This is a genomic window from Acidobacteriaceae bacterium (assembly GCA_035944135.1).
Lineage (GTDB): Bacteria > Acidobacteriota > Terriglobia > Terriglobales > Acidobacteriaceae > Granulicella.
In genome coordinates this window covers 57,672-115,342 of sequence record DASZBM010000008.1, presented here as the reverse complement: position 1 = coordinate 115,342, position 57,671 = coordinate 57,672, and the positions used below count along the sequence as shown (strand labels likewise).

Here is a 57,671-nt window from a genome sequence, read left to right as displayed (position 1 = left end):
CACGTAACGAACGGCGAGGCGCGGCAATTGTCGCAACGGAGGATAGAGCTCACCCGCGGTCTGCTCCGGGAGCGCGGCGGATGCATCAGGAGACGATGATCCGGCGAGTTTGTTGAGTTCACGCTGAAGGACACCGATTCGAGCCTCAGCTTCCCGCACACGAATATTGTCATCGGTGTATACCTGCCGCATCGATTCCAGTCCGGATCGCTCAGCCACAATCTCACCCTGCAGGCGCGCCCCTACATCCACCATCGCGCGGGTTTGTGCAGTGATGTCGACGGTAGTGTTTCGGCTGGAGAAGTCGCTAAGTTCTATCTGTGCATTCTCAAGATCGCTCTGGATGGACTGTAGCCGCCGTTCGATGAACATTCGTTCCTGGCGCGCGGAAGAGGTGCTGGTCTGATTGACGAGCTTATCGAGTTCCTCAAGATACGCAAGCGCGAGATCACGAGCGCGTGCAGGATCCGCGTCCTCAACCTTGATGGTGATGATGCCGCTTTTCTTGTCATCTGTAATTTTCGTTTCGTGAGCGAGATGTTTAGCTGCGTCGATGTAATAACGCTTGTGATAAACCCTCCTTAGATCGAAACGATCGATCAGGTGATCGGCGATCGTGCCGCTCTCCAAGAGGCCTATGTAGAGAGCTGTTGAGTTGTGGTCATGGAGAAGGCTGGCGGCCAGTCCGCCGAGTGCGCCCATTCCTCCCTTCCCTGCGAGTGCGGACAGCAGCATCGCGGGCGAACCGCCAGAGTCCGGGGGCATCATGCTCGCGACGGCCGTGTAACGTTTCGGAATCACAAAAAAGCAGAGCGCGACGCTGAGGAGGAGCGAGATCGCCGTCACTCGGAAGAGCAGCCTTCGGTGTCCCCAGAGGAACAGCGCACGAACGGCCCAATGAGCGCGTACGTGTTCGGTTTCGTAGCCAGACCTACATACACACCCAGCGACCGACGTAGCGCCGTCCTGATCTGCACGTTTCACCTGCTAAACGTAAACAGCGCGCCTCGCGCGGGGTGTCACCTGTGGGTCAGCATATTGTCAATACTTTGTTGAAGAGATAGATAGCTGCGACGGCCCAACTGATGCGCATGACAATCAACTGACATTCGTTAGACGAATTGAAGACACATGCTCTTCGCTTCGTTCGATAACGTTGCTTCTTATGTGGATGTCAGAGCAGCTCTCCTCTATGAATCGAAGTGCGATGCGACCACTACGACTTTTCCTCGTGCTTACTTTGTCCGGGATATGGCAGTGCGGCGTTGCACAGAATACCCCCTTCCTGTCTGGAGGACTCGGATTCTTTACGAGCACCAACAACGGTGCCACAAGCTACCTTCCTATCATGGAGCCCCTGGCTGCTGCGCCCATCGGCAATCATTTCTTGATCGAATCTCGCGCAACCGTATTGGAAGACTTCACACCGAAGGGTAGCGGCCAGGATGGCTATAACCACTCCCACTATGTTGCTCTGACCTATTTGCAAGGTGACTACCTTCTCACACCTCACATTACGGTTGTTGGAGGCAGTTTTCTAACTCCATTTGCCACATTCAACGAACGGCTATCACCCTTGTGGATCGACAACTTCCAAGACGGTCCATTGGTTGCTGGGCTGGGAACCATGCAAACGGCAACCAGTCTCGGCGGCCAGTTGCGGGGATCAGCAATTTCGCGACGCAAATACTCGATCGACTACTCCGCTTACTTTTCGGCCCGGAGCGGCAATCAGCAGTTCAACTCGGCACGCTCTTCTGGGGCACGAGTAAGTCTGTATTTGCCGGACCAGCGGCTCGAAATTGGAACGTCATACGGACGCCTGCTGCAAGGGACGCACGAGAACTTCTCTGGAATTCATGTCTGGTGGGAACCAAAGGACACGGGATTCCGGCTGCGGTCGGAATGGGCGCGCGGCGCACACGGCGATGGCTACTGGGTGGAGGCGGATTGGCGCATGATGCAATTCGGCGGCTATGACAGCTGGATAGGGCGGATCGAACCGCTCTTTCGGATGCAGCAGACATTCAATATAGGCAACACCCACAGCGACCCGTTGCCTTCCGTGAATACACAGCGTGCCGACTTTGGGCTCAACTACAACCTGCCTCACAACGCAAGAATCATGACGAGCTACTCGCGCCAGTCTTCATCTACCCATGATGCAAATATCTGGGAGACCGGGCTTACTTACCGGTTCCTCTTCCCTACCTGGAAAGGACACTGAGATGAACCGACGGCATCTTCTCCAATATGCCATCGTCATTACGCTGGTGAGCTTATCCTTCACCGGCGCGGCACAGATACAACCAAAGCCCGCGCAGAACAGTCATGCCGGCTCACAGCAACCTGCGGCCACACACACGAGCAACCATAAACAGAGCGAGGGTGAGAGAATCCTTGCGCAGAATTGCGCCCGGTGCCATACGCCGCCCGATGGCTTTTCGCCGCGCATCTCCGGGACGATCGTGCTTCACATGCGAGTGCGGGCTTCATTAGGCGCTCACGATGAGCGGGAGTTGCTGCGGTTCTTCAATCCCTGATCGATACGGCGGCGCGAGCGAATCAGGAGAGAACCACATCGACTCTGGAGGTCGAGATGAGGAATGGTTTTACAACGGTTCCAGAAGCCATCGAGCAACTGGCGCGGGGTCGCATGATTGTGGTTGCGGACGACGAGGATCGCGAAAATGAAGGCGACCTCACATTGGCTGCGGAGTTTGTGACACCAGAAGCCATCAATTTCATGGCCAGATACGGGCGCGGGCTTATTTGCTTGGCACTGACAAAAGAGCGAGCAGATCATCTTGGCCTGAGGCCAATGACGCATGTGAATACATCGCACTTCGGTACAGCGTTTACCGAGAGCATTGAAGCCAAGGAAGGTGTGACGACAGGGATTTCGGCCTATGATCGCGCACATACGATCCGTGTCGCTATCTCGCCTCAAACGACGTCGAGGGACTTGGCGAAACCCGGACATGTATTTCCTCTGCGTGCACGCGACGGCGGCGTGTTAGTACGTCCTGGACAGACCGAGGCGTCTGTCGATCTTGCTCGGATGGCGGGCCTTCGTCCAGCAGGCGTGATCTGCGAGATTATGAAGGACGATGGGACGATGGCACGCGTGCCTGATCTTATTAAGTTCTGCCGCGAGCATCACATGAAGATGCTTGCAGTTGCAGAACTGATCCGATATCGCATGGAAACCGAGGGGGTGCTTCGTGCCGAGCCTGGGATGCTGCCGACCGGTTCCGTTGCGTTGGCCACTTCCTCCACGCTGTAAAGCATGGGCCTAATTTCGGACGGCGCCAAGGGGACGAAGCATTCCCTCTCAGATGAGTTGGCTCGCCATTCGTGCGTAGCGTGCACGCAATGCGGAATTTTCAGAACTGATTGCGAGTTTCTCAATATCTTCGCGCGTGGGGTTCAAGGTGAGCGAAAGCCTCCGCCAGTAATACTGGAAGGTATCCGATCGCCAACCTGAGTATGTTTTCTCCCAGGATTTCCCGGACTCGCCAGCAAAGACGAGGTTAGAAGGATTGAGCGTTCGGCGTGAGTCCTGGAACCTGCAATCGAGCGAGATACGCATCCGATTGGAGACATTCGGCGCAGCCGCATGCACGGTGAGGCTGTGGAAGATCAGCACGTCGCCCGCATTGAACTGGCCTTGGGCCCAGTCATCGCCGGTCACCGAATCTAACGGGATTTCCGGAACGTGAAGGTTCTCTTTTTCGTGCTTCTGAATCCCGTAACGGTGAGACCCTTCGAGGATGCGCAGGGGTCCGGACTCGAGTGGGCAATCATGCAGAGGAATCCATACGGTATAGAACTCCGGATCTCCTCCCATGAACTCGTAGTCCTGATGGGCATGGGTGACAAGACGTTCACAACGCGGGAAGATTAGACGGCCGATAGGTTTCGGGTGTACGAGGATCTGGTCACCGACAATCATTCTCATCACACTCTTCAGTGCAGGATGATGCGGCAAAGCGTGGAATAACTCCAGGTTAAATACTTCCTGGTAGGTCTTCTTGAAGATCGGATCCGGGTCTCCGTATGCAGCTGCATCGGCGGGTATCCGGTCCAACGGAAAACTTCCCGGCCGCAGCCATCCGGCCCTGCAGAGGACGTCGGTCACGTTTGCGAGGACTGCCCTCACATCCGATGCCGGAATCAACTGACGAATAAGTGCATATCCTGTACGTTCCAGCGCTTCCTTCACCGTTGATGGCAAAAGACTGTCTGCCTGGAGATCATCGAACACCTTCATGCCTGCCCCCTGCCGCGCTTGAACATTCCTGGTGCACTGCTGTGCATACCGTAACGAAATCGACGCCGAGCGATGTCTCGCGATCTTCGGGCGTTTGTCAGTTTTTTGTCGCCGCAGATTGAAATCCTGTTTTGACACCAGAGTTGCCAGGCATGGTCGACTGCGAACCATTGCTGACAATTGCGTGACGAAGCCATGACAAGTCAGATTCAGTGACAGATACCCTCATTGATATGTCAAACGTGGTTCTTCATCCGAACGCCAACCAGGCGGTCCCTACACGTCGGCAGGAAGCGCTACTCTGCGATATGGACTTGCCGCTGAGGAAGACTTTTTTCCCACTCGGATTTGCCGTGACGATTCTGACGAACCGGAATCAGGTATTGGCGGCAGCCGAGGCAAGTTTTGGCCACAGAAATCTGCAGCATGGCGATGCACACCTTCAGATCAGAATCGGTGTTAGCGAGAGCACCATGACGCAGACTCCGCCAGCGCCAGTGCGGCGAGAGTACAACCACCTTTACCTGATGGTGGCAGATTCTGAAAACCAGGCCGTACTCGATCTTCGCACTGGATCCAACTTCGTCTGGCTCAATGACGCTGCAGTAGCGGACTTACTCTACCTGCGTCACAATTTTCTGGAAAAGGTGACCTACCTGCTGCTGGGGGCTTCGGTCGTCACTGACATCCATGCCGGCTGCGTCAGCAAACGAGGTAAAGGAATCCTTCTTTGCGGTGATTCGGGAGCCGGCAAGTCAACGCTTTCTTATGGTTGTGCACGCGCTGGATGGACCTACACCTCCGACGATACTTGCTATCTCCTTAATGAGAGCGATCCTCCATGCGTTATCGGGCATTCGCATTGGGTGCGGTTTCGACCGGAAGCCAGTTTTCTGTTTCCGGAGCTTCGCAACCGCTACGTGACGCAACGTATGGAGGGAAAACCTTCAATTGAGGTTTCTGTATCGGACCTGGCTCGGCTAGGCACATTGAATGAAGCTAACGTGTTTGCCGTGGTTTATCTGCGTCGCTCCACGTCCACACGGTCTTGTTTGACACCGCTTCCTTATGGAAGCGCCTCGCAACGGTTATCCGAGGAGTTATATTCTTCAGGAGAAATACGGCTCAAGCATCAGAAGGTGTTAGAGAGGCTTGCCGGAATACCAACATTTGAACTTCACTACGATAGCCTCGACGAGGCCATATCTCGGTTAAACCGACTAGTGGAATCGCTCTAGCGCTAGAAGTCTCAGCGGAATTATCACGCTCGACCTCATGGTATGACCTTTCGCCTTGCAATTGCCGTGAACCAAATGCTCCGGCCACAATCGGTAGAGTAGAGCAATGTTTTTGCGTCCTCCTCCCAGGATGGCTGAATCTGGTTGCAAGGCACGTCCGCGATTCTGATGGTGGTGCCGCGACTTTCGTCCCGAAGCCAGAGATTCCAGAAGCCATGCTCGAGGTGAGAGTATGCCATCCAACGACCATCCGGCGAAAGAGCTGGATAGCGCGACTCCGAAATCGAGACGGCAGGGCTTCGATATACAGAATCCATCAGGAGAATACGAGGGGTCCCTCCCCCTTCGGCAGCCGCGACAGCATACTCTTTCTCAGAGAGAAATGAGGCCTCGTACACATTCCACATCGGCGATGTGAGGACTACTTCAGACGAAGCTGAGTGGAACGCCCGACGTAGTACGAGCCGCCCTCGTCCATGATCCATGCGTAGAAATGCGAGGTCCTGGCCATCACGTGAAAGCATCGGATCCTGTGCATCTTCAACGATCACGCGGGAATTATCTTGCATATCTACGATCTGAGAAGCATGAGGAAGTGGTCCTGACGAAGTGGTCGCGACACGTTCCACCAGGAGATCCGTTCGGTTGGCTGTAAACGACAGATCATCGTACGGTTTATCACGCTGCATTCCTCCGTTGTCGTGCGATGACCCCACACTTAATTCGTACCCTGAAAGACTGAAGCGAACGAAGCGTATATCGTTCAGAGTCGCCTGTGGATTCGTGTTGGCAAATCCTTGCGCATCTAGAGGTACGCGGTAGACATACTCTTTGCGTTCTCCCCGTTCAAGCAAAATAGCGGAATGTATACCCACAATGACCACCGTGGCCATGACGGCGACCGATACATACTGGGTTCCATCTGGTCTTCTGTCGGCAGGCCGCAAGTTTCGCCACTGCAGTATGTAGAGCGCAAAGAGTACACCAAGCGTAAGTGGAAGCCGGAGCCCATAAAGAAGGACTATGAGCCCCCGTGGATGCTCCGGTGCTGGTACTGGAAACCCAATCCCAAGATATGCAACAACGAGTCCGATGAGCCACACATAGGAATGGCGCTTTAACAGAATGCTGACGAGAACGCATACCGGAAAAATGATCAGAACAAAGTTGTAAGAGGCAGGGATGCTGGAAATGGCAAGGGATGCCGTCACCACTGACGCCCACTCCAGAAGGATTTGTTCTGGGTTCTCGCCGCGGCGGCGAATGAGCAGCACGGCCGGCGCTAACACCAACATGGAAAGCAGCGGCAGAAGTATCGCAAATCCTAGCGGCCACGGATGCCAGGGATGAGGATTCCACTGCGGCTCAAAGAGAAAGAGGCAGTGAAGAATTCCGGAAAACGAAGCATTTGCGGTGTATGTTCCCAGCCCTTCGCCGTGCATCACCCAAGGGAAAATCTGTGCCAGCCAAACGCGATGTGGGGTCACTCCGAAGACAGCAATGGAACAACCAACGGCAATACACGCCGTGGCGATTCCAGATGAAAGAGCTCTCCATTCTCGCCTGCGGATAAAGATGATGAACAGCAATAGCGGAAAACTCTTACATACCCCGGCGATCGCAACTAACGCTGCAGAAGCGGACTTCCTTCCACGCAGATAACTGATGCACGCGGCCAGTATGAGGAATAATAGAAATATGTAAAACTGGCCGTACAGTAAGTTCCGATAGAGAGGAAAGCTGAGGAAGATCGCAAGTGCAATTCTCCGAGAACTTAGCCCGGTGAGCGAGCGCAGGATCCAGGTAATTGGGATCAGCAAGCAAAGGTTGAACACAATCCAGATATGCTTTGCGACCAGTGCGCCACAGAATGTTAATGGCCAGAAGATTAATGTTGAAAACGGTGTAATGGGCAGCAGCCCTATGACTCGAATGTCGAGCGCAGCATAGTCTTTCTGACGTTGAATCCACGTCCATTCATACATTCGCGAGGCGTCGATTCCTTCGCGTGCCAGCCTTGCCGCGAGATAATAATTGGGGAAATCTGTATTAAGGGTCCGCCAGGCATGCGGCAGGCTATGTGCGCAGAAATACAGAATGGCCATGCAAAGCACAGCGCGCTCACCCCATTTGGCTAGAGGTGGCTCAACTGGGAGCGACACTCGTCACCTGCATGTCGGATTGTGCCGTCTCTTGACTCGTGAAAGACGGAATCTGTGTATGGTTCGCTATTGCTCTCTCCAAAATAGAGGCAGCCTGCTTAGCACCGCAGAGAGATTGAAGTTGAGATTGTACCGCCGTCGCGGACTCTCTGAAACGACTCTCGGTCAGAAGTCGGAGCACTGCTGCGCGGATCTCCCACTCCGAGCAATGCTGCACAGATAAGACCTCTGCGAGCCCAAGGGTTTCGAGGCGCGCAGCAACGGCTGGTTGATCGAGCGCCAGTGGCAATGCCAACATGGGCAGGCCCGAGAGCAATGTTTCAAGAACTGTGTTTGGCCCAGCGTGAGTGATGACCAGGTCCGCTCGTTTGAGCAGATCGAGTTGCGGCGCATTCGCAACCACTATAGGATTCCCTGGTAAGTTCGCGAATGATTCGAGATTGCGCCGACCGCCTAATGTAATCACGAGTTGCAGGTTAAGCCCGGCACATGCAGAAGCAATGCGTTGGTAGATTTCGGGATCGGCCTTTCGAGTTGTTCCTAATGATGCGTAGATCAACGGTTGGCCATTGAGCTTATGCCAAGGAAAATCAACTGAACAGCGGCCCATTTCATCGACAAACGGACCAGCATAGAAGAATCGCTCAGGTAATTCCTGGCGCTCTATATCGAGACATTTAGGCCACTGCGTGACATGCGCCAGTTCCGGGAAGGTCGCTCCGATGTCGCTCAACGATTCCAGCCCCATCTCCCGACGGTGGCGATTGAGAATCTGCAGAACTGGGCCCTTCATGGAGAAGATCGTAACCTCGAAGATCCTTGCATCACACTCTTTCTGCCCTGTGCGGCGAGGTGGAAGTGCCCGGCGCGCATCCCAGCCGAAATTGTGCGGAATAGAAGTGGAAACTACACAGTAAGGAATGTGCAGTATCTCTGCCACCGTCGGCCCTGTAAGAGTGATCTCTCCCATCAGCAGCGCATCGATTCCCGAGTCACTGATCGCTGCGAGATATTCGCGAATGTAGACGCCGATTTCCTGATCGAAGCGGCAGAGCCTAGCACGCAGGTCTTCGTGCCATTCGGATGTCGCGTGATTTTTTAGTCCCGAGCTATCCACTTTCGGCTCGATGCGCGAGACATCGATAGGAACGAACCCTAAACCTTGCTCGCGTATCTGGGATTCCATGTCCGATGGGAGGAAGAACGTGACAGCGTGTCCACGTGATGCCAGTTCCCGAGACAACGCGATGAGAGGATTCAGGTGTCCGGCACCGTGATAGCAGAGCACACCGAGGTGTGCCATTACAGTCTCGGCTCGCTGGATGGTGTCGGGCGATTGAGCACACAGGAAGAAGCGGGACTGCCCGAGTTTGGAAGTTGGACCTTACGCGACCCGAGACGCACCATCCCGCGCCCAAGGAAGGCTTCGGCCTGTTGCATGAGTTGTCGGATGGGTGCGCGCAACCACCGTATGTAACCATCAATCCAGAGAGGCTCCATGCCGTCTTTGTCTGCCGGCGGAATGAGGCGCCACACGTCTTCCGAAGCGAGTCGCACCTCGCCGTCAATCATCACAAACTCTACATCTCGCCAGGAAAGCGTACGCATTCTGTCACAAGGCGCATCACCGTTGTCACGGACCGCTATGAAATCAGCGCTACCGCCTTTGCGGATATTGCCTTCCCCACTGCGCAGCCGCAGAATGGCTGCCGAACGCTCAGTGATCATTCGATATACCACCTGTGGAGCGATTGACGCCTCTTCCATGGCGAATCGAACCTCGTCCAACAGATCTCCGGCAGCTGTGAGAGGCGAGTCGTTCCCCAGTGCAATGCTCTTCACCGCGCGCAGGTTTTCCAAATCCGGAAGACGGTTATAAAGAAATTTGTTGGAGGAGAGGCAAAGAATCAATGAGGATCGACGATCCCGGAGTAGCGCAATATCTGATTGCCCCAGCGCTAAGCCATGGACAATGACAGTCTTTGCGCTGAGCATACCTAATCTATCCAACTCGGCGAACTCTCTCCGGGCACGTTCATCTGTTCCTTCAGACACATGGACGAAGAAACCGCACTTATTCGGCGTGGCTGCCCACGCCTTGTGAATGTCCGGAGCGAGCTCGACCGAGTGCGCCCATCCGTAAGTGCTCAACACTTTTACCGCAAAGCCTTCAGATTGCAGCGCGGGCCACAAAGGATCATGGTGGCACACGCTAGTGACGCCGCAGAGGAGATTGCGTATTCCTCCCCACCACAGTCGAATGTCTTTCGGTACAGAGTTATACTGGGCAATCAACTCGGGGACAGTTGAGTGAATATCATCTCCCCACTCGACATAATTAGTGTAGGGAGGTTGTCCTATTCTTGGGTGCAGTCCGTACTGCAGGTGATCATGTGCGTTGATGAATCCGGGCAACAACAGAAATCCCTTGAGATCGATTTTTCTAGCTATAGAAGCGAGTTGGGGCTCTTTGCAAAGATGCCATAACTTCCGGGAACGTATATGAAGACAACCGCGAATGGCTGCGTGCGGTCCCAATGCATAACGTGAACAGCAGATGACTGCGGGGCACTCATTCTTCTTCTCAGCAATAGGGCTAGCTTGCATCTTTCCTCGCCACATAGATACGGAACTGCGACGGTTCTCGGCGCCTGCGCAGCCTTGCAATCCAAGGACGCATCGCCCACTTCAATCCATACCACGGGTAATACACTGCCCATCGAATGGAAAGCGAGTCCGCAAGGTTCCTCAGGCGTTCGTCTGTAAGGAATTCCTGAGTTCTCAGGGAATCCGATGCCGTCTGGAAATGATCCCGGAAGTAAGCCTTTCGTTCGGCAATCATCTGCTTACCGCTATGGTGTCGCGAGTACCAGGGCGTATCGCAGATGACTACACGCCCGTCAGGTCTGGTGCACCGGAGAGCCTCGCGGAGCGTTACTTCATATTCTTCGGAATAATGAAACGAGGCATTGAAAATCACGACGTCAAACTGTGCGTCCTGAAATGGGAGACAATTCATCTCCGCTTGAAAACAAGGAATTCGGGAGCCGATATCCTGATGATAATGCTCTGCAGCCCCCAGTCCATCCTGCTGGTTGGTGAGCAAGTCAACGGCTACAGGACGATACCCTCGCCGGGCAAGACGAAAACTCAGCCAACAATTACCCGCTCCGAGATCGAGCACAGTATCTTCATCCGCGGATGAATTGAGGACGTGGTGAATAAGGAAGTCATAGCTCTTGGCTCGAAGTTTCCACTGGACGTTATTATGTCCGGTCAAATCTCGATACGGGAGAGCAAGGTAGTAACTTTTCTCATGACTACCGCGACCTTCGGCGGCGCGAATGTGTTCATAGTCAGCAATGAACTGGGCATAGTGAGCGAGCCGATCAGGAGGTAGTGCGAGAATGATTCCTCCCTTCTCTCTCATCAGGAACTTGCACGATCTGCACTTCAGATCTTCACTGACGTCTCCCTTGCAGAGGGAACAACGCAGTTGAACTACAGACTGGCGCCCTGACTCCTGTCCACTGTCCGCGTTCGGCGATGTGCACTCCACAACTTGTGTCATTGCCGAGACCCATTCGTAATCAGAGAGTCGACAGAGACAAACATGGAAGATGATGTGATATTGACATCAGTCCACAAATGGCAAGGCTCCGATACACGACTGCTCGGCTCCATATCTTCAACGATCTGCCAGAGAGCAGCTACGTTACCGCATCCGGGCTTAGTCCACGAGTCTACTTCTGCGTGCAATGCGTCGCGGACTGCACGGTAGAAGTCCGTTGTATAGGCTGCGTTGAACATAATGCAGAGATCATCGCTGTCGGTCCAATTGCGCTTAGCGCCGAGCTGCGATTGCACACGCTCGTAAAAAACCGTGCCAGGCAGTGGGTAGGAAAAGGAAATGCCAATGTCGTCAGGCCGCAATCTGCGCACCAGGTTGATAGTCTGCTGTAGCTCCGTCCAGGTTTCGCCTGGATAACCCAATTGAAGAAAGAAACAGGATCGAACACCGGCGAGTCGAAGTTGCTCGCGGGCAGATGCGACCTGGTCGAGAGTGATGCCCTTATCCATCGCATCGAGGATCGTTTGCGATCCGGACTCTACGCCCATCCAGACCTCCGTGCAACCAGAGGCACTCAGATGACGGACCGTATCCTTGTGCATGAGGTCCGCTCGCGATTGGACCTTGAACGGCAGATCAATACTGCGATCTGCAACTTCCCTCGCAAATTGCTCGACCCAGTGATGATTCAAGGCGAAGATATCGTCGCCGAACCAGATATGGTCGACGCCAGCTTGCTTGAGCATTACCATCTCATCAGCGACAGCGGAAGCGGCGCGTAGTTGAAAGTGGTTGCTGGAGATCGGTTTTGCGCACCAATTACACCGGAATGGGCACCCGCGGCTTGCAACCATGTTGGTTGAAAAGTAACCGTGCGTGCTCGTCCATGCAGCCCGGTAAGGTTCGAGATCGACCAAATCGCGGGCGGGAAATGAAAATTGTGACCAGCCAGGATTTCTAACCAAGTGTTGCGAACCGCAGCGGAGTCGTCCGGACGAGTCCCGGCGCACCAAACCATTCCACGAGGACACTTCAGTGCCGTCGAGCACAGCCCTGCACAAATCACCTAAAAGGTTTTCAGCTTCTCCGCACAGAACATAGTCGAAGTTATTTTGAAGAAAGAGTTGAGGATTATCCGTAGCATCCGACCCATGCACCACGGTAATGACGCCCAAATCCTTAGAGACATGTGCCATACTCCATGCAATCTCCCGCATTCGGGTAAGACACATCTTCGATAGAAAATTGAAGTCATCCTCGTAGACGACAACGATCTTTGCCTGACTGCGCCGGAGAGCCTTGACGAAACCATGTTCGGGAGCTTCGAGCATTACATCGAAGACATCGGTTGAAATTCCGCGTTGCCGCAACGCCGTGGCTGCATAGAGTGTTCCAAGCGGTAGATAAGGCTGCATCTTCTGCGACTGTTTCGTGTCGTAGGGTAGATGGTACGAATGCGTCAGTAAAACGTCAGCCACGAATCATGCCCCATTTATGCGGAGTTCCGCTTGCTTGTGAGAGTAGTCTCGCGACTCGGGCGGTTTGTCTCGGGAATGTAACCTCAATGTCATCCCCTCAGTTGTCTCCCGCAAGGGATGGAGTCGGCGCTGCCGTCTTATCTTCGTTCGTAATGCCGCGCGTGGTTTGAACTGGAGTACCGGAACCAGCAAGATGACCCATCTTGTCGCTTGGTAGCAAGGTAGCGGGCTGCATGAGGACTAACGTGCACTTCTGCGCTAATGCGCTCCACAATACAGATGTTCGAAGATTCAAGCGCTTTCATCTTTTCAGGATTGTTAGTCATTAGCCGAAGAGAGAAGACTTTGAGGAAGCGCAGAATCTCGACGGACAGGTGATAATCACGCAGATCTGCCCTATGTCCGAGATGCAAATTTGCCTCGATGGTATCTAGTCCAGCATCCTGCAGTTCCTAGGCGCGCAGCTTTTCCATCAGACCAATGCCCCGACCTTCCTGATGCTCATAGAGCAGAATTCCTGCACGTTCCTCAGCGATGCTGTGCAAAGCAAGATGAAGTTGATCGTGACAGTCGCAACGTAGAGAGTGAAAGATGTCGCCAGTTGCGCATTGCGAGTGAATGCGCACGAGAGGAGGTTTCTCGTGGATATTTCCGTGAACGAGGGCGAGGGCAGTTTCGCAATCGTTATCTTCTCTGCCGGCCCGGTGCCTCTCGAATGCAAGCAGGCGAAAAGAAGCCCACCGAGTTGGAAAATCGACTTCGGCAATCTTTTTCAGCGTAGTCAACGCGTGTGGCCTCGCTCTCGTGAGGGATCAACGTCTTCGACGAAATTGGTAAAGGACATGGTCACCGAACGGCGCCAGCAAGTGTGCCATCGTTCGATCAAACGCCTCCAACTTCGCCAGCAAATGAGGATAGCGCGAGATCCACGGTTCTGCGGCGCTGGGCGGCACAGCAAGACCGATACCGATCTTCCGTTCCAGTTCAAACCATGGCCCGAAGGCGCGCTGCAGTTCGGAGCCTCGGTGGTAAAAGACTTCAAAACTACGCTGTGCCAGCGTTGCAGGCGCTGCTCCTCGATGAAATCGCCTGAGGGCGTTGCGCGGACGTCCGCGCAGCGTTTCTACAACGATCTCGGCCGGACAGCAGGTGCCGAACAGTACGAGCATGACGGCTGCATCTGGCTTGAGGAGCAACGCTAGCCCTTTGGCTACGGAGCGGATGTCCTGCACGCAGTTGAGCGGAGCGAAGTCTGAGAATGCTCCATCAAAAGGCAGCTCACCAGCCCGACGTCGTTCCTCCGCGAAGTTCTCCATCTCTTCTGCAGCGACGATCTGAGCGCAAGAACCCAAAAAGCGGAGCTTCTTTTCGGCAATATCGACCATAGCCGGGGAAGCATCCGTGAGAAGTAGGCGAAACCCCCGTTCCGCGAGGAACAGCGCATCTTCACCGGTACCTCCGCCAATCTCCAGTATGTGGCCCTTCGGAGGGAATTGATCAAGAAGAGTAGCTCGCACGGCGCGCCTCTGTGCGGCAACGCTTGCCCATGCACGAAATCGAGCATCAAAGTCCGGAGCCATCGCATCGAAAGCCTGGGCAGCGGAACAAAGAGGAATTTCCGTCATGGCAAACTACTCCTAAACTTGTGCCACCGGCGTGATTCAACGATGAAGCGTAGACCTTCCACCACATGAAATCGGACGCGAGAAGCAACAAAACGAATCTGGACAAGATAACGAGCTACTCGCGTGGAGAGTGCCTCTCCGGGTATCGCCTGAATCACGGCTGGAGGTAAGCGGAAAGGGACCGACCGTGTTTTGCGCGACCTCAGAGCCGCACCACAACCCGCGGCCACCAACTCTTCTCGCAACCACAAGTATCGCTTGTTTCCAGGAGGAGCTTGAATGGCCGCATCTCGGCCATAAAGGTCTAGCCAAAGCCGGACGGAGGGAGGAAGCTGCTCTACTGTCCAGGAAGTAAGCGCCTGTGGTGCAAAGTTGCCCCAGACAGATTCAGCGAGATACGTCACCATGCCGATCGCGACACAAGCGCGCCGGTCTTCGCGAGCGTGCAAATGCAGTTTCTGCCAGAAGGAGATGTCGTCTCGCTGTGCGAGCACATGACGGTGGAACTCGAAGAGGTGCGATGCCCGAAGAAAGGGACTGGCAATGTCCTTCGACGCGTGCATCGCCTGCCCGACAAAGAGATGAACAGGCGAAAGCACAGGCATCATCAAGCCATGCATTTCCCGTTTTACTGCCCGATCGAGCCGTGTAGGCGAGCCAGGAGTATCGACATCTAGATGGAGTTCCACCCCACGATAGGGCAGGTCGCGATAGAGGTCTCTTGGGCAAACGCGCGGCGTCTGTCCTTTCTTGAACTCCCAGCTTTTTCCGCTGATCGCAAACAACGTGTAACCGTGTTGCCCGAGAATCTCCTTCGCGGCAGGAGCGTCGCTGCTCGCGATCAGAAAATCAAGATCGAACTGATGCCGAAGCTCAAGACGGGACACAGACACAGGACAGAGCGAAAGGCCCTTCATGACAGCGTAAGAGAGATCCCTTGATTGGAAATCCTGCTGCAGTCTTGCTGATTCTTCAATCAGCCCAGACGTCCGCTCGCGATTTTCTTCCAAGCTGCGTTCCAGCCGATTCACGACCCAAGCAGGTAGAGAACTTCGCTGATGAATTTCGGCCATTCGATCGAGAAAATATAATGCCAGACCACTGACATCCAACCAATGCAGAAGCTTGATCCACTCCTTCGCCCTGAGCGTGCAGAGTAACGAACCCGAGTAAGACTCTGAAAAGCAGAAAAGTGCAGCTCCGCGGATCTGCTGATCACGGGTTTGGCTCTTCGGTTTGACTGCATCACCACGCAACGACACGGCGCTATTTCCGCGCCAGTCGGTGGCAAGACCGGTATCAGCGAGAGCAACGCGATCTGCGCCTTGTGCTCGAAGGACTTGCATCCTGTCAGTTCGATACCTCACGCGATCATGCAGCCCCACTCCTTGCGAGCGAGCACTATGACGAACGTAGAGGGTCGAGGACGCTGGATTGTCAGTTGACGGTCAGATGATTGTCACCGCAATGTCGGCATATGTATTTCGGATCAATCAGTGAGAAGGCTCGCGGCGAAGCATCGGCGCAACCAGCCTGAGACTGAGGTTGCCGATAGACTCTCGGGCGGCGGGAATCTGAAGAACGCTCAGGCCGCGGGCCCCTTCGATGCCGTGCGAAGAAGATCCCTCGTTTAGCGTGACAGCTGAATCGGATAGGTCGGCAACGCAACAGTAGATTCGACGCCCGCATTTTTCATGATCTCCTGCGCCTCCACAGGCCATGCATCGTCCTTTACCAGATGATCATCAAGGATGAGATTGTTCTCATAATTGGTCCACATGCCCCCCACCTTTGTGCCATCATGCCAGTTGTCGATGGCTGTGTTATCCAGCGAAATACGCATTGGATAGGCCGCCCGCATCGTGTTGATATTCAGCCATTCACTCCCCACATCCTGCACTACATTGCGGCGGACCGTGATGTAACGAGACCCTTCGTCCAGATAGACACCGATCATCGAATGATTGTCGTAAATATAATTTTCTGTAATCAACGTGCCCGGACTTGCGGAGAGGTTATAAATGGCTCCGCCGTCATGGAAATAGCTCTTTGCTCCATGAATACGGTTGTTCGCAACCACAACATCGCGGTGTGTCGTTGGTGTCTGGTAGATAGGATTTTGTTTCCAGTCGTAAGTATGCACGCGGAAGATATAGTTGGGATTCCCGCCCGGATCTTGAAGACCCCACCCGAAACCAATGTCGATCGCATCGTAAGGAACATCGGAAATATCGTTGTGCAGAATGACGGCACCTAAGTCGTAGGTGCTGATTATTGCGCTGTTGTCGCGATAATCCTTGCTAACCGACTGAATCCTGTTGCTGCGCACAATGAGCAGACGGTTCGTCTGCCGCGGGTCGCCCGGATGATGCGCATCGGGCTGCACACCGCCGGCCAGAATTCCACCCCCGGCGAGGTCTGTAAACAAATTCGCCACGACGGTAATGTCGCCGGTTGCGAGTCCGACGCCGGAGAGCGTCGCGTCCGCGTCATTGCCGATACCGAGTGCGTATTGCCCGAGATGTGCAAAGATGTTGTCTTCGAATGTGATGCGCTTGGCGGCTGATACCTGGACGGCCGCCGGCATCTGGCTCCACTGATTGCGCATGCTTTCAAAGTCACTACATCCCTGTGCACAAGTGCCGATAGGGTCTGCTGGATACGCAACCGCCTTCCCCGCGAGAAAGGTTCCACTCTGTTGGCTGGCATAGCCCTCATCAGTCGATGGGCCGAGCCAACTCGAGTAGGAGAACCGAATTCCTATGAATGAGAGGTCCTGCACTGGAGCATCGAGCGTACCGCTAACTGAGACGAGCACAGGCAAACGCGGTAGTTCGACATCAGCCTTTGTGACCTCCACTCCTTCAGGCGGTCGCAGATAGAGTTTGCCTTGCGCGGGATCGAGAAACCACTGTCCGGGCTGCGAGATCAGTTCCAGCGCGTTCGCCAGATACAGGTGCGAAAATTGTGGCGCGAACGGCTTTTCAACGGTGTCATATCCCCAGATGTTGTTGTCCCAGGCCGGCTGGCGCATCACAAGCGTATCCCCGTCAACACGCTCAACCGGCGAGATCCTCTCAGTGAAGAAACCGGTTGCGCGCAGTTCGAGTCGATTCGCGTGCTGCAGAGTTTCCAGCGGATTCTTTGCTCCGGCACGCAGCACCATACCATCGCGCGTGAAGCTCCAGTCTTTCCTTGCAAGCTCAAGCGATGCTTCCGGGGCAAGCCGATCATTCACCCACAGCTGCCGCGCGTCCAAGCCTCGCGGCACGTCCGCAACATAGATTTGCCGCTCTGCATTCCACAAATGCCAACCGCTTACAGCGAGGCCGCCGCTGATAACAGGCTGTGCACCCGGCGCGGCCTCCGACCATGTCACCGTGTGCTCGTTGCGGCCGCCATCTATCGCGCGAAAGATAAGCGGATGATCGATGCGGTACGTGCCGCGAGCGAGCCTCACGACGACGTTATTGTTGCCATTTATCTCGCGCACCGCACGTTGCGCCCGATCGAGCGTTCGGAAGGGATGATCGACAGTACCGCCTCCAGCATCATCTCCTGAAGGTGATACCGCAATTGTAACTGCGGCCCCCCGAGGGGACTGCGCCGGTGCAGGTGAAGCACCCGTTAATAGAGCACACGCGAAGAGGGTGCCCACTGGAAAGCCGCTGAATCTCAACGATCTACCTCATCTATGCGCAAACAAATTTCCTCGCCCTTATACAGCAAGCTCTGTTGCCGCGTGCCGTCTGCTGAAATGAACAAAATGCGGTACTCCCGCTCCCTAATCATTTCGGGAAAACCGCCCTCGCGTGCATTCACAATCAGACGGCGCAATTGCTGGTTCCATTCAATTGATACCTGCGCATACTCGCCGTTTTCGTAGGCATAACCATCGCCCGCGTCTTCGTAGAGAAGGAACGATGCATCTGCGCCAGTGTAGATGCGAACCTCGTATGCCGCATTGCGGACCTCATCGACAAACTGCATCGGTTGAGTCATTGGCACGATGCATCCAGCTCGCACGAATACCGGAATATGCTCCAGCGGTGCATCCACGACGACTGTTTGGCCGCCTTCGTACAACTTGCTCTTCCACAAATCGAACCACTTACAACCTGCCGGCAGATAAACCTCGCGCAACTTTGCTACATCATTGATAGCTCGCGAGCCTTGGTCATAGTACATAGGTTGCGTCACTGGACAGACCAACAGCGACTGGCCGAAAAGGAACTCATCCTTGATCGCGTGCGTGCCGATATCCAAGGGAAACTCGAGCGCCACTGCGCGCACCATGGCGACTCCGTCTCGCGTGACTGCCGCCGCGAGTGAATAGATGTACGGCAAAAGACGATAGCGGAATCGAATGGACGCAGCGATCGCATTATAGAAAGGTGAATCTTCTTCGCCGAATCGCCATATCTCACGCGGGACGTCCGTACCGTGCGAACGGAACATGGGCAAAAACGCTGCGTACTGCAGCCAGCGGGTATACAACTCCCAGAACCCGAGATCAGTAGAGCCTGTATCGTTCGGGTCCGGCGCGAGGGCGTCCATCGGTGTCAGTCCACGGCAGCCTCCGGAATAAGCACCGCGCCAGAACCAGAGATCTGGTCGCTTGTCGACGAAGAATCCGCCAGCGTCGACCGTCCAGTAGGCTTCACCCGTCGCGCAAAAGTTCACGCCTTCAGGAATGCAACGCCTCAGCGTCTCCCAGGTTGCGGACACATCACCGTTCCATGTAAACGTGCCGAAACGATGCTGGCCAGCGTAAGAAGAGCGAGTGAGATTAAGCACCCGTTTATCGCTCGATTCGCTGCGTTGCCATTCGTAGATTCCCTGCGAGTGCACAAGCGAGTATGCGTTGATCTCGCCCGCGTCCAGATAGAGTTTCGACGCCTCGGTGTTGATTTGCAGACGCTCCCCTGGTGACGGTTTGACCGCGCCGGCCCAGTCGGCTTCAAACGGCTCTGTGCAGTCGCACCACCACGCATCCACTCCATGAGCGAACAATCCACGTCGTGCCTGCTCCCAGTAACACGCCCGGGCCTCCGGAAGAAATGCGTTATACGTTGATTGATTTCCGAGCATCAAGTGCCTGTCATTCAGTTCGCGCTGGTTCTCGCACCCTCCCGTCATAATGGGCCAGATCGAAACCATCAGCCGCGCACCCATCGCGTGCAGTTTCTCGATAAACCCCGCAGGGTCCGGAAAGCGCAGCGTGTCAAACGACTTCTGCCCCCAACCCATTCCATTCGGCCACGACTTCCAATCCAGGACAATGCAGTCGAGCGGAATCTGACGCCGCCTGTATTCAGCTACGACGACGATCATCTCCTCAGCAGTTACATAGCGTTCCTTGGACTGCACATACCCGAACGCCCACTTTGGCGGCAATGGCGTCGCTCCCGTTAACCGTCGATAGCCACACATCACACCGTCGAAGTCTCCGCCGTAGATAAAGTAATAATCTAGTTCGTCGACCACGTCGGCCCACCAGTAACTACCTTGGTCATCATCTCTGAAGATCGTCAGCGAGCAACAATCGAGCAACACGCTATAACCACGCGTAGAAACCAGATGCGGCACAACAGCCTTCATGTTCTGCTGATAGAGCTCACGCACATGCCCGCGCAGATTGCCATAACCTTCCTCGTGCGAGCCTAGCCCAAACAGCGCTTCATCTTGGCCGAAGACGAACTCCACTTTGGCCTCGAATGCCTCACGATCGAAGATCGTCTCGTGCTCCGCAACAGTGGCGCGGGCCCCATCGATGCTCTGCGCTGTTGCAATCACCACACCTTCGCGGAAGACGTTCCGCATGACGACTTTAGGAGCCAGCGTCCGACCACCACGGTCCGGCTCTCGTGTTAGCAAATCGCCCGTTGGACTGTAATAGCTGAGCGCTCCAGTCGACCTATTTACAGCCACAGTCAACGGTCCCGCAGATAACACATAGCTCTGCGAATCTTCGCGGAGCCCGAACTCCCCACCGACCTCTTGTGCGACGACGATGCGACTTGGCTTGTCAAGAAACGCCCTTCCGCGTGTATAGGTAATCCGTGCAATCGAATCTGAAACGAAACGGACTCGCAGAATCTGATCACCTTCGCGGAAGATCGCATCACCCGACTGTCGCTCGACCGTAAACATTCTCTGCTATTAACTCCCTAAATACTGCTCATTGCCGCAGCAACGCGCCTGCGCTCTTCGAGTTCCTGCTGGATCTGGGGCTCCAGTCTTTCGTACCGGTGGTAAAAGAACACGGGAATCACCGCGACCGTATAAGCAATCGCCGGCAACCAGACGCAGCTAAGTTCAATCCCGATCAGCGAACGAGCCGTCTGTTCAACATTCGGCACATATTGGAAATGCGCAAGAATCCACGCGGGCAATGCACCGCCAAGACCACTGCCCGCCTTCAGGCAGAACGCCGCACCAATCGCGGTAAGCAGACCGGCCGCGCGCACGCCACCCTTCCACTCGCCGTAATCCACGCTGTCTGAGAGCAACGAAAACGGCATCGCCATCGCCACGCCGCTCGCCAGAAATCCGATGACCCAACCCGTCATCACGAGTGCGACGGAGCCATTATGAACGCCGGCGAACACGACAAGTTGCGCGGCCATCGATCCGACGAGACCGCACGCCCAAACACTGCGTTTTGAAGTCCACTTGCAAAAGAGGGGTAGCAACAAGATGCTCCCGAGCGAAACGACATCCAGGCTATTTGCGATCGAGGTAAGATCCTCACGATGCAGCACATACTCAAAAAAGTACGGTGCCGATGAGATGCGGGCGATGAAGGCTATCCAAAAGAAGAGGCTACTCAGAAAAATAATCAGCCATGGAGCATTGCCCTTCAAGGCACGCAGCGTGTGCCGCAGCGAGCTATGCTGACTCTTGATCTCCGTAACCTCGCGTAAATTGCGAAAAGCCACCAGATATAGAACAACCGTGCCGATCGCATAGATTGGCATCACCAGCATGAAGCCACGACGACTATCGCCGTGGCCCAGGCGCGCGACAAGACCCAGCACCGTCAGGTTCACAAACAGAACGCCAAGCTTCGACCCGAACATGCGAAAGCTCGTCAGCACCACGCGTTCATGGGAGCTTGGGGTCAAAGAAGCGAGGATCGCCGTTACTGGCGTGTTGATACCTGTGTACAGAATGCTGCAACTAACATACGTGCATGCGGCGTAGACAATCTTCGCCGTGGGCCCGAGGTTCGGCGTAACAAAGGTTGCCACACCGGCGAGTGCGAACGGCACGCACAACCACAGAAACCACGGGCGGCTCTTGCCCAACGGGCTGTGCATTTTCTCGAACACAATTCCCCACACCGGTGCGTCGAGAGCATCCGTGCAGCGCGCAATGAGCAGGATCGCTCCAGCAGTGGCGGCTGTTAGCCCGTAGACATCCGTGTAGAACTTGAGCAGATAAAACGAAATGACGCAGAAGATAAGCTGCCCTGCGACCTCGCTGGACATGTAACTTAGGCGGGTCGTGAGAACTTGGCTCTTCATGCGACGCTCTTCGTCAGCTTACTCGCTCTTCTGTGACGAAACCTTATCTGATGCCTTGTCGTTCGGCTTCACGGTCCCGCCGCGGCACCTGGCCGAACCTCTCGCCAAATCAGGCTGCGTTCTCCTTTTTTGTCTCCGGAAAGGGACCGTAGCGTTCCGGCGTATCGTCAGCGTGGTTATAAACGTTCTTTCCATCTTTAAGGAACGGCGTCGCCATCGCCCACGGCTTGCCGTCCGGGCGATCGATCGGCTTCGCGCTGTACTGCGGCAGATAGATCCGGCGCATGCGCTCTGTCTTGTTCGGCCCACTGCGATGAAACACGAAGCTGTCGAAAGCGACAATGCTTCCCGCAGGCACAATCAGCGCATCGCCAGGATCGCTGCCAGAGTAGCCGATGAGGTCATTCGTGCCGTCTTCCTTGGTGTGATTGATGATCGTGCTCTTTGTACCTCCGCGGGAGTGTGGTAGCAGATACACCGTGCCGTTCTCCTCGCTCACATCATCCAGCGTGCACCAGCAGGTTACATAAGGCTTGTGTTGCGTAGTCGGGTTGTACCACTTCACGTAGCCGCTATCCTGGTGCCAGGCGAATTTCATGCCCTGCTCCGCGCCTTTCACTACCCACTGTTCGTGAAAAAGGTACGCTTCGTCGCCCACCGTCGCGCGTGCGACCTCCGCCATCAGGTCGCTAAAGATGAACTGCCACAGCCGATTGCTCAGCCTATAGCGATTGTTGATGAAGTAGCGCTTGCCGCGGTGGCTGATATTTTCGGTCTCCACGCCCTTGGCGTCCATAATGGAGTCGTAGTAGCCAAGATAGTAGGAACACTCTTCGCGCAGCATCTCCAGCATCGCAGGCGGAATGACTCCCGGAAGAATCATGTAGCCTTCGTCGCGATAGAGCTCGCGCTGCTGATCCGTTATTTTCATGCTAGTCACTTTAGTCAAGCGCAGCCACGATTGGCTTCTCATTTATCTCGGGGTTGTTATCATTTTTTGTCGGCATGCTTCAACGGCTCAAACTTCCGGACAACATGGATGGCAAAGCGTGGCTCTATGCCAATCCAGCTGGAGCCAACCGTCGGCATCATCATGTAGAGCTCGAGTTGAATCTTGTAACCCATGGCACCGGGACATATCTGTTGGGGAATCGGCAGTATCGGATACGCCGCGGTGACCTGCTCTGGCTGTTTCCTGCGCAGGAACATGTCCTTTTCGAGCAAACGCCCGACTTCCAGATGTGGATCGTCGTCTTTCGACGGCGGCTAATCAGGCGCAGCGCCGTAGATACCGCGTCTCTGCCGCTACTCCAACGAAATTTCTCCGGCGACACCTGCCGCCGCTTGAGCCAACATCAGCTCACACGATTCGAAGAGCTCTTCGTCGGCCTCGCCGAAAGCACAGACGAACCGGGGCTTCTCAATGCCAGCCTGGCCTACACCCTACTGCACGCCTGGAAGTGCTTCGAGAAAGCGGGTAAAGTTCCAGTACGTAACGTTCATCCCGGGGTCGAGAGTACTGCACGGCTGCTACTTTCTGATCAGAACAGTTACAGTCTTTCGCAGCTTGCGAGCCGCGCCAGTCTGAGTCCTTCACGGCTCAGCCGGCTCTTCAAACAGCAGACTGGCCTCTCGATCGTTCAATTTCGTAACCGCCAGCGCATGCAGCGGTTCCTCGATCACTATGAAGTTAGTGCTGAACGAGGCAAGTGCACTCTGCTCGAGGCTTCCCTCGCGGCCGGCTTCGGAAGCTATCCGCAGTTCCACCGCGTCTTCCGACAAATCACTGGCTGCTCGCCCGCCGAGTACCGCCGTCGCGACCGCCCCTAGCTCGCGACCACACGGCGCCACAGTCTTTCGATCTCCCGCCGCAACAACTGCGCGTCCTCCCAGCTATTCGGAAACGACGACAGCGCATATCCACCCTCAACCGGCCCCAGCTCAGGGCAGACGAATATCTCGCGGTCGGTTCCGCCGTTTCCCTCCAGCCAGAACCGGAGTACCGCCTCTGCAAATGGGAGCCACTCACGCACTTCCTGCGTCAGCTCGCCGCGCCCATTTGTGATCGGAAGCTGCATATGATGGCCATTGAAGGGGCGGAAGTGAAACTGTTGCGCATTCTGCACCAGATCGCGACGAACTAGCAGCCGCTGCTCGAAGTTTTCCGGAACGAGATGCTTGACGACGGCAAAATGCGAGAAATCCCATGAGATCGGCAGCAGCTCTCCGGCCGCCTCAAAATATCCGTCCGCCAGCGCGTACATCTTCTCCGGTGTCTCCGTGCAGGTGCCGCGATGCGTCTCAATCGCGGGACGCAGCCCGCGCGCTCTTGCCCCTTCCATCAGCGTCGTGGTCAGCTGGAGCGCCTCGGGCGTCAACATCTCATCGCCACCGAGCTGCACGTTGACGTGCAGCGCTCCGGCGTCTCGAAGTTCATCCAGCACCGCCGGGAATGCAGCCGGATCACTCGTCACAACTCCGCCGACGAAGGTTAATCCTCGCCTCTGTAAACCCTCGGTCAGCGCCCGGCTCGGCGCCCAACATACGGCGTCAAAACCAGCGTCCTGAATCGCTTCCAGCTTCTCTTCGAGTGTCCATTCGCGCTCTGGCGAGGGGTGCTGCATCAGCGTCCAGAGGTTGGCAACATGCCGCAGAGTCGGCCTCATTCGAAATGCTCTCTCCTCTTTGGGGTTGAATTACTTCCATTCTTGCGCACAATTCGAAAATTGTCTTGCCATGATTTCCATTCCTTTGAAACAATGCGGATCGGACAGGAGAGCATCAAATGCGAAGCGGCAAGGCCGAAATCCATTATGGCCCTCAGCCGACCCTTCCGGCGTGCCCGCCGCTAACCATCGTGGCAGACGACCTGACGGGTGCCTGCGATGCTGCGGTCGCCTTCACCTGCCGATGCAACCCCGTCCGGGTGCAAATTTCCCGCCAAGCCACAGAAAACGCCGGCCTTCGTGCCATCTCCACGGAGAGCCGCGACCTGTTTTCCGAAGAAGCAGTGCGCCGCCTGCAAAACATCGTAGAGCGACTCCCCGCCGGTGTCGAGCTCTTCAAAAAGGTCGACTCAGTCTTCCGCGGCAACACCGTTGTCGAGATCGCCGCAGCCCTGCGGCATGCCCCTTGCGACATCGCCATCATCGCACCCGCATACCCTGCTCTCGGGCGCGTCGTTCACCAAGGAGTCCTCAAGATTCACGACTCCATGGGCACACACTCGGTCCCAATCGCGGATCTCCTCGCCCAGGCAGGCTGCTCGCTGGGCAGCCTAGCTGCAAATGAATCCTTCGAATCGCTCGCCGACTCCCTGACCGATTGCGTGTCCATCGGAACTCGCGCTGTACTCTGCGATGCTTCGACGTCAACTCACCTGACGCAGATCGTGCGCGCGGCGCGATCTCTCGGCAAACAAATCGTTTGGATCGGTTCCGGTGGCCTCGCACATGCTCTCGCCGCAGAACTTCCCACTCTAGCGACGCAGCCACCGAAGCAGCTCCGCGAAGGACCAACGATCTTCTTCACCGGCAGCCCGCATCCGGTCAGCCGTGCGCAAGTCAGCCATCTCCAACAGGTGGCACAAATTGCCGAGCACCCCTCGCCTGCAACGCACTCGACGCAGGACGACCTGCTCGTTCCAATCGAGTTAGGTCGGACCACCGCCAACGAGATCCGCCGCGCCGTCTCATCGTATGACCCCGCTCAGATCGGCTGCCTCTTCATGACAGGCGGCGACACCGCGCACTTCGCCTGCCGCGCACTCGAGATCCAATCCCTGCGTCTCCTGCACGAGTTCGCGCCCGGCGTTCCCGTCGCGCTCGCCGAGGGCGGCCCCTTCGATGGCGTCCGCATCGTGCTGAAGAGCGGCGGCTTTGGCGCACCTGACCTCCTCTGTCGTCTACTGGAAGCAAATCGCGCCTCACATGAGGTAACCGCTTGACCACCCGCGCACCGTCCAGCGAAGAGCTCCGCCCGACCATCGTCATCACTCTCGGCGATCCCGCCGGAGTCGGCGCCGAGGTCACGCTCAAAGCGCTCGCCGATCCTGACATCCAAGACTCCGCGCGCTTCGTCATCCTGGGCGATTACGCCGCCGTCGCGGCAGCAGAGCAATGCACCGGCATTCGAATGGACACACTGCCCATTGAGTTCCGCGACTGCCACATGCTCTCCCCGAGCACACCAATTGCAATGGGAACGCTGCGCGCCGAGTATGGCGCAGCCGCCGTCCGTTACGTGCACGACGCTACACTTATGTGCCTGCGCGGCGAGGCCGACGCCATGGTCACCGCACCGCTCAACAAAGAGGCCGTGGCGCTCACGGGCATGCAGTTCTCCGGCCACACCGAGTACATCGCGGAACTCTGCAATGCCCCCGACTCACGCATGCTTCTAGCGGGCCAGCGCCTCAGCGTCGTTCACGTCTCCACGCACATCAGCCTGCGCGAGGCCTGCAACCTCGACACAGCGCGCATTATCCGCACCATCGAGCTCGGTGACGAAGCCATGAAACTGCTAGGCAAGCCGCGCCCGCGCATCGCCGTCTGCGGCCTCAACCCACACGCCGGAGAGCACGGCCTCTTCGGCACTGAGGATGAGCGCTTCATCCTTCCTGCCGTTGAAGCCTGCCGAGCGCGCGGCATCGATTGCGAAGGCCCCCTCGCGCCCGACACCATCTTCTTCCGCGCCGCCAATGGCTCGCACGATCTCATCGTCGCCATGTACCACGATCAGGGTCACATTCCAATGAAGCTCCTCGACTTCGAAGCGACCGTGAACATGTCGCTGGGTATCCCCATCCTGCGCACCTCCGTCGACCACGGCACCGCGTTCGATATCGCTGGAAAAAACATCGCCGGCGCCGCCAACATGAAGGCCGCCATTCGCATGGCCGTCACCATGGCGCGCCATCGTCTTCAACACGCCGTAACGGCTTAGCCCAGGTCCTGCATGCGTCCGCTCGATCTCATCATCATCGCCGCATACCTCGCAGCGCTCGTTGCGATCGGCCTGCGCTTTGCGCGTCGTCAGCGCTCGACGGAGCGATACTTCGTCGCCGGCCGCTCCGTACCTGGATGGGCGATGGGCCTCTCGCTGCTCGCGACGATCATTACCAGCGTTACGTTCATCGCTTACCCCGGCGCGGCCTACGCGGGCGACTGGTCATTGCTCGTCCCTGGCATCCTCTTCGTCGGAGTCCTCGGCCTCATCGGTTCCGTCATCGTGCCTTTCTTTCGTCGCGTCGTCTGCATGAGCGCCTACGAGTATTTCGGCCGTCGCTTCGGCCGCGGCGTCCGCCTCTACTCATCGTTCGCCTTCGCCATCGGGCACTTTTCCAAGATGGGCTTCGTCTTCTACCTGCTCGCGCTCACGCTCGCCAGTATGACCGGCTGGCCCATCACCGGCATCATCCTGCTCACTGCAGTCGTCACCATCTTCTACACGCTCATCGGCGGTGTTGAAGCCGTGGTCTGGAGCGATGTCGTGCAGGGCTTCATTCTCTGGGCAGGCATCCTGGTTTCTCTCGCTTATCTCCTTTTCCTTCCTCCGCAAGGTCCGCACGCAGTTCTCGCTGACGCCTGGAGCCACCACAAGATGAGCCTCGGCAGCACCACATTCCGCTTCAACCAGCCGACCATCATCGTGCTTGTCATCTATGGATTCTTCTTCTACCTGCAGAAGTACACCGCGGATCAAACCGTCGTGCAGCGTTACCTGATCGCGCGCTCCGACCGCGCAGCCATCCGCGGCATCGCACTCGGCGCCGGACTCTGTCTTCCCGTGTGGGCCGCATTCATGCTCATCGGCAGCCTGCTCTGGAGCTTCTACCGCCTCACCGGCGAGACCATCCCAAAATCCATCACCAGGGCCGACGCCATCTTCCCGCACTTTCTCGTCACGCACATTCCCTCGGGACTCGCCGGCCTGTTCGTCGCCGCACTGCTCGGCTCGGCCATGTCCATGCTCGCCTCTGACATGAACTGCCTGTCCGTGATCGCTGTCGAAGACTTCTACCGCTTTGCACGCCCGCGCAGCACCGACCGACAGCTTCTGCGCGCCGGCCGCATCGTCGTCGCACTCAGCGGACTCGCTGCCGCTGGTGTCGCCCTTCGTCTCGCGCACACGCATGGCAGCGCGCTCTCGCTTTACTACACCATCACTGCTGTCGTCGCCGGCGGCCTCGCAGGGCTCTTCCTGCTCGCCTTCCTGATGCCGCGAGCCACACGCGAAGGAGCCATCGCCGGCCTCGTCGTCAGCCTCATCTTCACCGCGTGGGCCACGTTCACTGAAGGCGGCAAGATCCTCAATCTCGGCCACTGGAACTTCACGTGGCACGACTACATGATTGGCGCCATCGGCCACGTGATTCTCCTTGTCGTCGGCGTCGCTGCAAGTCTTCTACTTCCCGGCTCACCTATAGCGCCCGACCTCACCTGGCAGGGGTGGCGGCGTCAATCACAAATGCCAGTTGCTGCCGGAGTCTGAGAAAACAATGATTCAGTCATTCAACCACCGAGGAGTTCCGATGAACCGCCTTCATCAAGCCATCAAAGACGCAGCTGGACAGCCCCTGCTCGGCGCCGCGCTCTACTCCTACGATCCAATCTTTCTCGAGATCGCTGCGCACATGGGCTTTCAGGTCATCTGGATCGAGATGGAGCATGCGCCGATCAGCTTCTCGGAGGCCGCCGATCTCTGCCGCATGGCCACCGGAACCGGCATGCTCACCATGATCCGCATCCCCGACGCGCGCCGCGAGAGCGTCCTCAAGGCCGCCGAATGCGGCCCTGACATCATCGATATTCCCATGGTCGACACGCCCGAGGAGGTCGACGAGCTCGTGCGTTATGCGAAGTTCGCTCCCATAGGCGAGCGCGGCATGTTCAGCGTCTCTCGCGCGCTCCGCTACGGCATCGTCGACAGCGTGCCCGCCGAACAGCAGAAGCTCAACACCGAACTGACGCTTCTCGCGCAGATCGAAACTAAAGAAGCGCTCGAGCGCATCGAAGAGATCGCCTCCGTTCCGGACGTCGACATCTTCATCGGTCCCGCTGATCTCGCCTCCAGCCTCGGCATCCCCGGCCAGACCTCGCACCCTGACCTCCTCGAAGCCGCCGAGCACATCGTCCGCGTCTCCCGCAAGCACGGCAAAAAGATCATCACAGCATGCGGTGCCGCAGACTTCCACCATTGGGTTCGACTTGGCGTCGACCTTCTCTTCTGCACAAACAACATCGTCTGCCTCAAGGCCGGCGCTCAGATCGCACTTGACGCTGCACAAGAAGCCATCGCTGCCGTCCAAAACGAATCCAAGCCGCGTCCCGCACTCGCGAAATAGCCGATGAGCATGCGCTCCGTCACATTCCTGCAACCGAATCGGCTGACCTTCGGCGATGGCTGCCTGGCCGAAGCGCTTACTTATCTCACGGCTCTTCCCTCGCGACGCATCCAAATCGTTCACTCACCCTCGCTCGCAGCGGTAGTTGATCGCATGCAGGAGGGACTGATCATCGCAGGATGCAGCGTCACCACAAACCCTGTACCAGCGGGCGAACCCACCATCACTGCATTCAACTCCGCACTCTCGCACGCCCGCGCCGCCAACCCCGGATGCGTCGTCGGTATCGGCGGGGGCAGCGCACTCGATCTCGCCAAGCTCCTCGCCGCTTTCGTGCGCAACGATCAGCGCATCGAAGACACCTTCGGCATCGGCCTGCTCTCTTCGCGCAACTGCCACCTCGTCTGCATCCCGTCGACCTCCGGCACTGGCAGCGAGGTTTCGCCAAACGCCATCCTGCTCGATGAAGCCGCGCAACTAAAGAAAGGCGTTATCAGCCCGCACCTCGTCCCCGACGCAGCCTTCGTCGACCCCACCCTTACGCACTCGGTTCCGCCCGCCGTCACCGCTTACACCGGCCTCGACGCGCTCACTCACTGCATCGAGGCCTACACAAACCGGTTCGCGCAACCGCTCGTCGATCTCTACGCACTCGAAGGCATCTTGCTCTGCGCGCGCTTCCTCTGCCGCGCCGTCCGCAATCCCGAAGACGCTGAAGCCCGCGAAGCGATGGCTCGCGCGAGCCTTTACGGCGGCCTCTGCCTCGGCCCAGTCAATACTGCCGCCGTGCACGCACTTGCCTATCCCCTCGGTGGTGAGTTCCACCTCCCGCACGGCCTTTCGAACGCAGTTCTGCTTCCAGCAGTCTTCCGCTTCAACGCCGAAGCAAGTCCCGAACGCCACGCCGACGCAGCTATCGCCCTCGGAGCCACGCCACAATCAACTCCACTCAGGACCGCGCTCGCCGGCGCCACACAACTCGAGCACCTCACGCGGGACTGCGGCGTCGACATTGATCTCAGCCGCCACGGCATTGACCGCGGCAGGATTCCGCACCTCGCCTCGGAGGCAATGACCGTCCAGCGCCTGTTGCGCAACAATCCGCGCGAGATCACGCAAGCCGACGCAGAGTTCATCTACGCGCAGTGCTTCCGCGCCTGACCATCCCTCACTCACTCACAATGTAGTGTCCCGCATGGTCAAGCACCACGACGCGACGCGTTCCACCCTCCGCGCTCTCGCTCTGCATAGTCTTCCCGTTCACATGCGCCGCCGCAACACCGGCATTTGAAACCGGCACAGAGAGCCTTGCGGTCACACCCTCCGGCACATCGACGGCTATCTCCGTCGCAATTCCCTTCTTGTGCGCATCCACTTTGATCAGCCCATGCGGCGTCGGCATCGCTCCGCGCGCCCATTGCAGGTCCACCAGATCCGGCCGCACATTCACCGTCGCAAATCCCGCGCCCGTTGGCTGAATCCCCAGCACCTCTTCCATCAGCCACGCCGTCGGCCCCGACGACCACCCATGCGCCAGCGACACAAAGTACCCAGACCGATTATCCGCCTGCAGCGATGAGTGAAAGTCTTCGTGATACCAGTCGACGTCGTACGCCTCCCAAAAGCTCGTCGCGCCCTCGTTGATCATCCCTCCCCAGAACTGCCGTATCCACGCGAGCGCCGCGTCGCGATGATTCATCTCTGCCATCGCACGCAACACGTAGTCGCCGTAGTACGGCGAGATGATCGGCCCATGCCCTAGCCCCGGCCCGGCCGGTTGCCCCACCTTCGAAAGCACATCTCTCCAGATCGCGTCATACTGATCCGGCCCCGCCGCGCCACTGATCACCGCAGCCGCATTCGTTTCCCAACGAGGTCCAAACGTCCCCGATGGATCCGCCAAATACTTATCCGCCGCTCCCTTCACCGTCTCGGCACGCTCGCGATACTTCGCCGCATTCACCTCATCGCCAACCTCATGCAGCAGAAACGCCGCCTCGCGATACGCCCGCACAAACTCCAACGTGGTCGCCCTCCGCGTCTCCGGCGTGTCCCCATTTAAGTCCGGCGACCAATCGACATACAGCCACACGTTGCTGTTATTCGCGTAGATGTTCCGCTGGTCAAACTCGCCATCAACCACATGCAGCAGCTCCAGCATGCGCTGATGCTCACGTTCGAGAAACGCCTTATCACCCTTGTGTCGATAAAAATCTGCCACGCCCGTGAACCAGAACGACGAGTACCCCGGGATCCCATTCACATGCTGATCCACCGGCGCGTGCGGGTCCGCGCCCAGCAGCCGATCCAGCGTGTCCTCCAGCAGCATTTTGTCCGCGAACACATCCTCGATCACCGGCCCGCTCACATCCGTATCGCCCATCCACCGTCCGCGATCACGCTTGCTCGCATCCCACACGCCATCCTGCATGCACAAATGCGCCGTGTACGCTCCGGTCTCCCAAATCCGGTTCAACAATGGATCCGAGCTCTCAAACGAGCCCAGGTACTTCACCGGATAGTAGATGTGGTCCGCATGAATCGACTTCACATGCAGATCTCTTGCTCCGCTAACGAATCGCACACGCGCATACCGGAACGCGGTCTTCGGCGAGTGCCCTGAACCATGCGGAGGAATCGTCATCTGATTCACGCCGAGATACGGCACCTTCAGCGCCTCCGACTCTGACTCGCCCACCTGCACCGTCACCGCCATCGGCTCATCCGAATCAGAATCGATCTCCAGCCTTCCCGTTAGCTCGCGCCCAAAGTCCAAAATCACACTCGGCGCCTCCGCATCGGTCAGCTTCGCCGCTGGCAGATGCACCACCACATCGCCGTTGCCGCTCTCCAGATTCTTCAACCCCTGAAACCCGCCAAGCCCTCCATATGACGCCATCACACTCATCACACGTAGCGGCATATGCGCCAGAAACGACGAGATCCCGTCATACCCCGGCCAGTTGTACAGCCCCGCATCCGCATTCCACTGGTACATCTCGATGCTGCTCTCAATCCCGCCGAACGCCTCCACTGGCTTCCACGCTGCATCATGAAAGCCCACCCGTTCCCATCCTTCGTTGAATGCCGTCGAGCTCCGCCACTCCGGCCCGCTGTGCATCAGATCCGGGGCTTCGACTCCCTCCGAACGCGGCACAATCTTCGCCACGAGAACGCGGCCTGACGTCTGCTGCTGCACCAATCTGCTGTTCGCAAATCCCGTTACGCCGCGGCCACGCACCGCTTCAATCGCAATCACGTTATCGCCGGCCCGCAGAGCCTGCGCCACCGCCGCTGCAAAGACATGCATGCCCAGCGGCGAACTCGTATCGCTCGCCACCTTCTCGACCTGTTGTCCATTCACCCACACCGAAACCGATCGCGGGCCCGCGACATACAGCGTCGCCTCAGTCGGCACGCTGTCCACATGGAAGTGTGCGCGAAAATAATGCGGCTCCGTTTCCTCTGTAATCGCCGGAAACCTGTACACGACCTTCCCGTCCTTCGGCCTCTCGGTCGTGGTCCACACATACTGCTCCGGCAGCGGCTGATGAATACTGCTCTCGAGTACCGGCGCGGCCACCCTACGCGAGGCATCTAACGGCTCCACGTGACTCGGACTCAACGTCTGCGTTAACGGCAGATCCTGAGCACCCGCAACCATGCATCCCGCCAACACCGCACCTAACACACCAACGTTTCTCATTCGCATCACCGCTCCGGAACCTCCTTCAGCGGCAGATGCACATGCTTGATCGATCGCCGCTGCCACGTATATGTCATATCCAAATCGCCATTCGCATCCTGAATTACCGCCGGATACGAGTACTCGCCCGCGCCCTGCTCCAGCGTTGCAAACACACGAAAGTGCTCTCCATCTGGGCTCACCGCCAGGTTCAGTGGCGACCTCCCGCGCGGCGTGTCGTTGAAGATCATCACCACGCGTCCATCCTTCAGCGCCACTGCATCCAGCCCTGAATTGTTGTTCGGCAAATCCAGAAAGTGCGTCTTGGTCCACGTCACTCCGTCATCAAACGAGTCCGCCACAACCACCTTCGCCGCCAGCGTCCGCGACCTCGCATACAGCCGCAGATGCTTCCCACTCAACCGCACGACCGACGGCTGAATGATCCCCTCAAACTCCCTCGGCCCATGATCCTTCGCGCGAATCTCCACGCTATCCATCGGCGGATCCGGCGCGGGCGTCTCCGCTTTGTCCTGCGCCTCCGTCACCACAATCGGGCCGATCTTCCTCCACGTTTCCCCGTTGTCCGTGCTGCGTTCAATCCACGCTGCCCAGGTCTTGTACGCCTCCACAGATGACCCGCTCACAATCGTGCCATTCTCAAGCACCAGCGGCTTCGCGCGAATCGGCCCCAGCAATCCCGCCGGCAACCGCTCCGGCTTCGACCAGGTCCTGCCCTCATCCGTGCTCCACATCCGCGCGCCCGACCAACTCCCCGTATCCGGCCCAGCCTTGTAGTACAGCCACAACCGTCCATCCTTCGTGTGAAACAGCACCGGATTCCACGTTGGAATATTCTTCTCCCGCTCGGCCTCCGCGGGCTTCGACCACGCGCCATTCATGTAACGCGCCGTCCATATCGCCACATCCGGCGCGCGCTCGTGTGTTCCGCCAAACCACGCCGCCATTAGCTCGCCGCCGTGCAACTCCACAATCGTCGACGCATGACACTCCGGAAACGGCGCCGATCCCGGTTGAAAGATAAACTCACTCTTCGGATGCACACCCTGATCCGTATTGTGCGCCACCTGAGCACTCAACCCGCACGCCACCATCAACGCACCACACAGCACTGCTACACGAGCCCTCACCTCGAAGCCTCATCCGCGCTGAAGTCCGCGAGCGTCACAATCTCACCCGGCTGCACAACAATTTCACCCGGCACCGCCGCCTCAACATTCTCACTGTAAAAACTGGTCCGCTCCATCCGCGTCCACTGCACGCCGGTCCAATCTACGCGCAGCCGCTGCGCTTCGGTCGACCGGTTCAGCACAATCAAGCTATTGCGCTTCCCATCCGTGAAGCCAGCCGTCAGCAGATCGCCATTCGGCGTGCGCGCGTCCACTCTACGCATCCCCTTCAGCACATGCCGGCTAAACGCCCCCAACACCCTCAACTGAAAGCTCGACGCAACTGGCACCCAATTCTTTGCACGATCCGGCACCATCAGCGAGCGCGACGCCCCAAAGCTCGGCTGCTCCACATCCAGCAGCAACCAGCAATACAACAGCATCTCTGCATCGGCCTCAGTCAAATCCTTCTGATACAGCTGCCCAACCTGCAGCGCAATCCTGTACGACGGCTCCTGGTACGCCCCATCGTTCAAACAAATCTCCGTCGCCAGAAACGGCTTGCCCGCACTAGCCTCATGCATCGCGCGCAGCCGCGCATCATACATATCCGGATTCGCCAGGAACTCCTGGTAGTCATACTGGTGCGCCGCCGTAAAGTTCGTTGCGCGCCATTCCTCCGCAAACTTCTTCGCGTCGTCCATGCGCCGCACTGCAATCCACGAATACGGCGCATCCGCCATCTGGATCTTCGTTGACTGAAAACCCGCGGCATCCAGAGCCTTGCGCACCGCCGTCGTCATCGCCGCAAAAATCTCCGGCGGCTGCTCCACCTCATTCTGAATCCCCACAATCTCCGGCGCCGCGCCACTGCGCTCCTTTGCCCTCTTGCAAAATTCCACGACGATGCGCGCATACACATCCGGCTTCGCCGCGCGTTTCACCGATTTGCCCCAGGCATCAATCACGGGCTTGCCCTCCGGCGTGTACGCCTGGACCGCCCACTCCGGAAGCGCCCACATCTCATACAGCACCTCCCCGCCCATCTCCCGCGTGCGTCTGCTGTAGTCAAAATCCGACACCTCACCATTCGGAAAGTTATCGCCGTAGTAGTGCGGCGTCGCGTCCTTCAAATCCTCCATATTCGACAGATCCTGCTTCAACTGCGTGCCCATCGGGTACTCGCGATCCACCAGGAGGTTGTACCGCTTCAGCGTCTGCCAGTAAATCCGCTTGCCTTCATCGCTCAGCTCCGCATACGCCGGCACACTCGGGCTCCCACCAAATCCAATCATCTCCTGATGCACCTTCGCCGCGTCCACCGTCACCGTCGCATCCTGCGGTGTCTCCGCCAGCAAAGCACCGGAGAGCGTCAGGTGCTCATTGCGCGGCCCTGAAAACATCAACTGCTGCCGCGTCAGATCAAACAGCAGCGGAGCGACCAGCACGCGCTCTCCATTCAGCAACACCTGCACCGACAAATGCGCATCCACCACCACAGTCAGCGCGCCCGCATGCCCGGTGTATTGCTGCTCCTCCTCACGCACCGTCTTTTCCGGATAATTCCCTCCACCATCCAGCGCGGTCGAATCATAAAAACGTTCCACCAGCCGCACCTTGGAACTGGTCAACTCAACCGTCATCCCCGCGCGCGGCCCCGTAAATATCCACGACAACTTCGTCCGCTCCGGAACATCACTATCGAATTGCAGCGTCCTTCGAAACAGCGCCGGCAACTCGCCATTGAAGTACACGCGCGCAATCGCATCCGGCCTTGTCCACCCTGGCCCCACCGGCCCGTCACTCGCAAACTCAAACCGCTGCGCTACAGCCTGCGCGGGCGCTTTCGCCTCAGGAAGCATCACCGCCTTCTGCGCGTACGCCGCACAGCACAGCATCAACACACCGGTCGCCGACCATGCACGCATCATCAATCTCGCCTCTGACCTCGACAGTATCCCGCGAAAACCGGTGTAAACACTCATTTCATCATTCGATTTTTCCATTTCATCCCCAAAAAGCATAAAAATGAAAATCAGAGATGCCGATGGCCCACACACGCTGCCTTTCCCTGCTCGCTCTTTCACTCGTCCTCTTCGCCCTTCCCATCCGCGCTCAACACATCGCCGGCTACAACTACGACGAATCCAAAATCCCTCCGTACGAGCTCCTCGATCCCCTGCGGCTCGCCGACGGCCATACCGTCTCCACACCGCAGCAGTGGTTCACCCAGAGCCGCCCCGAAATCCTCCGCCTTTTCGAAGACAACGTCTTCGGCGTCACACCTGTCTTGGCAAAAAATGCCATCACGCACGCACACATCATCGAACACAACGAACACGCACTCGATGGCCTGGCCGTCCGCGAGCAGATCGATCTCACCTTCCAACCCGCACCCGGCATCAAGCCCTCGCCGCAGGTTCTCCGCACCATGCGCCTACTGCTGTACGTCCCCGCCGCCGCGGCTGCCGCGCATCATCCTGTCCCCGTTGTACTCGGCCTCAACTTCGGCGGCAATCAAACCGTCATCGATGACCCCGCCATTCTTCCTACTGCCCTCTGGATTCAACCCAAAGGTTCTGCGCAGTTCCAGCGCCTCGCCCCGTCACCCGAATCACGTGGCAGCGCCACCCAACAATGGCAGGTCCGCATGCTGCTCTCACGCGGCTACGGCGTTGCCACTGCTTATTACGGCGATCTCGAACCCGATTTCAAAAACGCCACGCAGTACAGCGCGCGCAATCTCTTCGGACCCATCGATAACGCCCCCAACGCCTGGGGAGCCATTGGCCTCTGGGCTTGGGGTCTCAGCCGCGCTCTCGACTACCTCCAGCTCGACGCCTACGTCGATCCCAACCACGTCGCCGTAATCGGCCACAGCCGCCTGGGCAAAGCCGCCGACTGGGCTGCCGCGCAGGACCCCCGCTTCGCCGCCGTTCTCTCCAACGAGAGCGGCCACGGCGGCCAATCCATCCAGCGCCGCGCTCTAGGTGAAACCGTCGCGCACCTCGAGCACTCCTTCCCGTACTGGTTTTGCCCCAACTACGCCAGATGGGTCGGCCGCGATTCCGACATCCCTGCCGACGGAAACCTCCTTCTTTCGCTCATCGCTCCGCGCCCGCTCTACGTCGGCTCTGCCGTCGGCGATGAGTGGTCCGATCCCAAAGGCGAATTCCTCTCCGCCGTCAGCGCCAGCCGCGTCTACAAACTTCTCGGCAAACCCGCACTCGCACCCGACACGCCACAACCGGAACTCGACCACCCCATCGGTCTTGACGGCTTCGTCGCCTACCATGAGCGCACCGGCAAACACGACGTCACCGCCTTCGACTGGCAGCACTATCTTGACTTCCTCGACAACCGCTGGGGCAAGCCCGATCTCACTCCACCCACATCCATGATCGGCACCGCAGAGCCTCCGCTCCCGCCACATCCCGCTACGAAGGCACAGATCAACAACTGGCGCAGCGAAATCCGCCGCACACTCTTCATCCCCGACCCTCTGCCGAAGCTTGAAACGCAAACCATCTCATCCACTGAAATCACACCCGGCGTCACCATCGACAAAGTGATCTACACCACGGCCTACGATCTGCGCATTCCCGCAGTCATCTACCGCCCCACACACATCACCGCCAAACGTGTGCCCGGCATCGTCGTCGTCAACGGCCACGGTGCAGACAAATCATCCTGGTACTCGTACTACACCGGCGTCCTCTACGCTCGCGCCGGCGCTGTCGTCGTCACCTACGACCCCATCGGCGAAGGCGAGCGCAACGACGACCACAAGGACTTCACTGGCGAGCACGACCAGCTCGTCGTCAACCCGGAATCCATGCCGCAGCGCATGGGCGGCCTCATGATCACCGACGTCATGCAGGCCGTCAGCTATCTCTCCTCGCGCCATGACGTCGACCGGCGCCGCATCGCCATCCTCGGCTTCTCCATGGGCTCATTCATCTCCTCGCTCACCGGCGCCGTCGACCCGCGCATCCACTCCGTGCTCCTCGTCGGCGGCGGCGACCTCGACGGCCCTGACGGCTACTGGGACCTCAGCCACGTCATGATGTGCCAGGGCGGACCCTATCGCTCTCTCGCCTTCCTCGGCGACCGCCCCGCCGTCCTCTTCACGCTCGCCGCCCGCCGCGGCGACACCTTCATCATCAACGGCACCGCCGACACCGTCGTCGACATCCCGCACCACGGCCCTGACTTCTTCGCCAGCCTCCGCGATCGCGTCATCACCCTCAACGGGTCCGACAAAGGCGTCTTCACCACTTACTTCGACCCCGGCGCCAGCCATCGCCCCTCCTGGGTCACACCACGCGCCGCCACTTGGCTCAACAACCAGCTCCACTTCCCCGCTTGGCGCGACAAAGACCCGAACACCCTCCCCACTGTCCGCATCGGCGATTGGGCCGCACAGGTCGGCGCCGGCTTCTCCAAAAATTACGACCGCCCCGACCGCGACGCCGGCATTATCGCCCTTGCCGCCGACGTCGCGCACCTTACCGTAGACCAGCTCAACGTCCTGCCGCGCTCCGATTGGGATCAACGCAAATCCGACTTCGTCTATGCCACCTGGCTGCAGCGCGCCGCCGCAGCATCTAATTCCGCTGCGAATTCCAAATATGCACCTTAACTTTCATTTTACGTTGCCTGGCACCACATCTATCCGCTATAGTGCTGCCATCGCCGGAGATACCCTTCCGCGCCCACTGACACAATGCCCGCCGCCCGAACCATAAGGCTCGCCCTGTTCCCGCTGGTCGCCTGCGCAGCCATCGCCCCCGCCCAAACGCTCCTCCGCCCCGCCGACTACCGCCACTACATCCAGACCTTCGAAGCCGACGAGCAGCTGGCGACCGGAGGCATCTACAACGGCGAACCCACCACCCCCGGCCAGCCAGCCGAAGCTGCCTGGCCCTGGATGACACGCGAGATCCCCTGGTTCGACGCCTCCGACAAATCCTTCGAAGAGATGTACTACTTCCGCTGGTACGCCTTCAAAAAACACATCCTGCACACACCCAGCGGCTTCCTCATCACCGAGTGGCTCGATCGCCCCGAGATGACCGACCGCGGCACGCTCTCCGACGCCGCGCCCTTCCACCTCAACGAAGCCCGCTGGCTGCACACCCGCGCCTTCGCGGAGGACTACGCCCGCTACTGGTACCGCCCTACCTCGAGACCCCGCAACTACTCCGAACCACTGACCACCGCCGTCCGCGACGTCACTCTCGCTACCGGCGACACGACCCTCGGCGTCTCACTGGTTGTCGACTTCATGCGCGTCTACGACGAGTGGGAGCGCACCCAGCAGGACCCCAACGGTCTCTTCTGGTCCATCGACACCCGCGACGCGATGGAGAAGTCCATCTCCGGCGACGGCTACCGACCCACGCTGAACTCCTACATGGTCTCGGACGCGCGCGCGATCGCCGCCCTCGCGCTTCTCGGCGGCAGCCACAAAATTGCCGACGAGTTCACCGCCAAAGCCGACCACCTCAACGACCTCATCGAAACCAAACTCTGGAACCCACGCGACCAGTTCTACGAAGTCGTCTCACCCGCCAAGGACTCCGGCATCCGCGCGCAGAAGAAGTTCATCGACCCCGGCATTGTCATGCAGTTCTCCGGCGTCCGTGAGCTCATCGGCTACGATCCGTGGGCCTACGCCAGCCCAGCACCCTCGCACGCGATCGCCTGGCATCAGCTCTTCGATCCTCGCGGCTTTGACGGTAAGTTCGGGCCCACCACGGCCGAGCGCCGCAGCCCCCGCTTTCGCTTCGAATCCTCCGATCAGTGCACCTGGAACGGTCCCGCCTGGCCCTTCGCGATGACCCAAACCCTCACCGCGCTGGCCGACTACCTCGACACTCTCGGAACGCACACCATCGATCCGGCCGCGTACGACAAACTCTTCGCCCGCTACGTCCTCGCGCAGCACATCAATGTCGATGTCGCCGGCAAGCCCCTTCCGCACCCGATCGACTGGATCGACGAAGACTACGACGCCGACACCGACGAGTGGATCGCCAAATCCATGCTCCTCGCCAAGAACAAGCAAGTCGGCCGCGGCAGCTACTACAACCACTCCGGATTCGCCGACCCGCTCATCACCGGACTCATCGGCCTTCGCCCGCGCGCCGACAACCGCATCGTTATCCATCCGCTCGCGCCCGCCTCCTGGACATACTTCGCCATCGACGCCCTCCCGTACCACGGCCACCTCCTCACCATCGCCTTCGACCGCACCGGCACTCACTACCACCACGGCCGCGGCCTTTGGCTCGCCGTCGACGGCCACACCATCGCCCACCGCCCCGCCCTCGGCCCCCTCGAAGCCCCCCTCCCCAACTGACTCATGCTGAAGCTCTCCCCACGCCGCCGCAAAACCGGGTGCCCCATTCATGACGACAGCTTTACCGTCGTCATGAGTGGGCTCCGCAGCACGCTTATCCTCACCGCAGCCCTTCTCGCCACCGCCCTCGCCGCCCAAAAAGACGGAGTCCTCGCGCGCATGCCCGGCAACGCACCACCGATCGGGCCGAACGGCATCCCCGCCACAGTCGAGATCCAACCCGGCACCTTCCGCATGGGCGCCGACGCTGCCGCGCTCCCGCCTGACATCACCAAGGGTTTCGGCGTCATGTCCACGCGTCCCGCGCATGGCGACTTCGACGAAGTCCCCGCCCACACCGTCCGCCTCACACATTCATTCAAGATCGGCATCACGCAGGTCTCGCCTGCCGAGTTCGCAAAATTCGACCCCGGCTACAAAGCGCACACGGCGACACCCGCGTATGCCGCCGGCGTCAGCTGGGAGCAGGCGATGGCGTACTGCCGCTGGCTCACCCAAAAGACCGGAAAGCCCTGGCGCTTGCCCACCGAAGCCGAATGGGAGTACGTCGCCCGCGCCGGCGGAACGAAGATCTTCGGCGCGTCTGACACGCCGCTGCCGCTCGATCAGCCGAATGCCTTCGGCGTCGAAAATCAGGAGGCTGGCCGCCCCGAGTGGACGCTCGACAACTACGGCCCCTACCAACCTAGCGAAGCCACGAACCCGACCGGCGCTTCATCGTCCATGACGAGAGTCATCCGCGGCGGCGGCCTCGACTGGCGTCACACCGCGACCAAGACCTCACCCGACCTCAACGTCCCCGCAACCGCGCCGTACTTCTCGCGCCCCGCCAATCGCGCAAGCCTGCCGCCGTCCTACGCGTCCCTCACCGGCAACGTTGGCTTTCGCGTTGTGCAGGCGCCGATGCCCACACCTAATTTCACCCCGCCGCAGCACCACTTCTTTGAAACCGCCGTTCACCAGATCTCCATCACCGGTGCACCTGCGCTCTCAAGGTCCATCGATCACCTCGACGCGCAGAAGCCGCTCTACCGCACGCACGAGCTCTTCCCGAACCTCGGCGGCAAGAGCATGCCCGCCGTCGGCTGGCGTCTCGGCCTCGCACGTGGACTCGGCATCAACTATCACAACTCCGCGATCCAGGTTCTCCCCAACGGCGACCTGCTCGCCGCCTTCTACAACACGCCCGACCTTGAAGACGACCCCGATCAGACTGTCATGGTCATGCGCCGCCGCGCCGGCACCAACGACTGGGACATGCCCGAGCCGTTCCCGATCTTCGCCGACGCCGGCCTCGCCGGTCCTGTCATCTGGAACGACCCCAAATTCCGTGCGCAGCCCGGCGGCCGCGTCTGGTTCTTCTGGGGATTCGCCCGCCTCATCGGCGCTCCGCCTTTCGCCTTCGCCACCTCGAACGACAACGGCGTGACATGGTCCGCGGCCCACTTCCCGCAGTTCCCGCAACCCATCGGCCGTTACGTCTCGCAGCCCATCAACTCCGTCGTGCGCGGGCCCAACGGGACGATCTACATCGCCACCGATTCCACCGGCAAGGACTCCGACGGCAACGGCTCCATCAGTGCCGTTTGGAAGTCGCCCGACGACGGCCGCACATGGTTCGACACCGGAGGCCGCACCGCCGGGCGTCACACCACTATCGTCTTTGCACACAATGGCGACCTGCTCGGCTTCGGCGGCAAGAACTCCAACATCGATGGCCGCATGCCGCTCGCCACCTCACACGACGATGGCAAAACCTGGACGAAATCCAAGTTGCCTTTCGACCCACTCGCCAGCGGAGAACGTCCCTCCGTCATACGCCTGCTCGATGGCAAGCTCTTCTTCGTCGCCGACTTCAATCCGAAGAACCAGAAACACATTCACAAGGACGGCGCCTACGTCGCGCTCTCCGCAGACGACGGCAAGAACTGGACCATCAAGCGCCTGCCCTCAAACATCCTCACCGTCGGTTACACGACCGCAACCCAAGGCCCCGACGGCATCATCCACATCGCCACCACCAAGAACACCGTCAACTACGAGATCGAGCTCAACGAAGCCTGGCTCCTCGACAAAACCGTCGGTGACTTGACTCCGAGCAACTCGCCTCGAACGACCGACAAAACGGATGATGGAACTACCAACACAAAGGGTGCCCCATTCATGACGACGAAGTCGTCATGGGTGGGCTTGAAGGATGTTCAACATCACATCGAGCGCTACGCGAACGGTAAAACGAAATCCACCTGGACCACCGGAACTCTCCCCGACGGTCGCATCGTCCTCGATGGCGAAGAACACTTCTTCTACCCCGACGGCCGCCCCATGTGGACCGTCCACTTCCATAACGGCTCCAAGATCGGCGAGGAGCGCTACCAGCGCGACGATGGCACGCTCATCTGGCTCAAGAGCTACAACGCCGATGGCACCTGGACCTGGCAAAACTACGACGCCACCGGCCACCTCACTGCAACCAGCCGCTGGCGCAACAAGACCCTCCTCAACTCCGATGTTCCAGACACCACTCCCGACAAACAACCCACCACCAACGCCCCCGAACCCGATGGCCTTTAGCTCATGAGCGAATTACATCAACTCTGTCATCCTGAGCGAAGCGCCGTAGGCGCGCAGTCGAAGGACCCCGAAAGTGGTCGCACAACCGCAGCAGATCGAACCTTTTCAACCGAGCTACGCCGCTATCCAAGGCACGAAGGTGAAGTGAAGCTACGAATGAAAACGCTTCGACGAATTATGGGCATTGCGCTGCTCGCTTTCGCTCCCCTTACCCACGCCCAAACACCCACCCCCACCTCGCCCATCGTCTTCGCTTACTTCCAGGAGCCCGCCAACCAGGGCATCTACTTCGCCCTCAGCCGCGACGGCTACACCTTCACCCCGCTCAACGACGGCCAACCCTGGCTCAAGCCCGACCAACCCGCCGAGCTGATGCGCGACGTCTACATCACCCGCACTCCAGATGGCGCACACTTCCGCATGGTCTTCACCTGGGCCTGGCACGGCAACGCCATCGGCATCTCCGACTCCGACGACCTCCTCCACTGGTCGCCCCAGCGCCGCGTAGAAATCATGTCAGCCTTTTCCAGCGTGCAGAACACCTGGGCGCCCGAGACTTACTGGGATGAGCAGACCAAAGACTGGCTCATCATCTGGTCTAGCAACTTCAAGGCGAACACAACTCCGGGTGCCCCATTCATGACGACAGCCTCATCGTCGTCATGGGTGGGGTCCGAAGGCCTTCGCATCTGGTCAGCCCACACGGCCGACTGGCAAACCTTCTCTACGCCTAAAAAGTTCTTCGACCGCGGCTTCCCCGTTATCGACGCCACACTGTTCCACCGCACCCTCAACCACAAGAGCGACGTCGTCATGGTCTTCAAAGACCAGACCACCGACCCGCTGCGTTACAACGAGCGCTGGGCTTCTGCTCCGACAGTGAATGGCCCCTGGGGTCCAGTCTCCGCGCCCATCAACGAGCCATGGTCCGAAGGCCCCAGCGTCATCCAGGTTGGCGACAAGTTCATCGTCTACTACGACCACTACCGCCCGCCCAATCCACGCTATGAAGGCGTCGAAACTATCGACTGGGTCCACTGGACCAGCGTCGACGACAAGATGCACTTCCCCACCGGCGCCAAGCACGGCAGCTTCTTCCGCGTCACCGAAGCCGAAGCCCAGCGTCTCCTCGCCCGCCACGACCCCAATCCTTAAACTCGACTGATTGACAAAACGTCGCGTAGCTGACCCCTCTCAATTTCCAATCATTCGGTCGACGCACACTAAGGTCCGGACCTAAGTCTTTTCCTTGGAAGATTTTGCGCAAAAAGGAGGGGGGTGGGGTAGCTCCTTAATCCTCAAAAAGCCAGTCCAGATTCGGAGGCTGCTTGCTATCCGGATCGAATCTCACATGCGGAGTCACGTGTGTGTCCTCCGGAATAAATCCGAGCACCACATACGCTCCCTTCCCAAGATCCAAATCATTCTCGCCCGCCGGCAGCGGCTTCGCCCACACACTGATCGGCAAGCCCCTGGCCTCTGAAACCGCGTTCGGCAGAAGAATGTTCCACTGCTCCGTGTCCGGTGACACATTCACCTGCTTGCGCGAGTTGGATTTGAAGAAGCCGACGAGAATCTGCGCGGGTTTGTCGAGCGTGAAGTGAATCGGGGTCTCCTGGTGCGTGGAGACTCGAATTCCTTTCAGGCCATCGAGTTCCGGCGCCACTGAAGTGATGGGCGCGTCCTGATCGCTGTAGAGGCTTGCGCCTTTGGCGACTGTGAACGCTTCGCCCCCGCCGGGCTGCAGAGTGAATCCGACTTCGGGGAGTTGATGTGGTTTTGCTTCAGAGATTTGCGAGCCGGAGCGAAGGGCGGAAAGACGGTTGTCGAAGGTTGCTAGTTCCTTTTGGTAGACGGGGAGCAGATCGCGCCAGTGATTGGTTTGTGGGCCGCCGCGAACGGGAATCTGCCGTTGTGAGGTTTGCATTCCGGCGGCGTTTCGGTAGGTTTTATCGGTGATTTGAGTAAGTTCTGCGAAGTTTTCGACGCTTTCGGCGAGCAAGGTGCGCGCTTGGGTGAGGTCGGAGATGTTGTGATCGTAGCCGTAGCGCATGACCAGCGCGGCAGCCTGCACCTTCGCGTTGTAGAACGCCATGAGGTACTGGATTGCGCGCATGTCGTTCACGATGCGGCCGTACTCAGGCTTTGCATCGGCGGCGATTCCGGGAGCCGCAGCTTCGGCTTCGATGACGGCTTGGGTGGACTTTTGCGCGGCCTCGGCGGCGACGCTGAGGGGGTTTTCGCCGTGATGCTTCACGCCGTGGACTTCGTTCGCGACCCACTCGTCGAGGCGTTCGCCATCGGGTGCGTCGGCGGTCCAGAGTGTTTGTGCTGGATTGAAGCGGGCGTCGTCGATGAGTTGCGGCATCGTCATGCCGAGCGAGAGAACTTCGCGATTGCCTTCGGTGATGCCGAGGCGGCGAACGACTTCGGGAGCGCACTGGCCGGAGAGCTCGTAGGCGGCGAGGAGATGCGCTCCGGTCTGCATCAGGTCGGCGGTGGGTTTGCTCTTTTCGGCGGCGATGGTCTGGATGCTTTCGAGACCGACCACATCTGGGCTGTGGCCTTGCGCGTTCACACCGCCGGGAACTGCAAAGCGGCGTGCGAACTGCTCGCTCCAGTAGGTCTGTTCGAGCGCCGGATCACGCTCGGGGTTCCACGCATAGCGCGCCCAGGTTGCGAACCAGATCCAGTCGCGGTCGGTCTGGATGAGGAGCGGTTCGGTTTTGTCGGCGCTGTAGGGCCAGTCCCAGTAGCGCAATGGGTAGACGTGTACACCGCGGATGCCGAGGCGGATGAAGTTGCTCTCGGTCTGGCGAACGAAGGTTGGGTCCCCCCAGCGGAAGGGCTCGAGATTGGAGAGCAGATGGATGTTGACGATGGTGTCGTTCGATTCTTTGATCATCGATTCGAACTTCTGCTTCACGCTGCCGCGAATGTTGGTCCAGGTGAGTGATTCGCCGTTCCACTTCCACATGGTGTCGATGTTGGAGTAGAGCGGGCGGCCCTCGGCCATGGCCGCGTCGATATCGGTTGCGTGAGCGCGGACGACGATGGGCGGCTGCGGTACGGGATGACCGACTGCTTTCTCTTCTTCGGCAAGGCCGTCGAGCACACCGGGAATGATCGTCTTCGACAGCCACTCGGGGCCGTAGTGAGGTCCCATCGCTTCGCCGAGCGTCATGAAGATGCCGACGTTCGGATAGTTCCGGATGAATTCTGAGATGCAGTAGCGCGTGTACTCGCTCGCGAGTGGCGTGGGTGCGGAGAGGTGGTAAGGAACGTGATGCGCGCGCGCGAAGGCGTGCGAAAGATGGATGTCATAGAAGCCCTGCAGAATCCAGATCCCGCGCTTGTCGGCTTCGGCGGTGATCCAGCGAAACATTGCGATGTTCTCGTCGAGCTGCGCGGTGGGAAGCTCTTGGGCTTCGGGGTACTTGGGCAGCTTCAGCAGGGATGTGAATGGATGGCCGTTCCAGAGGAAGAGTGCGTTGGTGCGTTGCTCAGCGAGCTGGTCAAGATATTTGGTCCACTGCGCCTTGTCGTAGAACCAGGGGAAGTCTTTGGGCGTGTAGGGATAGTCGTACTCGGCGCCTTCGTAGGTTATCTCGGGTTTCTGCAGACCGATGACGGCGCCGCGAATGTGGAGTTGCGGGTGATCTTCGAAGTCGAGTTGCTTTGGAAGAGTGCCGCCGGCGTGGATGCGGTCGATGAGCTCTTCGGCGCCGTAGAGAACGCCGGAGGGATCGGAGCCAGAGATGACGACGGTGTTGCCGATGCGCTTGAGGACGAAGGCCTCCTTGGCGCCGGGCCACACGTCGGGGATCTCTCTGCTGTAGGGCGCGAAGAGCGGATCGTGTTCGACGGCGAGGAGGATACGCTCGTCGTGGACGAGTTTGGCAACGGCTTCGCGCAGCTGTTGCGCAGCGTATTGCTCGCGCGGCGTGGCGTGAGATGACGTCTCAACGCGCGGTGTGGCGAATGCGGTGAGCGGTGCGGCGAGGATGATTAGCGAGAGTAGGGTGCGCATCGGATTTAAGGCTGTAGATCTGGCTTTGAGTGGATGTAGTCGAAGTCGCCGGATTCAGTTTTCAGTTCGCAGTCTTCAGTTCGCAGTTGTTTTCGGAGTTAGTCAGGAATTTCAGCAGTGGGAGCTTTGCCGGTGGGCTTGCCGACGACGTCGGAGACTTTGCGGAAGACGATGGCATGGTAGGGCTTGTTGGGGAGCTCGACGCGCGATTTGCCGGAGAACGTGCCGGGCAGTTTCGTCTCGGTCATCTCGAACGGGTCGATGAGTGCGGCTTCGAAGTTGACGGTGTTGGGCAGCGGGAAGTCGTAGCGCGCGGGGCGGTGGTAGTCGAAGTACCAGAGGTAGAGCTGGTTGGGTGTGTCTGCGGAAAGGTAGTAGGAGCCTTCGTACTCGTTGAGGCCGACGTTGGTCGAGCGGGCGATGAGATCGTGCAGAAACTTGATGCGTGGAGCGGAGTCGCCGCGAAGACGGCCGGCATCGGACCAGCTCGCTTCGTGCGCGTGCGGGCCGGAGTCGTCGCTGATGAAGACTTCGCCATGTGAGGCGTAGCTGCCGTAGATGATGGCGAGCCAAAAGCGGCGCGTCATTTCTTCTGCGGAGAGATTGCCCCAGCGGCGCTCGACGTCGCCTTCGTACTGGATCTCGTCATAGATGATGGGCTTGTTCCAGGCGAGGCGGCGGTCGGCGGATTTTTCGAAGTCGTAGCTCTGCAGACTGGCGTGCGTGCACCAGGGTTTGGAGTGATCATAGATGACCCGTGAGTGGTGGATGGACCGTAGGTGGCTGTAGGGGTCTTCGGCCTGAACGATGCGGAAGAAGCGGTCCCAGTCGGACATGGTCTTGGCGCGGACGAGGTCGTACTCGTTGGCGATGGACCACCAGACGTTGCGGAAGGCGGAGAGGCGCGCGATGACGTAGCGGAGGTAGAAGTCGTCGGCTTCGTTGGGCATGATCTTGTAGCCCCAAGCGTCGTAGGGGTGGAAGAGGATGCAGTCGGCTTCGATATTGGCGGCCTGGAGTTGAAGGAGGCGTTTTTCGAGGCGTTGGAAGTACTCCGGGTTGAAGCGTGTGTAGTCGTTGGCTTTTCCGGTGGCGTCGGGCGTGCCGGTGGTGGGGAACGGCAACATCTGTTCACCCTGACCGAGCGGTTTGGGGAGGACGCAGGCGCGGGTCTTGTTGAAGTTGCCGGTCATGCCGGCGAGCGAGTTCGCAGCGTTCTCATCCGAGGTGAAGAAGAAGGCGTAAGTTGTGGTGCCGAAGGGGAAGTACGGCGTGCCGTCCGCGTGCTCGAAATGGAACTGATGCGCTGTGGTGACGGGGCCATGGTTGCCAGCCTTGGGCGGCGTGCACGTAAGGCGGCCGGTGTGGCCGTTGAGGTCGGCTGCGGAGCTGATGGTTTTGTAGGTCCAGACGCCGGGGGTGTCGGGCATGAAACGGATGCGGAAGGTGCCGTCGCCGTCGTAGAAACCCTTTACCTCGACGGTGCGGTGCTCGTGGGTGAACTGGGCGGAGAGGGTGACGTCGCGGAAGGGATTCCCGCTGGATGGGCCTTTCAGAGCGATCTCAAAGAGGCCCCATTGCTCAGTTTCAGCGGATCCCGCGGGAGGGACATGCGACTGTGCAGAGAGGACTTGCGTGTTGAGGGCTGCGGCGACGGCAGTGGCGCCGCCGAGTTTCAGCACATCTCTGCGATGCATGCGGGTCCTTTCGGTAGTCCTTGTAGTGCTGCGTCGGGTTATTGAAAATTATGTACCAAAACTGAAATATACGCGATATCTTACAATAGCGCTCGGGCCCGGAAGATGCGTTTGCGGTGCAATTCCGGCACAAAGACAGGTTAAGAATGGCGACGAATCCGGCAACAAAGAAGAGCGTGCGGCGACGGATCCCGAAGTGGGCACTCCAGAACGGCGATGGAGCACCGGGCGATGAGGTGTACTACCTCCGTTCGATCGGGCGAGCGCTCGATGTTCTGGATTGTTTCGATGGGCAGACGCCGTTGTCGCTGAAGGAGATCAGCGCGAAGATGCGGCTGCCGGAGTCGACGCTATTTCGCGTGTTGCGGACGCTGGAACGGCATGAATATCTGCAGCAGGACCGCGATGGGACCTATCAGTTGTCGCCACGGCTGATCTTCGGCTGGCTGGTGCGGGCGGCGGATCACGTGCGTGAGGTGGCTCGGCCGGAGATGGAGCGGCTGGTGAATACGTTCAACGAGACGGCGAGCCTGGCGTTCCTGTTCGACGACCGGATCCACGTGCTGGATTGCATGGAGACGTTCCACGAGATCCGGATGACGAACAAGATTGGGCGCGTGCTGCCTCCTCACTGCTCGGCATTGGGAAAGGCGATAACTGCTTTTCAGGATAGGCGCTTAGCGGATCGGATGCTGGAGGTCTATGGCTTGACGGCACGGACGCCGCACACGATTACGGACCGGCAAAAGCTGTTTGCCGAGTACAACGTGATTCGTGAGAGTGGAGTCGCGTGCGACCGCGAGGAGTCGATTCGGGGCGGAATCTGCTATGGGGCTGCGATCCAGGCAGCGGGCAAACCGGTGAAGGCGGCGATCAGCATCTCGACACCGACGACGCGAATGGACGTGGGGCGGGAGAAGGAAACGCGGGCGGCGGTGCTGGAGGCTGCGGCGGAGGTTGGGCGCAGGCTGTAGGTTTTTCATAGGTTGTGGCAATTAGTGGAAGATAATTTTCAAAATGCTTGACATCCATTCGTAGGCTTCGCTAGTTTTGTGGACGGTCGCAGAACCCCCGCGAAATTTCCCAGGAGTTCCACGAATGAAACGTAGCGCCCTTATTGCCCTTCTCTGTTTCAGTTGTGTTGCATTTGGCCAGGAAACACGTTCCACACTGACAGGTCACGTATCGGATCCATCGGGAGCGCGGATTCCTGATGCGACGGTGCGCGTGATGGACACGGATACCGGTGTGGTGACCAACGCGAAGTCAAACTCGGCCGGAGATTACACCGTTCCCTTCCTTCAGCCGGGGAACTACCGCGTAGAGGCGTCGCATGAGGGATTCAAGACCTACACGCACACGGGTCTGGTGCTGCAGACGGAACAGACGGTGACGGAAAACATCACGCTACCTGTGGGTGGAACGAGCGAGACGATAACGGTGCAAGGCGAGAATCCGATGGTGGATACGGCGGATGCGAGCACCGGAGACACTCTGACGGCGGAGCAGGTGGAAGAGCTGCCCTCGAACGGGCGGTCGCCGCTCGGCTTCGCGCACCTCGAGTATGGGGTGGTCGCGAAGGGCAAACACGCGGAGTCGCAGACGACACCCTTTGGAAATTCGACTGCGGATGATTTCTCTGTCGGTGGTGGAGCTTCTTCCTCAAACGAGCTTCTGCTGAACGGTGTTCCGAATATGCAGGATTCCAGCAGGACGGCAGGGTACAGCCCGCAGCTTGATTCGGTGGACGCCGTGCACGTCGATCTATTCACCGCGAACGCGGCAATGGGTGATTCCTCGGGAGGCACCGTCAACATCACGACGAAGTCCGGCACAAACCAGTATCACGGGACGGTATCGGAGTACTATGCGGGTTCACGACCGCTGCAGGCGAAGCCCTACTTTCAGCCGGTGGGCGTGGAAGCCTCATCAACCCACTTCAATCAGTTCGGTGCGACGATCGGTGGACCAGTGTGGTTCCCGAAGATTTATAACGGCCGCAATAAGCTTTTCTTCTTCTATGCCTTCGAGGGTTATCGCGGGAATGCTCCTGCAACCACGATCACAACAGTGCCGACGGCTGCGGAACGTACTGGCGACTTCTCCGCACTGCTTAACCTCGGCACCAACATTACGGTGACGCGCTGCAAGGGCGTCACGTCGACGATCAACAGCTACCAGTTATTCAACCCGTACTCTGGTGTGGCGGATCCGCAATGCCCCGGGCAGACGCTTCGTTCGCCGATTCCGGGCAATGTGCTCTCGAACGCTGGCCTATCGGTGAGCCCGGTGGCGCAAGCGTATCTAAAGCTGATTCCGCTGCCGAACTACAGCGGCGCGTCGACGAAATCAGACGGCGAAAACAACTTCTTCGCCGACGATCCCACATCCAATCGCTACTACTCACAGTCCGGACGTCTGGACTATAACCTCTCCACTACGAACCGGCTTTCTTTCGAAGCGCATGAGAGCAAGTACACGAACGCGCAGTCGAATATCTTCGCTGACCCGCTTACGGGAACATCCTCGATCGTTGTGCTGTGGGGCGGCTTTGCCGAAGATGTTCATAATTTCAACCCATCGACGAGTCTCGACGTGCGTCTTGGCCTCAGCCGCTCGGAAAACAGTTCAACGCCGAATAGCCTTGGAATCAACCCTACGTCGCTTGGGTTCGCCAGTTACCTCGGGGCCAACTCTACGGCTCCAGCGATTCCATACCTGACCTTCTCGGATAATGGGGCAACGATCCCCAGTCTGAGCGCCAATCCTGGCAACCAGGCGTACTTTGATACGGTCCAGCTTTACAGCAGCTTCAACAAGATCATTGGCCGCCACTCGCTGAAGTTCGGTGAGGACATCCGTGCCAACAAGGACTCCACGCTAGGCCCGGGGTCAGCGAATGGGCAGTTCGCCTTCTCGGCTGGATCCGGTTCGGGCATCGCACTCGGCAGTTCCGCGGGTGCGCCCAGCTTCGGCGGCGGATTCGCGCTGTTCGATCTCGGTCTGCCTACGAGTGGAAGCGAGACGATCGCGACCCGCTTTCAATACAACAACTGGTACTTCGCCGGGTTTGCACAAGACGATTGGAAGGTGATGTCGAACCTGACTATCAGCGCAGGCATACGCCTGGAGCATGAGACGCCGATTGTGGAGAGCAACAACCGAATGGTGGCGACATGGAATCCCAGCGCCATTAATGGATTGACCGCCGCTGCGGAAAAGGCATATGCCGCAGCGCCCAACGCAAGCCTACCGGCTTCGGCGTTTTTGCCGACGGGCGGCATCGTTTACGCATCACCGTCACAGCGCAACAGCTACAACACTGCGCCGCTCTACGCGAGCCCGCGAATTGGGTTCGCGTACTCGCCTCCGTGGTCCAACGGGACGCTCGCGATACGGGGCGGGTTCGCGGTGTACTTGAATCCGTTCAACGATTACAACGCCGGCCAAGCTTATGGCTATACAGCAACCTCGACGTACATCAATTCGAACCTGTCAACGGGTGTGCCGACGTCGACACTCGCCGATCCGTTCAATCCGAGCGTGAATCCGATCATTCAGCCGGTAGGCAATGCTCTCGGAGTGAATACGAACCTGGGTGGCCAGGTCGTGTACATCGATCCGAATCCCAAGGTTGCGTACGTGGAGAAGACGTCGCTCGATGTCGAAAAGCAGTTTGGCAAATCATGGATGGTCGAGATTGGCGGCTTCAGCGCTCACGGTGTGCACCTGTCCTATCAGAACCAGATCAGTTCGACAGCTCTTCTGCCGTTCCTCAGCCATTCGCAATACGCTGACACGACCGTTACAAACTTTTTCAAAGCCAGCGTGACAAATCCTTTCTATGGACTCTATCCAGCGGGCACCACGACGGTCGGTCTGAATACCTCGAAGACGACGACGGTTGCACAACTGCTGCAGGGTTATCCGGAGTACACAGCGGTGTATGAGCAGTTGGTGCCAGGTGAGAACTCCCAGTTCAATTCACTGAACGCGCGGCTGGAGAAGAGGATGTCTCACGGCTTCGAGTTCAACATCAACTACGAATATTCCAGGCTGCTCGGTGCGCAGTCACAGCTTAATCCGGGTGGGCCGTTGTGGTACGGCGAAACGACTTCGGATTTCCCGCAGCACCTCGCGGCGACGGGCATCTTTGCGCTCCCGTTTGGACGCGGGCAGCGGTTCCTTAATGAGTCTCGTGTGGCTGACGAAATCGTCGGCGGATGGCGCTTAACGGCTATCTACCAGGCACTCTCAGGTACTCCCATCCAGTGGAGCACGAATGTCTCCTACACCGGCAACTTCAGCAACTTCCATAACCACCCACACGACGCGAGCGGCGATGCATCCTTCAACACCGCTGGATTCGACACGATCAATACTGATCCTGCGGCCAGCACGAACGCTCCAAACGCGTTCAACTATCGCACCTTTCCGGAGTATCTGCTGCGTTCGGACGGAAATAACAACTGGGACTTCTCTATCCTGAAGGACTTCACCCTGGGTGAGCGATTCGTGATCCAACCACGAGTTGACGCGTTCAACGCGCTCAATCACGCACAGTTCTCGTCGGCGAATGTGAGCCCCACCTCGAAGGCGTTCGGAACGATCACTAGCCAGTTGAACTCGGGACGTAATCTCCAGGGTGGTATTCACATCCTGTTCTAGACGAGGAAGAGTTGCGGCAACGGAGGGAGCGCCGAGGCGCTCTCTCTTTTTTGTAGCGGGCGCTAGTGGAAGCGCAGAATGTGAGTCGTGCCCGGGTCGGCTTTGAGCGTGAGCAGACCGTCGGAGGTGGATTGCGCCTGGATGTGTTTGCCGTTGCGAAGGACCGCCGAGGCCTTCTGGCCTTGCGGTGTTGCGATGTGCAGTGTGCCTCCAATCGTTGACCGCAGGGTCGCTTCCATGGCGCGTCCGTCCGACCACTCGAGATCGATCTCCACTCCGCCGCGCGCGCGCAGCCCGCGGAAGCTGCCATTTGGCCATGCCTTAGGGAGTGCCGGCAAGAGACGGATGATGTGCGGGGACTGAGTGGAGGTTTGTGGCGGAGTCAATGGTGTTTCGGCGTGTGACTGCAGGAGCATTTCGATGAACGCGTTTGGTGCGCCGAGATTGCCGTCGATCTGAAACGGCGAGTTTTCCTTCACACCGCAGACGTCGAACAGATTGCCGCGTGTGCTGTCGCGCAGGAGCGCGAGGATGTTTTCGTAGCAGGCGTCGCCGTCGCCGAGGCGCGCCATGCAGTTGATGATCCAGGCGCGTGACCAGCCGGTGGATCCTCCGCCGGCTGCAAGGCGCTTGTCGAGCACGAGACGGGCGGCATGGGCGAGCTCGGGTGTTCCCTGCACCGTGATCTGGTCCTCAGGGAAGAGGCCGAAGAGGTGTGAGATGTGGCGGTGACCAGGCTCGTGGTCCTTGTAATCGACCTGCCACTCCTGCAGACGGCCGTCGTGGCCGATCTGAAAGGGTGGGAGTTGCGACCATGCGTTGCGGACTCGTGCGAGGAGATCTTCGTCTTGAGCCAGTAATGTTTTGTTGCTCTCGGGCGCGAGGGTCTTCAAGTTGTCCGCGCTCTCGAGCAGTCGCCAGAAGACCGCGCGAACGATAGAGATATCCATCGTGGGCCCCATGCAGAGGTTGTAGGATTTGCCATTGGGGAGTTGGTAGGCGTTCTCTGGCGAGCAGGATGGGCCAGTGACGAGGTAGCCGGTGTGCGGATCGCGCACGAGATAGTCCAGCAGGAAGATGGCGTTCTCGCGCAGAGTCGGATAAGTGTGCTCTGCGAGGAAACGGATGTCGCCCGTGTAGCTGTAGTAGCGCCAGAGATGCAGCGAGAGCCAATTAGCACCCATGGGCCAGACACCGCCGCCGAGTGCGTCGATCGGACACGCGTCTCCCCAGATGTCAGTGTTGTGGTGGACGACTGAGCCATTTGCGCGATAGATCTCCTTCGCCGTGAGCTCGCCGGGGCCGAGGGTTGCGTGAAGCAGATCGAAAAGCGGCAAGTGGAGCTCGGCGAGATTGGCGCTCTCGGCGAACCAGTAGTTCATCTCAGCGTTGATGTTGACGGTGTACTTGGAGCCCCAAGGTGGATCGACGGAATCGTTCCAAATGCCTTGCAGATTTGCCGCGAGCGTACCAGGGCGAGAGCTCGAGATAAGCATGTAGCGGCCGAACTGGAAGTAGATGGGCAGCAGATGGATGTCTTCGCCGCCGGCCTTGATGGCAGCCAGGCGTTTGTCGGTTGGAATCGATGCGTTCGGATCAGAACCGAAGCTTATGTTCGCGCGGCGGAAGTAGCGCTGATGATCTTCAGTGTGACGATGACGGAGGTCCGCATACGAGCGGCGCGATGCCTGGACCAGATTGCGATTTACGGCTGCACCCATCGCATCGGGATCGCCGGTGAGGACGTCAGCATCGACTCCGCTGCTCACGCCGGCGTGCGCGGGGAAGCGGTAGCTGGTGGCGCAATCGATGAAGAGAGTGATGGTGTCCGCGGAGGCGATTTCGAGCTCATTGTCGTCGTTGTTTTTGGCGGGCAGAATTTTTCCGCCTTCAGGAAGAGCCAGCAGCTCTGCGTGAAAGCGCACGCCTGTCTGATGTTCTTTCACGGGCAGACCCGGGTTGTCGTTTACGGGAAGAGCCTGTCCTTTCATGACAAGCCGGTCGTTTGCAGATCGTTTTGTCTCGAAGCTGCCGGGCCGATCGAGTGAGAGCCGCACATGCAGAGTGCCGGGTTTGTCTGCGGCCAGGCGCACCACGATCACCTGATCCGGTGCGGAGGAAAAGATCTCTCGTGTGCAGGTGACGCCATTGTGGCGAAAAGTAGTCTTCGCGATCGCGGTGTCGAGGTCGAGTTGGAGGCCGTAGCCCTCGACGTTGACCTCGGGCGTCAGGCCCATCGGTGAGAAATCCAGGTGGAGATCGCCGAGCGTCTGGTAGCAAGGCATTCGGCGTGGGATGGAGAGGACGTCGCTGACAGCCAGGGCCTGAGCGTCGGCGATGTTGCCGGCGAATAGCATATCGCGGATGCGCGGGATCGCCGCGGCTGCCTTGGGGTTGTTGCGGTCGCGGTTGGGCTCGCCGTCCCAGATCGACTCCTCGTTCAACTGCAGGCGATCGACGCTGGGCACGCCGAAGACCATCGCGCCGAGCCTGCCATTGCCTACCGGGAGTGCGTCCGGCCACTTCGATGCCGGTTGCGCAAAGTGCAGAGTGTAAGGACTGGGAATGTCGTCCGGTTGAACCTGAAGCGCGTGGAGATTTCGGGCGATGCTGCCCTCTGTAATGAGGGCTGTTGCAGCTGCGGTCCCGGAGAGAAAGCTCCGTCGCGTGATCCTGGGGCGTTGATGTCTCATGGCTTTCTGTTCCGTGTGGAATTGTGGAGTTCGAATGCGATAGCGGTGTAGGGTGCCGCGGTAGCGGCCGCACTGTACTGGCCGCTCACGGATGCGAGCTTCACATTTTGTTTGGAGTCGATGGCAGCAGCGCTTAGCAGAGCCGATGGCTTGCAGAGTAGGCCTGCCGGCAGCCTGCACGTGCACGCCGCGTCGGATTTGTTGATGATCGCCAGCTCCAGCTTGCCAGCGCGTTCGAAGACAAAGGCATCCACCAGGGGATTCGCATTCTCGAGTGTCGACGTGACGAGTTGCGCGCCGATAAATTGCTGCGCGAATCTCATGCCGAAGAACACTGGCCTGCGCGTGAAGCCCGTCGAGGGCGCTCCTGCAATGGGTGTGTAGTAGCCGTTTCCGCCGCCGTGGAGATTGACGCCGGTCCAACCGCGCGCGGCACAATCGAGCATGTAGTCGGCACACCATAGCGCGGAGGCGAACGTATCGGAGACGCCGGGCTTGCCTCCATCCCAGCATGAGTTCCCTTCCGACATGCGATAGGGCAGATGGGCGAGCTGCTGCGCTTCCGCAATGATGTGCAGATCGCTTGCTTTCAGCGTTGCAGTTTTCGGATCAGGCTGGAGCAGATTCTGGATGGTGGCTTCAGGTGAACTTGAGGGACCCATTGCATAGTAGTGGCTCGTCAACAAAATCACGCTGGGGTGTTTCGGCGCTTCCTTCGCGAACGCGGTGAGATATGGGAGCTTGTTGGAGATATCAGGCCCCGCAAATTTCGCCTGCGGAACCACAGCCAGGATGGCGGAGTGGAAGCGATTCCATTCGGAGAGGAAGTCGTCCGGACCGTAGGTCTCGGGACGGAATCGGCGGCGAAAGCTGTCTGGCTCGTTGCCGATCTGAAAAGCCAGCAGCCGCGGGCCAAGGATCTTCTGCGCGGCCGTAGCCTCGCGAACCGCATTCTCGATAGTTCCCTGCCCAAGGTTCAAACCGTAAAGGCAGGACCAGTTGGTCGCATTGAGGAACTCGCGCAGATTGCGCAGCGCGACGGATGAGGTGATCGTTCCGTGCTTGACGATCTTCGAGGTGTCTGGACCGAAGACCTCAAACGGCGGTGGCCCCGGTGGCGACTCATCGGCGTAGGTTGTGTACTCGCTGGACCCGCCGCCGATCCTGAGATTGCCGCGCGACGCGAGTTCGCGAAAGAGATCGATGAGTTGATGATTCTTGGCAGAAAAAAAGTCGGGGTTGGCTAGTTGAGCGCTTTCGTAGGACAGTCCGAAAAATTCATCCGGGATCGCAGAGTTCGGCTGGACATCCCCAATCGTCAGCGATACCGCCGGCTGCGCGGCTGATTGTGCGGAAGACGGCAGACACCCGCCTGCCGTGAAGCTGGCCAATGCAGCAAGAAATTCACGCCTGTTCAAGCCAGCTCTCCGGGATGGAAGAATCTTCTATTGCCTGAGATCATGCTGCGCACCCCATCGGCTGGATCTTTAAGCGGTCGGCACCGTATGTTCGTATAGGGCGGACCTTCCGATCCGAAACAATTCCCTTCTACTTATCTTGCACGCACGCAAAAGAAGGAACAAGCATGAGAGCTGTATCGCTGCAGGGG

37 protein-coding genes and 2 pseudogenes (2 of these 39 cut by a window edge) are annotated in these 57,671 nt (G+C 58.6%); 17 read left to right on the top strand and 22 right to left on the bottom strand.

Annotated elements, in window-relative coordinates:
- On the bottom strand, nucleotides 1-735 hold the 5' portion of the coding sequence (locus VGU25_13085; protein ID HEV2578135.1) for a lipopolysaccharide biosynthesis protein. The gene continues 333 nt to the left of window position 1, outside the view; 735 of the gene's 1,068 nt are visible here — the first part of the coding sequence; it begins with the start codon at nucleotides 733-735; its stop codon lies beyond the left edge, outside the window.
- 613 nt (nucleotides 736-1,348) lie between these two features.
- On the opposite strand from VGU25_13085, the gene VGU25_13080 reads away from it, so the two are divergent.
- The 3 genes and pseudogenes from VGU25_13080 to ribB all read left to right on the top strand — a co-directional run bounded on the left by VGU25_13080 (nucleotide 1,349) and on the right by ribB (nucleotide 3,208).
- The gene (locus tag VGU25_13080) at nucleotides 1,349-2,227 is read left to right on the top strand and encodes a hypothetical protein (protein ID HEV2578134.1); all 879 of its coding nucleotides are present in this window, start codon (nucleotides 1,349-1,351) and stop codon (nucleotides 2,225-2,227) included.
- A 1-nt stretch (nucleotide 2,228) separates the two neighbouring features.
- Complete coding sequence (locus tag VGU25_13075; GenBank protein ID HEV2578133.1) at nucleotides 2,229-2,543, top strand: cytochrome c; 315 nt, start codon at nucleotides 2,229-2,231, stop codon at nucleotides 2,541-2,543.
- Nucleotides 2,544-2,599: 56 nt separating this feature from the next.
- A pseudogene (gene ribB, locus VGU25_13070) lies at nucleotides 2,600-3,208 on the top strand (3,4-dihydroxy-2-butanone-4-phosphate synthase).
- 126 nt (nucleotides 3,209-3,334) lie between these two features.
- On the opposite strand, the gene VGU25_13065 reads toward ribB, so the two are convergent.
- The gene (locus tag VGU25_13065; GenBank protein HEV2578132.1) at nucleotides 3,335-4,273 is read right to left on the bottom strand and encodes a phytanoyl-CoA dioxygenase family protein; all 939 of its coding nucleotides are present in this window, start codon (nucleotides 4,271-4,273) and stop codon (nucleotides 3,335-3,337) included.
- Nucleotides 4,274-4,485: 212 nt separating this feature from the next.
- On the opposite strand from VGU25_13065, the gene VGU25_13060 reads away from it, so the two are divergent.
- Entirely contained in the window at nucleotides 4,486-5,511 is a 1,026-nt protein-coding gene (locus VGU25_13060; GenBank protein ID HEV2578131.1) for an aldolase, read from the top strand.
- A gap of 35 nt (nucleotides 5,512-5,546) precedes the next feature.
- Here the strand turns inward: VGU25_13060 and VGU25_13055 are convergent, their stop codons facing one another.
- The 12 genes and pseudogenes from VGU25_13055 to VGU25_13000 form a co-directional block, all read right to left on the bottom strand.
- Nucleotides 5,547-7,616 carry a glycosyltransferase 87 family protein gene (locus tag VGU25_13055; GenBank protein HEV2578130.1) on the bottom strand — a complete coding sequence of 690 codons (2,070 nt, stop codon included), beginning with the start codon at nucleotides 7,614-7,616 and terminating at the stop codon, nucleotides 5,547-5,549.
- A gap of 40 nt (nucleotides 7,617-7,656) precedes the next feature.
- On the bottom strand, nucleotides 7,657-8,976 hold the full coding sequence (locus VGU25_13050; GenBank protein ID HEV2578129.1) for a nucleotide disphospho-sugar-binding domain-containing protein: 1,320 nt from the start codon (nucleotides 8,974-8,976) through the stop codon (nucleotides 7,657-7,659).
- A complete protein-coding gene (locus VGU25_13045; GenBank protein ID HEV2578128.1) occupies nucleotides 8,976-10,088 on the bottom strand; it encodes an amidohydrolase family protein in 1,113 nt (370 codons plus the stop codon). Before VGU25_13045 ends, VGU25_13050 begins: the two co-directional genes overlap by 1 nt.
- A 181-nt stretch (nucleotides 10,089-10,269) precedes the next feature.
- On the bottom strand, nucleotides 10,270-11,103 hold the full coding sequence (locus VGU25_13040) for a class I SAM-dependent methyltransferase (GenBank protein HEV2578127.1): 834 nt from the start codon (nucleotides 11,101-11,103) through the stop codon (nucleotides 10,270-10,272).
- Between the two features lie 137 nt (nucleotides 11,104-11,240).
- Entirely contained in the window at nucleotides 11,241-12,722 is a 1,482-nt protein-coding gene (locus VGU25_13035; protein HEV2578126.1) for a radical SAM protein, read from the bottom strand.
- Between the two features lie 137 nt (nucleotides 12,723-12,859).
- Nucleotides 12,860-13,507: pseudogene (locus tag VGU25_13030) on the bottom strand (GTP cyclohydrolase II).
- A 27-nt stretch (nucleotides 13,508-13,534) separates the two neighbouring features.
- Nucleotides 13,535-14,347, bottom strand: coding sequence for a class I SAM-dependent methyltransferase (locus VGU25_13025; GenBank protein ID HEV2578125.1), 813 nt, complete (start codon nucleotides 14,345-14,347; stop codon nucleotides 13,535-13,537).
- The gene (locus VGU25_13020) at nucleotides 14,344-15,693 is read right to left on the bottom strand and encodes a nucleotidyltransferase family protein (GenBank protein HEV2578124.1); all 1,350 of its coding nucleotides are present in this window, start codon (nucleotides 15,691-15,693) and stop codon (nucleotides 14,344-14,346) included. The genes VGU25_13025 and VGU25_13020 overlap by 4 nt, the downstream gene beginning before the upstream one ends.
- 284 nt (nucleotides 15,694-15,977) lie before the next feature.
- Entirely contained in the window at nucleotides 15,978-17,840 is a 1,863-nt protein-coding gene (locus VGU25_13015) for a right-handed parallel beta-helix repeat-containing protein (protein ID HEV2578123.1), read from the bottom strand.
- Between the two features lie 182 nt (nucleotides 17,841-18,022).
- Nucleotides 18,023-20,500 carry a TIM-barrel domain-containing protein gene (locus VGU25_13010; GenBank protein HEV2578122.1) on the bottom strand — a complete coding sequence of 826 codons (2,478 nt, stop codon included), beginning with the start codon at nucleotides 20,498-20,500 and terminating at the stop codon, nucleotides 18,023-18,025.
- 17 nt (nucleotides 20,501-20,517) lie between these two features.
- Nucleotides 20,518-21,876: a glycoside-pentoside-hexuronide (GPH):cation symporter gene (locus VGU25_13005; GenBank protein HEV2578121.1), complete on the bottom strand. Its 1,359-nt coding sequence runs from the start codon at nucleotides 21,874-21,876 to the stop codon at nucleotides 20,518-20,520.
- A gap of 109 nt (nucleotides 21,877-21,985) precedes the next feature.
- Nucleotides 21,986-22,807: a phytanoyl-CoA dioxygenase family protein gene (locus VGU25_13000; GenBank protein HEV2578120.1), complete on the bottom strand. Its 822-nt coding sequence runs from the start codon at nucleotides 22,805-22,807 to the stop codon at nucleotides 21,986-21,988.
- Nucleotides 22,808-22,881: 74 nt separating this feature from the next.
- Here VGU25_13000 and VGU25_12995 point away from each other — a divergent pair, with 74 nt between their 5' ends.
- Nucleotides 22,882-23,706, top strand: a complete 825-nt coding sequence (locus VGU25_12995) for an AraC family transcriptional regulator (GenBank protein HEV2578119.1) — start codon at nucleotides 22,882-22,884, stop codon at nucleotides 23,704-23,706.
- On the opposite strand, the gene VGU25_12990 is transcribed toward VGU25_12995, so the two are convergent.
- Entirely contained in the window at nucleotides 23,703-24,542 is an 840-nt protein-coding gene (locus VGU25_12990; protein ID HEV2578118.1) for a hypothetical protein, read from the bottom strand. The genes VGU25_12995 and VGU25_12990 overlap by 4 nt on opposite strands.
- Nucleotides 24,543-24,661: 119 nt before the next feature.
- On the opposite strand from VGU25_12990, the gene VGU25_12985 reads away from it, so the two are divergent.
- The 5 genes from VGU25_12985 to VGU25_12965 are packed head-to-tail and all read left to right on the top strand — an operon-like array spanning nucleotide 24,662 to nucleotide 30,382.
- Nucleotides 24,662-25,822, top strand: a complete 1,161-nt coding sequence (locus VGU25_12985) for a four-carbon acid sugar kinase family protein (GenBank protein HEV2578117.1) — start codon at nucleotides 24,662-24,664, stop codon at nucleotides 25,820-25,822.
- Nucleotides 25,819-26,820, top strand: coding sequence for a 4-hydroxythreonine-4-phosphate dehydrogenase PdxA (gene pdxA / locus VGU25_12980; GenBank protein HEV2578116.1), 1,002 nt, complete (start codon nucleotides 25,819-25,821; stop codon nucleotides 26,818-26,820). Before VGU25_12985 ends, pdxA begins: the two co-directional genes overlap by 4 nt.
- A 12-nt stretch (nucleotides 26,821-26,832) precedes the next feature.
- The gene (locus tag VGU25_12975) at nucleotides 26,833-28,368 is read left to right on the top strand and encodes a sodium:solute symporter (GenBank protein ID HEV2578115.1); all 1,536 of its coding nucleotides are present in this window, start codon (nucleotides 26,833-26,835) and stop codon (nucleotides 28,366-28,368) included.
- A gap of 40 nt (nucleotides 28,369-28,408) precedes the next feature.
- Nucleotides 28,409-29,221 (top strand): aldolase/citrate lyase family protein, encoded by an 813-nt coding sequence (locus VGU25_12970; GenBank protein ID HEV2578114.1) that lies wholly within the window; start codon nucleotides 28,409-28,411, stop codon nucleotides 29,219-29,221.
- Between the two features lie 9 nt (nucleotides 29,222-29,230).
- Nucleotides 29,231-30,382 carry an iron-containing alcohol dehydrogenase gene (locus VGU25_12965; GenBank protein HEV2578113.1) on the top strand — a complete coding sequence of 384 codons (1,152 nt, stop codon included), beginning with the start codon at nucleotides 29,231-29,233 and terminating at the stop codon, nucleotides 30,380-30,382.
- Between the two features lie 7 nt (nucleotides 30,383-30,389).
- Here the strand turns inward: VGU25_12965 and VGU25_12960 are convergent, their stop codons facing one another.
- The 3 genes from VGU25_12960 to VGU25_12950 are packed head-to-tail and all read right to left on the bottom strand — an operon-like array spanning nucleotide 30,390 to nucleotide 35,967.
- On the bottom strand, nucleotides 30,390-32,927 hold the full coding sequence (locus VGU25_12960) for an alpha-L-rhamnosidase C-terminal domain-containing protein (GenBank protein HEV2578112.1): 2,538 nt from the start codon (nucleotides 32,925-32,927) through the stop codon (nucleotides 30,390-30,392).
- 5 nt (nucleotides 32,928-32,932) lie between these two features.
- Entirely contained in the window at nucleotides 32,933-34,057 is a 1,125-nt protein-coding gene (locus VGU25_12955) for a sialidase family protein (protein ID HEV2578111.1), read from the bottom strand.
- On the bottom strand, nucleotides 34,054-35,967 hold the full coding sequence (locus VGU25_12950) for a hypothetical protein (GenBank protein ID HEV2578110.1): 1,914 nt from the start codon (nucleotides 35,965-35,967) through the stop codon (nucleotides 34,054-34,056). Before VGU25_12950 ends, VGU25_12955 begins: the two co-directional genes overlap by 4 nt.
- Nucleotides 35,968-36,083: 116 nt before the next feature.
- Between VGU25_12950 and VGU25_12945 the strand changes: the two genes are divergently transcribed.
- The 4 genes from VGU25_12945 (at nucleotide 36,084) to VGU25_12930 (ending at nucleotide 44,129) form a co-directional block, all read left to right on the top strand.
- Complete coding sequence (locus VGU25_12945; GenBank protein HEV2578109.1) at nucleotides 36,084-38,678, top strand: prolyl oligopeptidase family serine peptidase; 2,595 nt, start codon at nucleotides 36,084-36,086, stop codon at nucleotides 38,676-38,678.
- An 84-nt stretch (nucleotides 38,679-38,762) separates the two neighbouring features.
- A complete protein-coding gene (locus VGU25_12940; protein ID HEV2578108.1) occupies nucleotides 38,763-40,400 on the top strand; it encodes a glycosyl hydrolase family 65 protein in 1,638 nt (545 codons plus the stop codon).
- Nucleotides 40,401-40,403: 3 nt separating this feature from the next.
- The gene (locus VGU25_12935; protein HEV2578107.1) at nucleotides 40,404-42,974 is read left to right on the top strand and encodes an SUMF1/EgtB/PvdO family nonheme iron enzyme; all 2,571 of its coding nucleotides are present in this window, start codon (nucleotides 40,404-40,406) and stop codon (nucleotides 42,972-42,974) included.
- A gap of 156 nt (nucleotides 42,975-43,130) precedes the next feature.
- A complete protein-coding gene (locus VGU25_12930; GenBank protein HEV2578106.1) occupies nucleotides 43,131-44,129 on the top strand; it encodes a glycoside hydrolase family 43 protein in 999 nt (332 codons plus the stop codon).
- A 136-nt stretch (nucleotides 44,130-44,265) separates the two neighbouring features.
- Here VGU25_12930 and VGU25_12925 read toward each other — a convergent pair whose 3' ends face one another.
- Both VGU25_12925 and VGU25_12920 read right to left on the bottom strand, forming a co-directional pair.
- Nucleotides 44,266-47,004, bottom strand: coding sequence for a hypothetical protein (locus VGU25_12925; GenBank protein HEV2578105.1), 2,739 nt, complete (start codon nucleotides 47,002-47,004; stop codon nucleotides 44,266-44,268).
- A 98-nt stretch (nucleotides 47,005-47,102) separates the two neighbouring features.
- Entirely contained in the window at nucleotides 47,103-48,701 is a 1,599-nt protein-coding gene (locus tag VGU25_12920) for a DUF5060 domain-containing protein (GenBank protein ID HEV2578104.1), read from the bottom strand.
- A 146-nt stretch (nucleotides 48,702-48,847) separates the two neighbouring features.
- Here VGU25_12920 and VGU25_12915 point away from each other — a divergent pair, with 146 nt between their 5' ends.
- A complete protein-coding gene (locus tag VGU25_12915; protein ID HEV2578103.1) occupies nucleotides 48,848-49,675 on the top strand; it encodes an IclR family transcriptional regulator in 828 nt (275 codons plus the stop codon).
- 124 nt (nucleotides 49,676-49,799) lie between these two features.
- Nucleotides 49,800-53,369, top strand: coding sequence for a TonB-dependent receptor (locus tag VGU25_12910; protein HEV2578102.1), 3,570 nt, complete (start codon nucleotides 49,800-49,802; stop codon nucleotides 53,367-53,369).
- A gap of 62 nt (nucleotides 53,370-53,431) precedes the next feature.
- On the opposite strand, the gene VGU25_12905 is transcribed toward VGU25_12910, so the two are convergent.
- Both VGU25_12905 and VGU25_12900 read right to left on the bottom strand, forming a co-directional pair.
- On the bottom strand, nucleotides 53,432-56,062 hold the full coding sequence (locus tag VGU25_12905; protein HEV2578101.1) for a glycoside hydrolase family 95 protein: 2,631 nt from the start codon (nucleotides 56,060-56,062) through the stop codon (nucleotides 53,432-53,434).
- On the bottom strand, nucleotides 56,059-57,480 hold the full coding sequence (locus VGU25_12900; protein ID HEV2578100.1) for a hypothetical protein: 1,422 nt from the start codon (nucleotides 57,478-57,480) through the stop codon (nucleotides 56,059-56,061). The genes VGU25_12905 and VGU25_12900 overlap by 4 nt, the downstream gene beginning before the upstream one ends.
- Nucleotides 57,481-57,647: 167 nt before the next feature.
- On the opposite strand from VGU25_12900, the gene VGU25_12895 reads away from it, so the two are divergent.
- A protein-coding gene (locus VGU25_12895; protein ID HEV2578099.1) for a zinc-binding alcohol dehydrogenase family protein crosses the window boundary here: on the top strand, nucleotides 57,648-57,671 show its 5' end (the start). The gene runs 981 nt beyond the window's last position; only the first 24 of its 1,005 coding nucleotides appear in the window; its start codon is at nucleotides 57,648-57,650; its stop codon lies off the right edge, out of view.

What these genes read in the sequence shown, in the direction of transcription:
- VGU25_12935 (HEV2578107.1), top strand. Translation starts at nt 40,404, where the DNA reads ATGCTGAAGCTCTCCCCACGCCGCCGCAAAACCGGGTGCCCCATTCAT.
- VGU25_12920 (HEV2578104.1), bottom strand. Translation starts at nt 48,701, where the DNA reads ATGCATCGCAGAGATGTGCTGAAACTCGGCGGCGCCACTGCCGTCGCC.
- VGU25_12945 (HEV2578109.1), top strand. Translation starts at nt 36,084, where the DNA reads ATGGCCCACACACGCTGCCTTTCCCTGCTCGCTCTTTCACTCGTCCTC.
- VGU25_12950 (HEV2578110.1), bottom strand. Translation starts at nt 35,967, where the DNA reads ATGATGCGTGCATGGTCGGCGACCGGTGTGTTGATGCTGTGCTGTGCG.
- VGU25_13020 (HEV2578124.1), bottom strand. Translation starts at nt 15,693, where the DNA reads ATGCAAGTCCTTCGAGCACAAGGCGCAGATCGCGTTGCTCTCGCTGAT.
- VGU25_12925 (HEV2578105.1), bottom strand. Translation starts at nt 47,004, where the DNA reads ATGCGCACCCTACTCTCGCTAATCATCCTCGCCGCACCGCTCACCGCA.
- VGU25_12930 (HEV2578106.1), top strand. Translation starts at nt 43,131, where the DNA reads ATGAAAACGCTTCGACGAATTATGGGCATTGCGCTGCTCGCTTTCGCT.
- VGU25_12965 (HEV2578113.1), top strand. Translation starts at nt 29,231, where the DNA reads ATGCGCTCCGTCACATTCCTGCAACCGAATCGGCTGACCTTCGGCGAT.
- VGU25_12940 (HEV2578108.1), top strand. Translation starts at nt 38,763, where the DNA reads ATGCCCGCCGCCCGAACCATAAGGCTCGCCCTGTTCCCGCTGGTCGCC.
- VGU25_13075 (HEV2578133.1), top strand. Translation starts at nt 2,229, where the DNA reads ATGAACCGACGGCATCTTCTCCAATATGCCATCGTCATTACGCTGGTG.
- VGU25_12985 (HEV2578117.1), top strand. Translation starts at nt 24,662, where the DNA reads ATGCGAAGCGGCAAGGCCGAAATCCATTATGGCCCTCAGCCGACCCTT.
- VGU25_13050 (HEV2578129.1), bottom strand. Translation starts at nt 8,976, where the DNA reads ATGGCACACCTCGGTGTGCTCTGCTATCACGGTGCCGGACACCTGAAT.
- VGU25_13005 (HEV2578121.1), bottom strand. Translation starts at nt 21,876, where the DNA reads ATGAAGAGCCAAGTTCTCACGACCCGCCTAAGTTACATGTCCAGCGAG.
- VGU25_12970 (HEV2578114.1), top strand. Translation starts at nt 28,409, where the DNA reads ATGAACCGCCTTCATCAAGCCATCAAAGACGCAGCTGGACAGCCCCTG.
- VGU25_13040 (HEV2578127.1), bottom strand. Translation starts at nt 11,103, where the DNA reads ATGAGAGAGAAGGGAGGAATCATTCTCGCACTACCTCCTGATCGGCTC.
- VGU25_13025 (HEV2578125.1), bottom strand. Translation starts at nt 14,347, where the DNA reads ATGACGGAAATTCCTCTTTGTTCCGCTGCCCAGGCTTTCGATGCGATG.
- VGU25_12990 (HEV2578118.1), bottom strand. Translation starts at nt 24,542, where the DNA reads ATGAGGCCGACTCTGCGGCATGTTGCCAACCTCTGGACGCTGATGCAG.
- VGU25_13010 (HEV2578122.1), bottom strand. Translation starts at nt 20,500, where the DNA reads ATGTTTACGGTCGAGCGACAGTCGGGTGATGCGATCTTCCGCGAAGGT.
- VGU25_12910 (HEV2578102.1), top strand. Translation starts at nt 49,800, where the DNA reads ATGAAACGTAGCGCCCTTATTGCCCTTCTCTGTTTCAGTTGTGTTGCA.
- VGU25_12915 (HEV2578103.1), top strand. Translation starts at nt 48,848, where the DNA reads ATGGCGACGAATCCGGCAACAAAGAAGAGCGTGCGGCGACGGATCCCG.
- VGU25_13080 (HEV2578134.1), top strand. Translation starts at nt 1,349, where the DNA reads ATGGAGCCCCTGGCTGCTGCGCCCATCGGCAATCATTTCTTGATCGAA.
- VGU25_12905 (HEV2578101.1), bottom strand. Translation starts at nt 56,062, where the DNA reads ATGAGACATCAACGCCCCAGGATCACGCGACGGAGCTTTCTCTCCGGG.
- VGU25_13055 (HEV2578130.1), bottom strand. Translation starts at nt 7,616, where the DNA reads ATGGCCATTCTGTATTTCTGCGCACATAGCCTGCCGCATGCCTGGCGG.
- VGU25_13000 (HEV2578120.1), bottom strand. Translation starts at nt 22,807, where the DNA reads ATGAAAATAACGGATCAGCAGCGCGAGCTCTATCGCGACGAAGGCTAC.
- VGU25_12995 (HEV2578119.1), top strand. Translation starts at nt 22,882, where the DNA reads ATGCTTCAACGGCTCAAACTTCCGGACAACATGGATGGCAAAGCGTGG.
- VGU25_12960 (HEV2578112.1), bottom strand. Translation starts at nt 32,927, where the DNA reads ATGAGAAACGTTGGTGTGTTAGGTGCGGTGTTGGCGGGATGCATGGTT.
- VGU25_12975 (HEV2578115.1), top strand. Translation starts at nt 26,833, where the DNA reads ATGCGTCCGCTCGATCTCATCATCATCGCCGCATACCTCGCAGCGCTC.
- VGU25_13065 (HEV2578132.1), bottom strand. Translation starts at nt 4,273, where the DNA reads ATGAAGGTGTTCGATGATCTCCAGGCAGACAGTCTTTTGCCATCAACG.